Source organism: Ruegeria sp. CJ2 (assembly GCF_056536745.1).
This window is the reverse complement of sequence record NZ_JBQFQF010000019.1, coordinates 1-53,942: the sequence shown is the minus strand read 5'-3', so window position 1 is coordinate 53,942 and position 53,942 is coordinate 1. Positions and strand designations below refer to the sequence as shown.

General features: G+C 58.9%; 46 protein-coding genes and 1 tRNA gene. 17 read left to right on the top strand and 30 right to left on the bottom strand.

Going from position 1 to position 53,942, the window contains the following annotated elements:
• Positions 1 to 376: 376 nt before the first annotated feature.
• Positions 377 to 2,578 (bottom strand): catalase/peroxidase HPI, encoded by a 2,202-nt coding sequence (gene katG / locus ACR0MS_RS19655; protein WP_480577595.1) that lies wholly within the window; start codon positions 2,576 to 2,578, stop codon positions 377 to 379.
• Between the two features lie 231 nt (positions 2,579 to 2,809).
• Positions 2,810 to 3,655 carry an SDR family oxidoreductase gene (locus tag ACR0MS_RS19650; RefSeq protein WP_480577598.1) on the bottom strand — a complete coding sequence of 282 codons (846 nt, stop codon included), beginning with the start codon at positions 3,653 to 3,655 and terminating at the stop codon, positions 2,810 to 2,812.
• 90 nt (positions 3,656 to 3,745) lie between these two features.
• On the opposite strand from ACR0MS_RS19650, the gene ACR0MS_RS19645 reads away from it, so the two are divergent.
• On the top strand, positions 3,746 to 4,378 hold the full coding sequence (locus ACR0MS_RS19645; protein ID WP_171123617.1) for a class I SAM-dependent DNA methyltransferase: 633 nt from the start codon (positions 3,746 to 3,748) through the stop codon (positions 4,376 to 4,378).
• Here the strand turns inward: ACR0MS_RS19645 and ACR0MS_RS19640 are convergent.
• Genes ACR0MS_RS19640 through ACR0MS_RS19630 form a run of 3 tightly spaced genes read right to left on the bottom strand, consistent with a single transcriptional unit; the run spans position 4,375 to position 8,326 of the window.
• The gene (locus ACR0MS_RS19640) at positions 4,375 to 5,154 is read right to left on the bottom strand and encodes a carnitinyl-CoA dehydratase (protein ID WP_170486533.1); all 780 of its coding nucleotides are present in this window, start codon (positions 5,152 to 5,154) and stop codon (positions 4,375 to 4,377) included. The genes ACR0MS_RS19645 and ACR0MS_RS19640 overlap by 4 nt on opposite strands.
• The gene (locus tag ACR0MS_RS19635) at positions 5,151 to 7,169 is read right to left on the bottom strand and encodes an acetate--CoA ligase family protein (protein WP_480577602.1); all 2,019 of its coding nucleotides are present in this window, start codon (positions 7,167 to 7,169) and stop codon (positions 5,151 to 5,153) included. Before ACR0MS_RS19635 ends, ACR0MS_RS19640 begins: the two co-directional genes overlap by 4 nt.
• The gene (locus ACR0MS_RS19630) at positions 7,166 to 8,326 is read right to left on the bottom strand and encodes an acyl-CoA dehydrogenase family protein (RefSeq protein ID WP_480577605.1); all 1,161 of its coding nucleotides are present in this window, start codon (positions 8,324 to 8,326) and stop codon (positions 7,166 to 7,168) included. Before ACR0MS_RS19630 ends, ACR0MS_RS19635 begins: the two co-directional genes overlap by 4 nt.
• 77 nt (positions 8,327 to 8,403) lie before the next feature.
• On the opposite strand from ACR0MS_RS19630, the gene ACR0MS_RS19625 reads away from it, so the two are divergent.
• Positions 8,404 to 9,345 (top strand): GlxA family transcriptional regulator, encoded by a 942-nt coding sequence (locus ACR0MS_RS19625; protein WP_480577608.1) that lies wholly within the window; start codon positions 8,404 to 8,406, stop codon positions 9,343 to 9,345.
• On the opposite strand, the gene ACR0MS_RS19620 is transcribed toward ACR0MS_RS19625, so the two are convergent.
• Entirely contained in the window at positions 9,342 to 10,331 is a 990-nt protein-coding gene (locus ACR0MS_RS19620) for a sterol desaturase family protein (RefSeq protein ID WP_480577611.1), read from the bottom strand. The genes ACR0MS_RS19625 and ACR0MS_RS19620 overlap by 4 nt on opposite strands.
• Positions 10,332 to 10,344: 13 nt before the next feature.
• Entirely contained in the window at positions 10,345 to 11,100 is a 756-nt protein-coding gene (locus tag ACR0MS_RS19615) for a class II aldolase and adducin N-terminal domain-containing protein (protein ID WP_480577614.1), read from the bottom strand.
• 116 nt (positions 11,101 to 11,216) lie between these two features.
• Between ACR0MS_RS19615 and ACR0MS_RS19610 the strand changes: the two genes are divergently transcribed.
• The 5 genes from ACR0MS_RS19610 (at position 11,217) to ACR0MS_RS19590 (ending at position 16,393) form a co-directional block, all read left to right on the top strand.
• Positions 11,217 to 12,092: a LysR family transcriptional regulator gene (locus tag ACR0MS_RS19610; protein WP_480577617.1), complete on the top strand. Its 876-nt coding sequence runs from the start codon at positions 11,217 to 11,219 to the stop codon at positions 12,090 to 12,092.
• A gap of 142 nt (positions 12,093 to 12,234) precedes the next feature.
• Positions 12,235 to 14,037: an adenine deaminase gene (gene ade / locus ACR0MS_RS19605; RefSeq protein ID WP_480577620.1), complete on the top strand. Its 1,803-nt coding sequence runs from the start codon at positions 12,235 to 12,237 to the stop codon at positions 14,035 to 14,037.
• Positions 14,034 to 15,497, top strand: coding sequence for an AMP nucleosidase (locus ACR0MS_RS19600; protein ID WP_480577623.1), 1,464 nt, complete (start codon positions 14,034 to 14,036; stop codon positions 15,495 to 15,497). The genes ade and ACR0MS_RS19600 overlap by 4 nt, the downstream gene beginning before the upstream one ends.
• Before the next feature lie 130 nt (positions 15,498 to 15,627).
• Positions 15,628 to 15,915, top strand: a complete 288-nt coding sequence (locus ACR0MS_RS19595) for an HU family DNA-binding protein (RefSeq protein WP_039533371.1) — start codon at positions 15,628 to 15,630, stop codon at positions 15,913 to 15,915.
• A gap of 220 nt (positions 15,916 to 16,135) precedes the next feature.
• Positions 16,136 to 16,393: a hypothetical protein gene (locus ACR0MS_RS19590; RefSeq protein ID WP_480577626.1), complete on the top strand. Its 258-nt coding sequence runs from the start codon at positions 16,136 to 16,138 to the stop codon at positions 16,391 to 16,393.
• Positions 16,394 to 16,533: 140 nt separating this feature from the next.
• Here the strand turns inward: ACR0MS_RS19590 and ACR0MS_RS19585 are convergent, their stop codons facing one another.
• Complete coding sequence (locus ACR0MS_RS19585; RefSeq protein ID WP_480591295.1) at positions 16,534 to 17,751, bottom strand: BCCT family transporter; 1,218 nt, start codon at positions 17,749 to 17,751, stop codon at positions 16,534 to 16,536.
• Between the two features lie 172 nt (positions 17,752 to 17,923).
• Between ACR0MS_RS19585 and ACR0MS_RS19580 the strand changes: the two genes are divergently transcribed.
• The 3 genes from ACR0MS_RS19580 (at position 17,924) to msrA (ending at position 19,857) form a co-directional block, all read left to right on the top strand.
• Positions 17,924 to 18,802: a DMT family transporter gene (locus ACR0MS_RS19580; protein ID WP_480577629.1), complete on the top strand. Its 879-nt coding sequence runs from the start codon at positions 17,924 to 17,926 to the stop codon at positions 18,800 to 18,802.
• 99 nt (positions 18,803 to 18,901) lie between these two features.
• Positions 18,902 to 19,351, top strand: coding sequence for a peptide-methionine (R)-S-oxide reductase MsrB (msrB, locus tag ACR0MS_RS19575; RefSeq protein ID WP_480577632.1), 450 nt, complete (start codon positions 18,902 to 18,904; stop codon positions 19,349 to 19,351).
• Positions 19,348 to 19,857, top strand: a complete 510-nt coding sequence (gene msrA, locus ACR0MS_RS19570) for a peptide-methionine (S)-S-oxide reductase MsrA (RefSeq protein WP_480577635.1) — start codon at positions 19,348 to 19,350, stop codon at positions 19,855 to 19,857. Before msrB ends, msrA begins: the two co-directional genes overlap by 4 nt.
• Before the next feature lie 20 nt (positions 19,858 to 19,877).
• Here the strand turns inward: msrA and ACR0MS_RS19565 are convergent, their stop codons facing one another.
• From ACR0MS_RS19565 to ACR0MS_RS19535, 7 genes are all read right to left on the bottom strand, one after another.
• On the bottom strand, positions 19,878 to 21,881 hold the full coding sequence (locus tag ACR0MS_RS19565; protein ID WP_480577638.1) for a hydantoinase/oxoprolinase family protein: 2,004 nt from the start codon (positions 21,879 to 21,881) through the stop codon (positions 19,878 to 19,880).
• 72 nt (positions 21,882 to 21,953) lie between these two features.
• Entirely contained in the window at positions 21,954 to 22,991 is a 1,038-nt protein-coding gene (queG, locus tag ACR0MS_RS19560) for a tRNA epoxyqueuosine(34) reductase QueG (RefSeq protein WP_480577641.1), read from the bottom strand.
• 72 nt (positions 22,992 to 23,063) lie between these two features.
• On the bottom strand, positions 23,064 to 23,729 hold the full coding sequence (fzlA, locus tag ACR0MS_RS19555; RefSeq protein WP_170386802.1) for an FtsZ-binding protein FzlA: 666 nt from the start codon (positions 23,727 to 23,729) through the stop codon (positions 23,064 to 23,066).
• Positions 23,730 to 23,787: 58 nt separating this feature from the next.
• Positions 23,788 to 24,522, bottom strand: a complete 735-nt coding sequence (mtgA, locus tag ACR0MS_RS19550; RefSeq protein WP_480577644.1) for a monofunctional biosynthetic peptidoglycan transglycosylase — start codon at positions 24,520 to 24,522, stop codon at positions 23,788 to 23,790.
• Between the two features lie 111 nt (positions 24,523 to 24,633).
• Positions 24,634 to 29,166 (bottom strand): glutamate synthase large subunit, encoded by a 4,533-nt coding sequence (gene gltB, locus ACR0MS_RS19545; RefSeq protein WP_480577647.1) that lies wholly within the window; start codon positions 29,164 to 29,166, stop codon positions 24,634 to 24,636.
• Positions 29,163 to 29,600, bottom strand: coding sequence for a GFA family protein (locus ACR0MS_RS19540; RefSeq protein ID WP_480577650.1), 438 nt, complete (start codon positions 29,598 to 29,600; stop codon positions 29,163 to 29,165). The genes gltB and ACR0MS_RS19540 overlap by 4 nt, the downstream gene beginning before the upstream one ends.
• A gap of 23 nt (positions 29,601 to 29,623) precedes the next feature.
• On the bottom strand, positions 29,624 to 31,057 hold the full coding sequence (locus tag ACR0MS_RS19535; protein ID WP_480577653.1) for an NAD(P)-dependent oxidoreductase: 1,434 nt from the start codon (positions 31,055 to 31,057) through the stop codon (positions 29,624 to 29,626).
• 230 nt (positions 31,058 to 31,287) lie between these two features.
• Between ACR0MS_RS19535 and ACR0MS_RS19530 the strand changes: the two genes are divergently transcribed.
• On the top strand, positions 31,288 to 32,091 hold the full coding sequence (locus ACR0MS_RS19530; RefSeq protein ID WP_480577656.1) for an undecaprenyl-diphosphate phosphatase: 804 nt from the start codon (positions 31,288 to 31,290) through the stop codon (positions 32,089 to 32,091).
• Here the strand turns inward: ACR0MS_RS19530 and ACR0MS_RS19525 are convergent, their stop codons facing one another.
• Positions 32,092 to 33,075, bottom strand: a complete 984-nt coding sequence (locus ACR0MS_RS19525; protein ID WP_480577659.1) for a complex I NDUFA9 subunit family protein — start codon at positions 33,073 to 33,075, stop codon at positions 32,092 to 32,094. It lies immediately after the preceding gene.
• Positions 33,076 to 33,272: 197 nt separating this feature from the next.
• Here ACR0MS_RS19525 and ACR0MS_RS19520 point away from each other — a divergent pair.
• Positions 33,273 to 33,359: transfer RNA gene (locus ACR0MS_RS19520), tRNA-Leu, on the top strand.
• Positions 33,360 to 33,415: 56 nt separating this feature from the next.
• Here ACR0MS_RS19520 and ACR0MS_RS19515 read toward each other — a convergent pair.
• From ACR0MS_RS19515 to ACR0MS_RS19460, 12 genes are all read right to left on the bottom strand, one after another.
• Positions 33,416 to 34,411 carry a hypothetical protein gene (locus ACR0MS_RS19515; protein ID WP_480577662.1) on the bottom strand — a complete coding sequence of 332 codons (996 nt, stop codon included), beginning with the start codon at positions 34,409 to 34,411 and terminating at the stop codon, positions 33,416 to 33,418.
• A 118-nt stretch (positions 34,412 to 34,529) separates the two neighbouring features.
• Complete coding sequence (locus tag ACR0MS_RS19510) at positions 34,530 to 34,982, bottom strand: SRPBCC family protein (RefSeq protein WP_171123979.1); 453 nt, start codon at positions 34,980 to 34,982, stop codon at positions 34,530 to 34,532.
• Between the two features lie 106 nt (positions 34,983 to 35,088).
• Positions 35,089 to 35,892, bottom strand: coding sequence for an XdhC family protein (locus ACR0MS_RS19505; RefSeq protein WP_480577667.1), 804 nt, complete (start codon positions 35,890 to 35,892; stop codon positions 35,089 to 35,091).
• Between the two features lie 10 nt (positions 35,893 to 35,902).
• Positions 35,903 to 37,090, bottom strand: coding sequence for a vWA domain-containing protein (locus ACR0MS_RS19500; RefSeq protein WP_480577670.1), 1,188 nt, complete (start codon positions 37,088 to 37,090; stop codon positions 35,903 to 35,905).
• The gene (locus ACR0MS_RS19495; RefSeq protein WP_480577717.1) at positions 37,090 to 37,890 is read right to left on the bottom strand and encodes an AAA family ATPase; all 801 of its coding nucleotides are present in this window, start codon (positions 37,888 to 37,890) and stop codon (positions 37,090 to 37,092) included. Before ACR0MS_RS19495 ends, ACR0MS_RS19500 begins: the two co-directional genes overlap by 1 nt.
• Positions 37,891 to 38,060: 170 nt before the next feature.
• The gene (locus ACR0MS_RS19490; protein WP_480577673.1) at positions 38,061 to 40,478 is read right to left on the bottom strand and encodes an aerobic carbon-monoxide dehydrogenase large subunit; all 2,418 of its coding nucleotides are present in this window, start codon (positions 40,476 to 40,478) and stop codon (positions 38,061 to 38,063) included.
• On the bottom strand, positions 40,475 to 40,969 hold the full coding sequence (locus ACR0MS_RS19485; RefSeq protein ID WP_480577676.1) for a (2Fe-2S)-binding protein: 495 nt from the start codon (positions 40,967 to 40,969) through the stop codon (positions 40,475 to 40,477). Before ACR0MS_RS19485 ends, ACR0MS_RS19490 begins: the two co-directional genes overlap by 4 nt.
• 12 nt (positions 40,970 to 40,981) lie before the next feature.
• Positions 40,982 to 41,815 (bottom strand): FAD binding domain-containing protein, encoded by an 834-nt coding sequence (locus tag ACR0MS_RS19480; protein ID WP_480577680.1) that lies wholly within the window; start codon positions 41,813 to 41,815, stop codon positions 40,982 to 40,984.
• A gap of 140 nt (positions 41,816 to 41,955) precedes the next feature.
• Positions 41,956 to 43,047 (bottom strand): MHYT domain-containing protein, encoded by a 1,092-nt coding sequence (locus ACR0MS_RS19475; protein WP_480577683.1) that lies wholly within the window; start codon positions 43,045 to 43,047, stop codon positions 41,956 to 41,958.
• Between the two features lie 120 nt (positions 43,048 to 43,167).
• The gene (locus ACR0MS_RS19470; RefSeq protein ID WP_480577686.1) at positions 43,168 to 44,172 is read right to left on the bottom strand and encodes an ABC transporter substrate-binding protein; all 1,005 of its coding nucleotides are present in this window, start codon (positions 44,170 to 44,172) and stop codon (positions 43,168 to 43,170) included.
• On the bottom strand, positions 44,151 to 45,512 hold the full coding sequence (locus ACR0MS_RS19465; RefSeq protein WP_480577690.1) for a sensor histidine kinase: 1,362 nt from the start codon (positions 45,510 to 45,512) through the stop codon (positions 44,151 to 44,153). Before ACR0MS_RS19465 ends, ACR0MS_RS19470 begins: the two co-directional genes overlap by 22 nt.
• Positions 45,502 to 46,170 (bottom strand): response regulator transcription factor, encoded by a 669-nt coding sequence (locus tag ACR0MS_RS19460; RefSeq protein WP_171123996.1) that lies wholly within the window; start codon positions 46,168 to 46,170, stop codon positions 45,502 to 45,504. Before ACR0MS_RS19460 ends, ACR0MS_RS19465 begins: the two co-directional genes overlap by 11 nt.
• Before the next feature lie 108 nt (positions 46,171 to 46,278).
• On the opposite strand from ACR0MS_RS19460, the gene ACR0MS_RS19455 reads away from it, so the two are divergent.
• From ACR0MS_RS19455 to ACR0MS_RS19435, 5 genes are all read left to right on the top strand, one after another.
• Positions 46,279 to 47,274, top strand: a complete 996-nt coding sequence (locus ACR0MS_RS19455) for a Bug family tripartite tricarboxylate transporter substrate binding protein (RefSeq protein WP_480577693.1) — start codon at positions 46,279 to 46,281, stop codon at positions 47,272 to 47,274.
• A gap of 66 nt (positions 47,275 to 47,340) precedes the next feature.
• Positions 47,341 to 47,823 carry a tripartite tricarboxylate transporter TctB family protein gene (locus ACR0MS_RS19450; protein ID WP_480577696.1) on the top strand — a complete coding sequence of 161 codons (483 nt, stop codon included), beginning with the start codon at positions 47,341 to 47,343 and terminating at the stop codon, positions 47,821 to 47,823.
• 1 nt (position 47,824) lies between these two features.
• A complete protein-coding gene (locus ACR0MS_RS19445; RefSeq protein WP_480577699.1) occupies positions 47,825 to 49,336 on the top strand; it encodes a tripartite tricarboxylate transporter permease in 1,512 nt (503 codons plus the stop codon).
• Positions 49,326 to 50,513, top strand: a complete 1,188-nt coding sequence (locus ACR0MS_RS19440; RefSeq protein WP_480577702.1) for a CaiB/BaiF CoA transferase family protein — start codon at positions 49,326 to 49,328, stop codon at positions 50,511 to 50,513. The genes ACR0MS_RS19445 and ACR0MS_RS19440 overlap by 11 nt, the downstream gene beginning before the upstream one ends.
• Positions 50,510 to 51,283, top strand: coding sequence for a citryl-CoA lyase (locus tag ACR0MS_RS19435; protein WP_480577705.1), 774 nt, complete (start codon positions 50,510 to 50,512; stop codon positions 51,281 to 51,283). Before ACR0MS_RS19440 ends, ACR0MS_RS19435 begins: the two co-directional genes overlap by 4 nt.
• A gap of 39 nt (positions 51,284 to 51,322) precedes the next feature.
• Here the strand turns inward: ACR0MS_RS19435 and ACR0MS_RS19430 are convergent, their stop codons facing one another.
• Both ACR0MS_RS19430 and ACR0MS_RS19425 read right to left on the bottom strand, forming a co-directional pair.
• Positions 51,323 to 52,819 (bottom strand): heme biosynthesis HemY N-terminal domain-containing protein, encoded by a 1,497-nt coding sequence (locus ACR0MS_RS19430; protein ID WP_480577708.1) that lies wholly within the window; start codon positions 52,817 to 52,819, stop codon positions 51,323 to 51,325.
• A gap of 10 nt (positions 52,820 to 52,829) precedes the next feature.
• Positions 52,830 to 53,942: COG4223 family protein (locus ACR0MS_RS19425; RefSeq protein ID WP_480686342.1), on the bottom strand; the 1,113-nt coding region annotated here is incomplete at its 5' end.

Sequence of the window (53,942 nt, the reverse complement as noted above, 5' to 3'; positions counted from 1 at the left end):
CAACTCAGCGCGCCCGCCTAAAACTCAACCTCAGATGCCCCCAGTCTATCCTGAGCGTCCCCGCCGCTCCCGCAGCGCCCCAACCCCGCCTCAGCAGCGCCGGTGAAGGGGTATTTACGGATTAGGTCTGGGACCTGCAACCCCCATTTTGAAAAAACTTCACATTTCTCTGCGGAAACCTGCTCATCTTAATAAAAACAACAGGTTACCTTCAAATTTATCTCTGCGGACCCGATTTTTCATGGTTTGATAGTAGGGTTCGAATGGCCCCTCGACGGAATCGTACCCAATGCTTGGTATGCAGCAGAGAGTCGGTCCAATGAAATCGCCGCCCGAGGAGACTCGGACGGCGCGCATCGTTTCGAAGGTTTCCGACTTACTTCAGATCGAAGCGGTCTGCGTTCATCACCTTGTTCCAGGCCGTGACAAAGTCGCATACGAATTTTCCACCCGCATCTGCCTGACCATAGACTTCGGCCAATGCGCGCAGTTGCGAGTTTGAACCGAAGACCAGATCAACACGAGTGCCGGTCCACTTGACTTCGCCACTGGCGCGGTCGCGACCCTCATATACGCCCTTGCCTGCGGGCTTCCATTCGGTCGCCATATCCAGAAGGTTGGTGAAGAAGTCGGTGCTGAGTGTACCCACACGATCCGTCAGCACACCGTGCTTGCTGTCGCCGAAATTCGCACCCATCACACGCAGGCCGCCAACCAGAGCGGTCATTTCCGGCGCGGACAGGGTCAGCAGTTGCGCCTTGTCGACCAGCAGTTCCTCGGGCGAAACGGTATAGTCGCCTTTCTGGTAGTTGCGGAAACCGTCCGCGATGGGCTCCATCACGGCAAAGCTGTCTACATCCGTCTGATCCTGCGATGCATCGGTCCGGCCTGGTGTGAAGGGAACGTCAACTTCGTGCCCTGCAGCTTTGGCCGCCTGTTCGACCCCGACATTACCTGCCAGTACGATGACGTCGGCCAGCGACACCTTCTTGCCGCCAGACTGCGCATCATTGAATGCGGCCTGTACGCCCTGAAGCGCATCCAGCGCCTTGGACAGTTTCATCGGCTCGTTCACATCCCAGTCTTTCTGAGGCGCAAGACGGATACGAGCGCCATTGGCCCCGCCGCGCTTGTCCGATCCGCGGAAACTCGAAGCCGAGGCCCAAGCGGTCGAGACCAGTTCAGACACCGACAGGGCCGACGCTGCGATCTTGGCTTTCAGGTCGGCCACATCCGCGTCGTCGATCAGATCGTGATCTACCGCAGGGACGTTATCCTGCCAGATCAGCTCTTCGGTCGGGGCTTCCGGTCCGATATAGGCCGAACGCGGACCCATATCGCGGTGTGTCAGTTTGAACCAGGCGCGGGCGAACGCATCTGCGAATTCGTCCGGGTTCTCGTGGAAGCGTTTCGAGATCGGGCCATAGATCGGGTCCATGCGCATCGCCATATCAGCGGTGGTCATCATGGTCTTGACCTTCTTGGACGGATCGTGCGCAGCCGGGGCCATGTCTTCTTCTTTGACGTTCACCGGCTCCCAGATATATGCCCCCGAGGGGCTTTTGGTCAGGTTCCAGTCATAGCCGAACAGCAGGTCAAAGAACCCATTGTCCCATTTGGTCGGGTTCGCGGTCCATGCACCCTCGATCCCCGAGGTGGTGGTGTCATCGCCTTTGCCCGAACCGAACTTGTTGATCCAGCCAAAGCCCATTTCCTCGATCGGAGCGGCCTCAGGGTCCGGCCCAACCAGATCGGGATCACCCGCGCCGTGGGCTTTACCAAAGGTATGACCGCCCGCGACCAAAGCGACGGTTTCCTCGTCATTCATCGCCATCCGGCCAAAGGTCTCGCGGATATCCCGGCCCGAGGCCAGAACATTCGGCTCTCCATCCGGGCCTTCGGGGTTCACATAGATCAGACCCATCTGCACGGCAGCCAGCGGGTTTTCCAGATCGCGCTCGCCCGAATAACGGCTGTGCGGATTGTCTGTCGGGGCCAGCCATTCGGTTTCCGAACCCCAATAGATATCTTCTTCGGGGGCCCAGATGTCTTCGCGACCACCAGCGAAGCCAAAGGTCTTGCCGCCCATGGACTCAATGGCGCAGTTACCGGCCAGGATCATCAGGTCGGCCCAGGAAATCTGGTTACCGTATTTCTGCTTGATCGGCCACAGCAGGCGGCGGGCTTTATCAAGGTTGCCGTTATCGGGCCAGCTGTTCAGCGGCGCAAACCGCTGGTTTCCGGTCGAGGCCCCACCACGGCCATCAGCCGTCCGGTAGGTCCCGGCGCTGTGCCATGCCATGCGGATGAACAGACCGCCATAGTGACCGTAGTCAGCAGGCCACCAATCCTGCGAATCCGTCATCAGCGCATAGAGGTCTTCCTTCAACGCTTTCATGTCCAGCTTCTTGAACGCCTCTGCATAATCGAAATCAGCACCCAGCGGGTTCGACGCTGGCGCGTTCTGGTGCAGAATCGAGAGGTTCAACTGGTTCGGCCACCAATCCCGGTTCGAGCGGGTTCCGGCGCCATGCATTACAGGGCATCCGCCTGCCTTGGGGTTATCACTTCCGTCCATGTCGATCTCCATTCCTGGCAAAATCCGGCGCGGTTGCGCCGCTAAAAACTCGGTCGATCAAGAACACATATAGATGACACTTTTTTCCATCCTAAACGCACGGCGAAAATTCGCGCAGGCGAGATGAGCAAGAGCGACTCTCTGGTCTTGTCGAGAACCGTTCTAACAAAGACCAGCCATGCGTATAAGTTTTCTTTATGGATGATTGCGATAATTAAAAATTATCAAAATTCACACGTCCGTCATCAAGGACTCCAGCCCCACCCGATAATTCGGATAGCGCAGCGTCACGCCAAGCTCATCCTTGATCCTGTCATTTCTGACGCGCTTATTTTCGTTGTAAAAGCTGCGCGCCATCGGGGTCAGATCGGCCTCATCAAACGGCACGGCAGGCGGAAGGGGCAGGCCTTGCAGCTCCGCTGCATAGGCGATCACGTCCTGCGGCGGAACGGGTTCATCATCGCAAACATTGTAGATTGCACCGGGATTTGGGGCTGCCATCGACGCCACAAGTACCTGCGCAATATCTGCGACGTGAATTCTGGAAAAGACCTGCCCGGGTTTGATAATACGACGCATCCCGACGCGTTTGAGCTTGGAAAACGGGCCGCGACCCGGACCGTAGATACCAGCCAGACGGAAGATATGGGTCGGCAGCCCCGGAATGTCCTGCCATTGGGACTCGGCCCGCACCCTCCACCTGCCGCGCTCGGCCGTTGGTGCAGGTGGGGTCGTCTCATCAACCCAGTCGCCCTGATGATCGCCATAGACCGCCGTGGTGGACAGATATCCAACCCATTCAAACTGCGAAGCGCGCTCTGCGATCTCGTCTCGTAGGGCCGCCAGAACAGGATCGCCCTGCGCAGTCGGGGCTGTCGAGATCAGCAGATGCGTGACCCCGCTCAGATCGGGCGTCTGACCGGGCCAGACAACGGGTTCGGCTCCGGATGCCTTCAGAGCCGGTGATTGCGCAGGGTCCCGCGTGGTGCCCAGAACCCGCCAGCCCATCGGCTTCAACAACCGGGAAACTTCCTGTGCCGAATAACCGTGACCAAAGGAAAAAAGAGTGCCTGTCATGCCGCCCTTGATGATCTGCAATCTCGGTAGATGCAAGCTTGGGTGCCGAGATACTTGATTCGAATCCCTCAATGCGCCTTTCTTTTAGGCATGAGTACCAAAACACCCGACCTGCACGCCGCCTATGCGCTGGAGTCGCCAGAGGATCACAAGCGGCTTTATGCAGAATGGGCCGGCGACTACGACGAAGGGTTCGCCGCGCGCGAGGACTATCAACTGCATGTCCACACCGCGCGCGCCTTTGTCAGTGCAGGAGGCCAAGGTCCGGTTCTTGATGTCGGCGCAGGCACCGGGTTGTGCGGTGCCGTTCTTGCCGGTTTGGGCGTGGGTCCAATAGACGCCACAGATATCAGCGCCGAAATGCTGGACCGCGCCATGCGCAAGGATATCTACCGCGATGCGATCGAAGCTGATCTGAACAAAGGTATCCCCGTGCCGCGCGAAAGCTATTCCGGCGTTGTGTCATCCGGCACGTTCACCCATGGCCACCTTGGGCCAGAAGCTCTTCCTGCATTGCTGCGCGTCGCCCGGCATGGGGCGCAATTCGCACTGTCTATCAATGCGCAGCACTATGAGAAATTGGGTTTCGCGGAAGCCCTGCACAAGATGGCACAGGGTCAGATTCAAAACCTGACTCTGTCCGAAGTCCCTATCTATGGTGATCTGGCAGTTGGTCCAAACAAGGACGACACAGCCCTGATCGCCCTGTTCGAGCGCGTCTAGCGCCCCTTCCAAACCGGATCACGCTTTTCAGCAAAGGCACGTGCCCCTTCCAGATTGTCCTCGGACCCATAGAGCGTATCCACGGTCGGCAATTGCCGCCTCGTGATCCGGTTCATGACGTCCTGGAACTTGGAATCCTCGGCCTCTCGCACGATCTCTTTGATCGCCGCATAAACAAGCGGGGGGCCGCTGGCCAAAAGGCGCGCCAGCTCCCAAGCGCGATCCATCAACTGATCAGACGGTACGATCTCGTTGATCAGGCCCCAGTTCTTTGCTTCGTCTGGGTTGAACCAGCGCCCGGTCAGCAGTAGCTCCATCGCGACATGGTAAGGGATGCGTTTGGGCAGCTTGACGCTGGCGGCATCCGCCACCGTACCGGACCGGATTTCCGGCAGGGCGAAGCTTGCGTGATCGGCGGCAATGATCATGTCCGCACTCAGGGCCAATTCCAGCCCACCCCCGCATGCGATGCCATTAACGGCCGCGATGACCGGCTTGTTCATATCGCGCAGTTCTTGCAAACCGCCAAAGCCGCCGACGCCGTAATCACCATCTACCGCATCGCCGTCCGCTGCCGCTTTCAGGTCCCAGCCGGGGCAAAAGAACTTGTCTCCGCCCCCCGTGATAATGGCGACCCGCAGGTCTGGGTCGTCGCGGAAATCGCGAAACACATCCCCCATCACGCGGCTGGTGGCCAGATCAATCGCATTTGCCTTTGGCCGGTCCAGAGTGACCTGCAGAATCGCGCCCTCGCGCTTGGTTTTGACCGGGTTCATGAGCTTGCCTTTCGGATCAGAGCATCCACCGCAACCGCCCCATCGGGGCCGCAAATGAGCGGATTGATTTCAACTTCGCTGACATGGGCAGCATTGGCAATGACATAGGCTTGCACCGCATCAACCGTATCCAGAATTGCTTGCATGTCCGCTGCGGGTTTGCCGCGATAGCCCTCCAGCAAAGGCGCGCAGGCCAGTCGGCCCAGCGCCTTGCGGACCGCCTGACGCGACGACGGGATCAACAAAGACACCGAGTCCCTCAGAATTTCCGTCAGCACCCCGCCCGCGCCCAACATCAACACATAGCCATGCGCCGGGTCCCGCGTCACGCCGACCAGCAGTTCAGCAACCCCGGTTGGTGCCATTTCTTCGATCAGAATCTCCGCCATGCCAATCTCGGACGCGGTGCGGGCCACATCCTCAAGGCTCACATTCAGCCGAACGGCCCCCTGGTCGGATTTATGCGCCAGACCGATACCTTTGACCGCAAATGGACCCGTCAAATTCTCTGCCGACTGCCGTGCCACTTCACACCGCGTTACGACGCGCTTCGGCACTCTCACTCCGAATTCCACAAGGTCCAGTTTCGCCTCGGCCTCGGTCAGAACGACGTTCGGATCGCCCGAGGACGGCATCAGAACAGGATCCGCTTGGGTATCAAACGATCGGGATGCGGCTTCCACGGCCGCCAGCGCTTCGTGCAATCCTGCAAAGGGCACCACGCCTCCGTCCAGCAGCCGTTGGGCAACATCCTCGGGCATCAATTCCGGCAAGGTTGCTGTCACGGCAAACGGGCGGCCCGAGCGCGCCACGCAGTTCAACGCAGCTTGCGTCGCGCAGTCCCAATCTGTCGAATCCGTGTGCGGGTAATCGACGATTGCCATGGTCAGGCCCTGCTCTGGGCCTATCATGGCGGCCCATGCCTGCGTCATGGCCTCGGTGTCGCGCCAGATATAGGTGTGATAGTCCAGCGGATTGGCCAATGCCACCATCGGTCCCAGGGCGTCCCGCAACTCGGCCCGTTGCGTCGAAGACAGCGGCGGAAAATGCACGTCCCGGTTTGTGGCCATATCTGCGGCAAGGCTGGCCTCTCCTCCGGAACAGCTGATGGTGCCCAAGCCGTTGCTGTCCAGCCCTCCGGTCACATGCAGCAGCTTGAGACACTCCAAAAAGCTCGGAATGTCGTCCAGCCGTGCGATTCCCAACCGATCCAGCAAGGCCTGCGCACCGGCATCGCCTCCAGCCAAGGACGCCGTATGCGAGATCGTCGCCGCCTGCGCATGGGCAGAGCGACCCATCTTGAGTGCAACAATCGGCACACCCCGAACCCGCGCTTTGCTGGCCAAAACCTCCCATTTGCGCAGATCACCGAAACCTTCGATATGCACGCCAATGGCTGTGATGCGATCATCGTCCAGTAAAGCCAATGCAATATCGGCCTGATGGGTCTGAGCCTGATTTCCGCAGGTCAGCATAAAGGCCAACGGCAGGGCACGGCGCTGCATCGTCATGTTGATGGCGATGTTCGAACTTTGCGTCAGGATCGCAACACCACGATCCACGGGCTTCATTCCATGCTGGTCGGGCCACACGGCCACACGATCCAAGCCGTTCACGAATCCATAACAGTTCGGGCCGAAAATCGGCATATCTCCCGCCGCCACGATCAACTGTTCCTGAAGGTCCGCGCTTGTATCGTCTTCGGCCTGTGCCTCGGTAAAGCCCGAGGCGAAACAGACCGCACTCCCCGCACCCATCGCGGACAGGACCTCAACAGCCTGAATCGTGGCATGCCGGTTGATTCCGACAAAGGCCAGATCAGGCGGCGTCGGCAGCGACTCTAATGAACCGAAGGCCCGTTCCCCGGCAACCTCAGCCGCCTTGGGATGAACGGGCCAGATATCGCCCTTGAACCCGAACTTGCGCGCCTGCTGAATGACCGAGGCACACCACGCCCCACCCCCGATCACGGCGATGGACTTGGGGATTAGCGCACGGGTCAGCGCTGCGGTCATGCGCCCAGCGCCCGCAGCAGATCGCGGCTGATGATGTGGCGCTGAATCTCGCTGGTTCCGTCCCAGATGCGTTCCACGCGGGCGTCGCGCCAGAACCGCTCCAACGGGTAGTCATCCATCAGACCCATCCCGCCATGCACCTGAATCGCCGCATCCGTCACCCGCGCCAGCATTTCCGAGGCGTAAAGCTTGGCCGAGGCGATCTCACGATTTGCAGGCAACCCCTGATCCAGCCGATCAGCGGCGGCCAGAGTCAGCAGGTCGGCGGCGTCAATCTCGGTGATCATGTCGGCGATCTGGAACGAGACGCCCTGAAACTTGCCGATCTTCTGGCCGAACTGTTCACGCGTGGCGGCATAGTCCAGCGCATAGTCGAATGCCCGACGCGCGCGCCCCACGGACATGGCAGCAACGGTGATGCGCGTGGCGTAAAGCCAGGTGTTCATCACCTCGAACCCGCCATCGACCTCTCCCAGAACCTGCGCATCGGGCAGGCGGCAATCATCGAAATCCAGCACCATGTTCTTGTACCCACGGTGGCTGACCGACTTGTATCCGTCGCGGATCGTGAATCCGGGGGTGCCGCGATCCACCAGAAAGGCCGTGATGCGTTTTTTGGGGCCTTTCGGCGTCTGATCCTCGCCAGTTGCGATGAAGACGATGATGAAATCTGCATGTTCCGCGCCCGAGATAAAATGCTTGGTGCCATTGACCACCCAATCGCCACCGTCCCGCACGGCCGCACATTTCATCCCCCGCACGTCTGAGCCCGCACCCGGCTCGGTCATCGCCAGCGCATCCATCTTTTCACCCCGGACGGCAGGCATCAGGTAACGGTCGACCTGATCGCCCTCGCAGGCCATCAAGATGTTCTGAGGCCGCCCGAAGAAATGGTTCAGCGCCATCGACCCCCGGCCCAATTCACGCTCGACCAGCGCGAATTCAAGATGGTTCAGGCCAGCGCAGCCGACGCTTTCGGGAAAGTTGCAGGCATAAAACCCCAGCTCGATCGTCTTGCGCTTGATCTCGTCGGCGATCTCCTGCGGCACCTCACCCGTGCGCTCGACCATGTCTTCATGCGGGTAAATCTCATTTTCAACAAAGCTGCGAACGGTCGATGCGATCATCTCTTGTTCGTCGGACAGGCCGTATTGCATTTGGGGTCTCCACATCTGAGGCTGAGCATATCCTGACGCGGGTTGATCTTTTTATCGTGCAGAAATAGTCATCAAGTATGCAGAAATGGATCAAATCGCCCTCTGCACCGCAGCAATTCGGGGTGCTTCTGTTCGACGGGTTTTCAAACCACTGCCTCGCCAACACGGTCGAGCCCCTGCGTGCGGCAAACACGATTGCAGGTCAAAAACTGTATGAATGGAACTTTCTGTCACTGGACCGTACGCCCGTAACATCCTCTTCGGGATTACAGGTCGCTCCGCACCAGACGCTTCAAGACGCCCGCGGGGATATTCTGTTCGTCATGCCCTCCTACGGGTTCCGGGCACATGGCGGATGGCGCACCTTGGCCGGGTTGCGCGCTGCCGCTGGTCGTTATGTAAAACTGGCCGGATTGGACACCGGAAGCTGGTTGCTGGCGCTCGCGGGGTTGCTGGACGGTCACCGCGCCACGATCCATTGGGAAGAACTCAACAGCTTTACTGAGCGGTTCCCGGAGATCGACACAAGGCGCGAGCGTTACGTCATTGATCGCAACCGCATCACCTGTTCCGGGGCCATGGCCGCCTTTGATCTGGTCCTGCACCTGATCGGGCAGGATCACGGACAGGCGCTGGCGCTGGAGGTGGCACAGCTTTTCATGACCCGCAATTCCGCCCGCTCGCATTCCGGGGGCGCGGGCGCGACCAGCGGATACGTGAACAAGGCGCTGGCCTTGATGCAGGAGAATCTGGAAACGCCGCTGGCCATCACCGAAATTGCCCGCCGCGTCGGACGTTCGCACAAGGCTTTGTCCGTTCGAATGCACGCGGAACTGGGCGCGGGGCCAGCGCAGGTCTATCGCCGCCTGCGCCTGAATCTTGCGCGCAAGCTGGTCGCCGAAACCGACCTGACGATTGCAGAGGTCGCTCTGCGGTCGGGCTATGACGATCCCAGCGCGCTGACCCGGGCATTCCGGGCCGAATTCGGTATCACGCCGCGCGCGTTACGAGCAGGTTAGGTATACATCTGTTTCTTAAAGGCACGCGTTCGGGTCGTCGCATCAGCCGATCCATCGTGATAGGTGCCAAACCACTTATCGAACGGGATTTCGGACGTACCATAGTTGCACTCAAAATACCGGTGGTGGAGTTGGTGAAAGAAATCCCCGGCACGGGCAGCATCCGTGTCCCCGGCCCTGAGCTTTTCGAACCCCGAATGCGACAGCACCGGGCTGATCTGCTGGAAATAGGTATGAAACAGCAGGTGCAGCGGGTGCGACGGCACGATCAGGTGAATGAAATAGGTCGTGAAGTACAAAAGGTTCTCGTACCAGTGGTTGGAAATGCCCGACCATGGCCCGATGTTCACGTTGCGGTGGTGAACCGCATGGACATGTTTATAAAGCTTCGGATGATGTTCCAGCCGGTGTACCCAGTAGAAATGCAGCCCTGACCACATCGGGATGAACAGCATCCACACCACGCACCAGACCGGCGAGTTGGCCCATGTCACTGTCGGCACATATCCGTTCGCCATCGCCCAGTAGATCACCCATTGATACACGGTGGCGACCGTCATCGCGCTGCCCAGCGTCCACCAGATGTTATCCCAGACCTGATTGCGGAATGTGAAGTTGCCGTTGTCGCGTGTCAGGTCCCGGCGATCGAATTTCTTGTACATGCCCTGCCCTTTGCGCATGTACAGCCACCAATGAAGCCCCCCGGCGACCAGGATCTGCGGCACCATGTTCAGCAACCAGATGCGGAACATCCAGCCGGGCGCGAAGCTCTGCATCGTGTCCAGCGCAGGAAAGAAAAACACGTAAGCCGTCACCGCCAGAACCATGCAAAGCGTCAGCGACGTGATTTGTAGCCAAGCGTCACTATACCATTGCAAAACGGCAGCGGGGCGCGGTGGCCAGTTGAATAATGGGTTCAATCCCACCGGCCCGTCAGGGTGGTAATGCCAGCGGGCGGCTTCGGGGTCCTGAGACGCGTTGGTCATCGCGGCCTCCTGCTTATGTGGCGTAGTCTGAGCCTTCGGCATCCAGCAGAGATTTGATCTCTCGCAGATGCGCTTCGGCCTGATCGGGATAATCGTCCAGCTCTTGTGCGGTCTTTTCGGCAATCTCGTCCGACAACACGCGCAACGGTTGCCCGGTCTGCAGCGCACGGATGTACGTTTCGGCTGCGCGTTCAAAATAATAGAGTCTATTAAAGGCATCTGCTGGATCACTGCCAATGACCAAGACCCCGTGATTGCCCATGATCATGACTTTCTTTTTTGGGTCCGAAAGCATGGCAGCGCAGCGCTCGCCTTCGCTTTCAAAGGCCAGTCCGCCAAATTCCTGATCTATCACATATCGGCCGTAGAAAGTTGCCGTGTTCTGGTCGATCGGCGGCAGGGTGCTGTCAGCAAGCGAGGCAAGGACCGTCGCGAAAATGGAATGGACATGCATCACGCAGCGCGCATGAGGGCAGCGTCTGTGGATAGACCCGTGCAAACCCCATGCTGTCGGGTCCGGAGCGCCCGGTTGGGTCATAACATCCGGGTCGTTTGCATCCAGAAGCAACAGGTTTGACGCTTTGATCCGCGCGAAATGCATCTGGTTGGCATTCATCAGGAACTGCGTTCCGTCTGAATTGACAGCCAGGCTGAAATGGTTGGCCACGCCCTCATGCATGTTCAACCGTTCCGTCCACCGGAAAGTCGCGGCAAGGTTCACGCGCTCGGACCAGTGGTCGATATTGGGCCGCAGATTGGTGACACTCATGTCAGGCTCCTGTCGGGTGGCTTCGGACTGCAAAAAGCCTGCCTTCGCTACGGATGTTTGACCAACGAAAAAAACGCAAGTAATCCATTAGTCAAACTTATGCTTGAGTTATGCCAATGCAGAATTCTCTTCCTCCGCTGGGGTGGCTGCGCACGTTCGAGGCCGCAGCACGCCATCTGTCATTCACCGGTGCCGCGCGGGACCTGAACATGACGCAAAGCGCAGTCAGTCAGCAAATCAAGTCGCTGGAGGGGTATCTGGGTCAGCCCTTGTTCTTGCGCAGGCCCCGCGCACTGGAACTGACGGAAGCCGGAATAACCTACCTGCCGGTTGTGCGTGACGCCTTTCGAACTCTGGTTCGGGGCACACAGGCCGTCACCGGCACACAGCAGAACGCAGTGCAGGTTCAAAGCAACATAACTTTTGCGGTGAACTGGCTTGCCCCGCGACTTCCAAAATTTCGGGCGCAGCACCCCGAGGTTCAGTTGAACATCTTTACCGAGCTCTGGGAACCGCGGGAAATGGCCGAAGGTGCTGCGGTAGAGATCCGGTACTCTCTGCGTCCCTCAGATACGGTACGCACCGAGTTATTAAGGACCGATCATTATTATCCCGTCTGCGCGCCGGGGTATCAGGTCACGCTGGAAACTTTGCAGCAACATCCGTTGTTCGACTGCTCGAACCTGTTGTCGAATTGGGAAATCTGGGTCGAAGAACAGGCTCTAATATGGGAGAAACCGCCCATCACCTACTCGACAACTTATCTGGTCAGCCTCTCGGTGGCGATGGCAGGTGGTGGGCTGTGTCTGACCCATGACACCATCGCCCGCAGATTAATTGACGAGGGCAAACTCATCGCGCCTTTCGATCATCGGGCGGCAATGCCCGAAGCCTATTACCTGCTGCTGTCGCCTCAGGCCGAAGAAACACCCGGGGCCCTGGCCTTTGCCGATTGGGTGCGCCGCGAGATTGAAAGCGATCTTCAAGCGTAACGGAACGCTCCCGCCCATCGGCAATGCCCACAAGGGGCATCTTCTCTGGTTGGGCCGGGCAGCGCTGGCGCGCTGCGTGACGGTTTCATGATAGCTGTTCAGCAGGGGTTGAACCTTTCCCAGCATTCAGGAAAGTTGGGCCATGGAATACACACCTTTCCCAAGTTGGCCCGATGTCGCCCCCCGTTTGATCGCTGTCGCCGCAGGACGCGAAACCGCAGATCTGGTTATCCGCGGCGGGTCGTGGGTAAACGTGCATAGCCGCGAAGTTCTGCCAGATCACGACATCGCCATTGCATCAGGGCGCATTGCGTTTGTTGGACCGGACGCTTCGCATTGCATCGGACCCGAGACCCAGATCATCGAGGCAAATGGTCGCTTCATGCTGCCCGGCCTGTGCGATGCCCATATGCATATCGAATCGGGGATGCTGACACCGGCCGAGTTCGCCCGCGCGGTCATTCCACACGGAACCACCAGCATGTTCACCGACCCGCACGAAATCGCCAATGTGTTGGGGCTGGACGGCGTGCGGATGATGCATGACGAGGCACTGCTACAGCCCGTGAATATCTATACCCAGATGCCATCCTGCGCACCATCTGCGCCTGGTCTCGAAACAACGGGCTATGAAATCACCGCACAGGACGTTGCCGAAGCAATGTCCTGGCCCGGCATTATCGGGCTGGGTGAGATGATGAACTTTCCCGGCGTGATCAATGGCGACCCCAAGATGCTTGCCGAGATCGCAGCAACGCAAAATGCGAGGAAAACAGTCGGCGGACATTATGCTTCGCCTGATTTAGGGCCTGATTTTGCGGCATATGTCGCGGGCGGACCAGCAGACGATCACGAAGGTACCTGTGAAGCGGACGCAATCGCGCGGGTTCGGCAAGGTATGCGATCCATGATGCGGTTGGGGTCGGCATGGTTCGACGTGGAAAGCCAAATCACGGCCGTTACCGAGAAAGGGCTGGACCCAAGGAATTTCATCCTGTGCACGGATGACTGCCACTCGGGGACATTGGTCAATGACGGTCATATGAACCGGGTCGTGCGCCATGCCATCGCCTGCGGGTGCGATCCGCTGATCGCATTGCAAATGGCCACGATCAACACGGCCACGCATTTCGGACTTGAACGAGAGATCGGCTCGATCACTCCGGGACGGCGAGCGGATATCATTCTCAGCTCTGACCTGACCGAACTGCCGATTGAAATGGTCATCGCCCGCGGTCTGGTTGTGGCCGAAGGCGGGGCAATCACGGTGGATTGCCCGCATCTCGACTGGCCCGAGACCGCACGGAACACCGTCCATCTGGGGCATACGCTCGCCGCTGATGATTTTGAGATCGCAGCGCCCGCCGGGGCCAACCGCGTGCAGGCCAACGTGATTGGCGTCGTTGAAAATCAGGCGCCAACCAAGGCGCTCAAGGCCGAGTTGCCGATCATCGAAGGATTGGTGGAGGGCGAAGGTGAGGTCTGCCAGATCGCGCTGGTCGAACGCCATCGCGCGACCGGAGGGGTCACGAACGCCTTTGTCTCGGGGTTCGGCTATCAGGGCAAGATGGCCATGGCCTCCACCGTGGCACATGACAGCCACCACATGATCGTTGTGGGAACCGACCGCGATCAGATGGCCCTGGCCGCGAACCGACTGGCCGAAGTCGGAGGCGGCATCACCATTTTCCGCGATGGCGTGGAACTGGCCTTGGTCGAATTACCGATTGCCGGACTGATGTCCGACAGCCCTGCCGCTGACGTGGCGGCCAAGGCTGACCAAATGGTCGAGGCGATGCAAGCCTGCGGCTGTACCCTCAACAATGCCTATATGCAGCACTCGCTTTTGGCCCTTGTGGTGATCCCCGAATTGCGGATTTCCGACCTTGGGCTGATCGACGTGCGCACATTTGAAAAAATTGACCTTCTGGAACCACTTGCATGACAATAATAAAAACACCCGACGTGCCCAGCGCCGAAAAGTTTACCGACCCGGCTGCCGCCGTTGCCCGGCTGGAGCAACTGTATGAACAAGCAACGCGCTTTCTGTGCGACAGCTTTGCCAAGGCGATGGAGCAGGGAACCCCGACCGAACGGTATAGGGCCTTCTATCCTGAAATTCGGATCAAGACCTCGTCTTACGCGCAGGTCGACAGCCGTTTGAGCTTTGGCCATGTTTCCGAGCCTGGAACGCATGCAACCACCGTCACGCGGCCTGATCTGTTCCGGTCCTACCTGACTCAGCAAATCGCGTTGTTGATCAAGAACCACGATCAACCGGTGACGATCGGAGCTTCGGATACGCCGATCCCGGTTCATTTCGCGGTGGCGAACAATCCCGATCTGGTCGTACCCCATCAGGGTGCGGCCGGCTTCACACTGCGCGACGTCTTTGATGTTCCGGACCTGACCACCACAAACGACGACATCGTAAACGGCGTTCACGATCACGAAGACGAAGACGGCCCACTGGCCCTGTTTACCGCCCAACGGGTCGATTATTCACTGGCGCGTCTGGCTCATTATACGGCAACCGATCCCAGCCATTTCCAAAACCACGTGCTGTTCACAAACTACCAGTTCTATGTGTCCGAGTTCGAAAACTACGCGCGCGAACAACTGGCCGATCCCGATAGCGGTTACATCAGCTTTGTATCGACCGGGAATGTGCAGATCACCAAGGCGGATGGAACTCTGGAGCAACCGTTGAAGCTGCCGCAGATGCCGACCTATCACCTGAAGCGTGAGGATGGGTCGGGCATTACGCTGGTCAATATCGGGGTTGGGCCATCGAATGCCAAAACCGCCACTGATCACATCGCGGTGCTGCGACCGCATGCATGGCTGATGGTCGGTCACTGCGCGGGGCTGCGCAACACGCAGGCGTTGGGCGATTTCGTGCTGGCGCATGCCTATCTGCGCGAAGACAAGGTGCTGGACGATGACCTGCCGGTCTGGGTGCCGATCCCTCCGCTGGCCGAGGTTCAGGTGGCGCTGGAACAGGCCGTGGCCGAGGTCACGGAACTTGAGGGGTATGAGCTGAAGCGGATCATGCGCACAGGCACCGTCGCCTCGGTCGACAACCGCAACTGGGAGTTGCGCGACCAGTCCGGGCCGGTGCAACGCCTCAGCCAGTCGCGCGCCATCGCGTTGGATATGGAAAGCGCCACCATTGCGGCGAATGGTTACAGATTCCGTGTCCCCTATGGCACTTTGCTATGCGTGTCAGACAAACCGCTGCATGGGGAATTGAAGTTGCCGGGTATGGCTTCGGCGTTCTATACCACACAGGTCAGCCGCCATTTGGCGATCGGAATACGTGCGATGGAACATCTGCGCGGCATGCCACTAGAGCGTCTGCACAGCCGGAAATTGCGTTCTTTCGACGAAACGGCCTTTCTCTGAAGCAAAAAAGCAACGATTTCCCCATATATTTAGGGTTTTCAGCGCTACTATTCGTTGTGTTCGGCCACAATATCCCGTTACAGTTACGCGGTGAGGCCCTATTTATCGGGCACGTTAAGGAGACCAAGAAATGGCAAAGCCTATGACAAAGACTCAGCTGGTTGCTGCTCTCGCTGAGGAAATGGGGACTGACAAGAAAGCCGCGAATGCCGCGCTGGAGGCCATGACCGGCCTGATCACCCGCGAAGTATCCGCCGGCGGCGCAGTGACCCTGCCCGGCGTTGGCAAAATCTACTGCCGCGAGCGCCCCGAGCGCATGGTGCGCAACCCCGCCACCGGCGAGCAGTTCAAGAAAGAGGCCGACAAGGTGGTCAAGATGACCATCGCGAAGGCACTGAAGGACAGCGTGAACGGCTGATCCCAGCTTTCACTGCGACATGATCAAGGGCCGCCGGTTGGGGGCCCTTTTTCATTTGAACCCTATTGTTTTCTCCCTATTTGTCTGCTTAGAGCCCAAAGCGACCGATGCTGCGGTGTGCAGGTATGTCCGATACCACGCTCACGAGAGCATTTTTCCAGGCACATGAATTCTAAGTTTATTGCAATTTGACTGAAGGAGATGTGTTAAACCTCGTATCATGAAAACTTGGACCGTAAAAAAGAAGCTTGAAAGTAGTTGCAGGGCACGCAACGTGGAAATATGCGGGAGCCCTGACGAAAAGCTGTTCCGTTACTATGAAAATGCTTGGCTTGAAGTTGGCAACGAAGAACTTCTTTACCACCCTGACGGAGGCTATTGGACTTGTCCGAAAATGTCCGGCTACTACGGCAGCATTGAAGAGTGCGAAGATGCAGCTCGCGCCGATATCGCATGGCTTGCCGACAACCGTTCTTGAGGCCCTTAACTAGAGGAGCCATTTACGCAGCCGTAGTGAATTGATGCTTTGTCTTCGTTGCAGACACTATCTGACTAGAAGCCGCTACAAAGAAAAACGGGCACCGACGTGCCCGTTTTTTGTTTTATTAACAAGGTTTATCAGTGAACCGTCTCAACCTTGTGGAAGTCCAGATCGCGGTCCTCGGGCATGGCGTCGATGCTCAGCACCTCGCGCCGTTTGGCAATCAGGATATAGACCACACAGGCCAGATACAGGCCCACGACCACCGCTCCGATCCACTGGATTTGCAGCCACTGGCTCTGGAACAGCAGGGTCAGGCCGAACAGCAGCGCCACGTTGCCGCCGATATAGACCAGTTTGCCCAGACGCTCGACTGTCATGTTCAGGTTGTCGGTGTACAGACGGATCAGCGAGTCCAGCGAGTTGATCACGAAGGTCACGCCCACGATCACCATTGCAATGTTGGTGATACCTGCGGTGTCGATGCCGTTCAGGTGGTAGTAGTAGAGAACGGTGAACCAGATACCCAGCGGGATCGACGGGAAGATCAGCAGCGCCGCCAGCAGCTGCCATGTGGTCAGACCCCCCACAAAGCGCGAGGTGAACTGGCCAATCATGATCGACCATGCAAACCACCAGAACAGGTAGAAGGCGTGATAGTCGGTCAGCGGCAGGACGAATTTGTGGATGTTGGCAAAATAGGCGCCGATATTGCTGCTGGTATCGACAAAACCACCAATGCCCATGCCGGCCGCCGCCCACATGCCCAGGATCAGCGCCAGGAACAGGAAGGTCGAGCCCACCGACAGAATACGCACGTATTTCAGGTCGGTCGAGGAATAGGCCGCCGCCAGGATCACCACGAAAACAATCGCGTAGAAAGCCGGGATGACAGTTGCTCCGTCACCAACCTCGGGGATGTAGCCGGGCAGGTAGATCAGGAACAGGCTGGCAGTGAAGGCGCAGGTGCCGATGATCACCACGTTGTTGATCAACTTGACCAGCGGGATCTCAAAGAACTTCACGCGCGGTTCGATCACGCAGAAATAGAACGCCGTCAGGAAGTAGAACGCCCAGATCAGAAAGCCCCAGAACCCGAACTCAATCGCCAATGGGTTCGCAAAAGCATAGGCAGGATCTTCGGCATAGCCACCGAACTCGGTCAGCGGGAACATGATCAGGCCGACATCCAGACCGGATGTGAACAGGATCGCGATAAAGGTGAACAGATGAACCGGCGTGACGCCGACAATGCGCAGATTCCACCACTTCACCACGAAGAACGCGACCAGACCCAATGCCAGCAGGACGCCGAATGACAGAATGTATTCCAAAAGCACCAACAAACCTCCCATGATGTGTCAGATAGCGTCGCAGCTATCTTTAATTGGCCAGTCAATCAACAAAAACACCGCACAAGGGAAACCAGTACGAACGATGTGTCTTATTTGACGCAAAAGGCGGCGGTTCTTGCAGCCGACGCGGAATTCAGGAACAGTGCGCGAAAATCCCGGAAGGAGAGCGGCGATGGATCTGCGCGCCATGGCTATGGGGCTGACATTTGCACTGATTTGGTCGTCAGCCTTCACGTCGGCGCGGATCATCGTCATGGACGCGTCACCGCTATTTTCGCTGGCGCTTCGCTTTCTGATTTCGGGGCTGATCGGGGTCGCGATCGCGCGGGCCATGGGTCAAAGCTGGCGGCTGACCCGATCGCAATGGTACGCAACCATCCTGTTCGGAATTTGCCAGAATGCCCTTTATTTGGGTCTGAACTTCTATGCCATGCAGACTGTCGAAGCCTCGGTTGCCGCAATTATTGCTTCGACCATGCCCCTTCTGGTGGCGCTGGCCAGTTGGCTGTTTCTGGGCGACAGGTTGCGTCCAATGGGCGTGCTTGGTCTGTTTGCCGGGTTCGCCGGTGTCGCGTTGATCATGAGCAGCCGCATCAGCGCCGGGGTCGATATGTTCGGCGTGATGCTTTGCGGGGTCGGCGCGCTGGCGCTGACCTTCGCAACACTCGCGGTCCGCGGGGCAACCTCGGGCGGGAATTTCATGATGGTAGTTGGCCTGCAAATGCTGGTGGGGTCCGCTGTTCTGTTTGCCGCCGCGCCGCTGTTTGAAACCATCTATATCCACCTAACAGTTCCTCTGGTGCTGGCCTTTACCTATACAACCCTGTTTCCCGGCCTGCTGGCGACCTTTATCTGGTTCCTATTGCTGGACAGGATCGGGGCAACACGCGCTGCTACGTTCCACTTTCTCAACCCCGTCTTTGGCGTGACCATCGCCGCGATCTTACTTGGTGAGAAGCTGGGACCACTGGATGCGGTTGGCGTTGGCGTAACCACGTTGGGCATTCTGGCCGTTCAGCTTTCCCGACAGCCTGCGCCGAAACCCGGCTGATACCCGCACATCTGCGCGAGCAAGGCAAAACCCCCTTTGCTTTCGCCGTTCAAACCGCATTTATTAGGTCGCACCAGTTTCTACACGTCCCGAGGAGCCATGACCCGATACACCAAAGACCCCGAGGCGATCGCTGCCCTGTCACCCGAGGAATATCATGTCACGCAAAATAGCGGGACGGAACGCCCTGGAACCGGCAAGCTGCTGAACAACAAGGAACCGGGGATTTATGTCGACATCGTTTCCGGCGAGCCGCTGTTTGCCTCGACCCATAAATATGAATCCGGTTGCGGCTGGCCCAGCTTCACCAAGCCCATCGTGCACGAACATGTGGAAGAGTTCACCGACCGCACATTGGGCATGATCCGGACCGAGGTCCGATCGAAACACGGGGACAGTCACCTGGGGCACGTGTTCCCAGACGGCCCGCGCGAACATGGCGGGCTGCGGTATTGCATCAACTCGGCCTCCTTGCGGTTTATCCATCGCGATGACATGGAGGATGAAGGCTATGGCGAATACCTGATCCATGTGGAGGATATCCAATGACCGAACAACGCGCTGTTCTTGCAGGTGGCTGCTTTTGGGGCATGCAGGACCTGATCCGCAAACTGCCCGGCGTATCGCGCACCCGCGTCGGTTACACCGGCGGTGACGTACCAAACGCCACCTATCGCAATCATGGAACCCATGCCGAAGGGATCGAGATCTACTTTGACCCCACGCAGATCACCTATCGCGACCTGTTGGAGTTCTTTTTTCAGATCCACGATCCGACTACGGTAAACCGTCAGGGCAATGACCGCGGGATGAGTTACCGGTCCGCCATCTATTATGTGGACGATGCCCAGAAACAGGTCGCTCTGGACACGATTGCCGACGTGAATGCCAGTGGCATCTGGCCCGGCAAGGTCGTTACCGAAGTCGAGCCGGTTGGTGATTTCTGGGACGCCGAGCCGGAGCATCAGAACTATCTTGAGCGTATCCCGAACGGCTATACCTGCCATTTCCCGCGCCCCGACTGGGTTCTGCCCAAGCGCGACGCGGCCGAATAATGGTTGGCCCTAGCCTGGGGCTAACCTGACGCCACCCTTGGGCGGCCGCTGGCCTCGACGGTTACGGTCGCTTCGACAAAAACATCCTGCGCTTCAATTCGGGCGGTCCGGATATCGCGATCCACGATCACCCGAATATCTTCGGCACCCGCCTGACGTATTTCGCTTTCAGCCTCGTCTTTCAGGGCTGTCTGCAAAACCTTCAATGCCTCTTCAGATTCCGCGAAATCCTGCGGCCCGCTCTCAAGATGCACCCTATAGCGCCCCACTGACGGTGACGTTACGGTCCCCGACCTGCGCAAGGTCAAACGACCCACAACAGCCCCGATCGCATTGGCCACGCCTGTATGCTCGGGCAGGATCATTTTGCAATGCAGCCGCTCACCCACTGCTGGGTAGTAACTGGGCGCCGACGCCCCAAGACCGATCACATCCACATTCAGGGCAGCATCCAGCGCCAGCAAACCGCGGTGCCGATCCAACCCTTTTTGCGTCAGAACATGGCGGGCCAGATCTGCTGCGGACAGCCCAAAATCCTCAGCTTCTTCCGCAAAAGCAGTCTCTAACAAGGTCAGAGCAGTTTGCTCGGTCAACTGGCTAACGATCATCTCGGCCAATGCTTCGGGTGTTGCGGCCAGAACATCCCCGGTACCAACACGCTTGCGCGCCACCAGCTCCAGCGCCTTTCGCGCGGCTTCACTGTCCCACGAGGTCAGTCGCCCAAGCACATGGGACGCATCAGACGGGGTGACGCCACTGACCTGAACAATTCCGCGATCCACCAGCCGCGCCAGCGCGCCGCTCTCCATGCGGGTTTTCAGCAAGTCCGACAATGGCAGAACCCGATCCCCGAGCCTTTCCAACAACGCGTCTTCCCGTGGCCCAAGACCTTCCGCAGGAAGGCCCGGAACGCGACGCGCAAAGCGCGTGTCATGCTCACCCACCGTTGTTGCGCGCAGTTGTGCATCAAGTACCGGATGAACAATTTCGGGATGCTCTGCCGCAATCAGCGAGACAGGCAAAACCCGCCGCGGCCCAAGGAATACGCCGCCTGCCAAGCCTTCGGTCTTTACATGCACCTGACTGTCACCGCCCAGCCCATGCGTCCGCATGGCCACGGCCTCGACCATTGTGCGAAAGCCACCCACCTGCGCGCCAGCCGGGTCAATCGCCGGCTTGCCGTCCCGGATCAAGGCAATATCCGTGGTCGTCCCCCCGATATCCGAGACCAACGCATTTTCGGCCCCGGTCAGCCAGCTCGCCCCTACAATCGACGCAGCAGGCCCGCTCAGAATGGTTTCGATCGGTCTGTCCCGGGCCTGTTCCGCGCTCATCAACGCGCCATCACCGCGCACAACCATCATCGGCGCCGAAATACCAAGGTCCAGCAGTTGATCCTGCGCGCGCCCGATCAACCGGTCGATCATTCCAATCAGCCGGGCATTCAACACGGCGGTCACGGCGCGTTTTGGGCCATTCAGCTTGGCAGACAGATGATGCGAACACGTAACCGGCGCGCCTGTCTTTTCCGCAATGATCCGGGCGGCCTCAAGCTCATGCGCCGGATTACGCGTCGCAAACTGCGCCGCCACTGCAAACCCCGACACGCCCGTTTGCGAGTCTAAAAAGGACAAAAGCGCCTCGGTATCCAACGGGGCCGCCTCAGCGCCTGCATGCGTGTGACCCCCGCTTAACACAACGGCCGGATCACCTTTCAAAGCATCCTTCAGCCCGTGCCTGTCCAGATCCGCCTGTTTGAACCCGATATAAACCAGTGCCACGCGCCCACCCTGCCCTTCGACAAGGGCATTGGTAGCCAGTGTCGTCGACAGTGACGCCATCGAGATCTGACCCGGCGAGACCTGAGCCTGCTCCAACACCGCCGAAATCGCTTTACCCACACCGATAGCCAAATCCGCCCGTGTGGTCAGAGATTTGGCCGAGGCGATTACATCCTTTTCGTCCCGAATAAGGACTGCGTCCGTATAGGTTCCGCCTGTATCCACCCCCAAAGCCAACGCCATCGGGACCTCCTCACTGTTCGCTGAAAATCGGTGTAGCGGTTCACAGCGACACGTCCACCTCATTTGCGGCACTCAATCCAGTTGTTTCACCGCCCAGCGCGCGGCATCAGCGACTGTCGGATCGGGATCGTCGACCAGTCGCGCCGCGACCGGCCTGAGATCCGGCAGCCCGGAATTCCCGATCGCATAAAGAACATTTCGCACAAAACGATCGCGCCCGATCCGCTTGATGGGCGAGCCTGAGAATTTTTGGCGAAACGCCCTGTCATCCAAACAGGCCAATTCCGCCAAGGGCGGAGCCTTCAACTCGGGGCGCGCCGCATATCTCAGATCACTTGCGGCGACGGCAAATTTGTTCCAGGGACATTCAGCCAGACAATCATCGCAGCCATATATCCGGTTTCCCATTTTCCCGCGTAGCTCTTCATCAACTGGACCCTTGTGTTCGATGGTCAGATAAGAAATGCAACGCCGCGCATCCAACTGGTAGGGCGCTGGAAAAGCATTCGTCGGACACACATCCAGACAAGCCCGACATGATCCGCAATGATCCACCTCGGCCATATCCGCAGGCAGGTCCAAAGTCGTAAAAACAGACCCTATGAAGGCCCAATTCCCCCAATCGCGACTAACCAGATTGGTGTGTTTGCCCTGCCACCCCAACCCTGCCGCATGGCCCAGTGCCTTTTCTGGTACGGGTGCGGTATCAACAAACACCTTCACCTCGCCGCCACCTTCGGCAATCACCCACCGCGCCAGCCGTTTAAGGCGTTTTTTGACCAGATCATGATAGTCTTTGTTCTGCGCATAAACCGAAATCGCCCCGCGTTCCGCGTGCTGCAAAACCTCGGTTGGATCATGTTCGGGCGTATAGCTCTCGGCAAGCATAATCACCGACCGCGCCTCAGGCCACAAAGCCGCCGGATCACCGCGCCAATGGGTCCGCTCGGCCATCCACCCCATCTGACCATGATACCCGGCATCCAAAAACGCCTGCAACCGAGCTGGCACCTCGGGTACATCCCACGGGCGGCAGATGCGACAGGATACAAACCCCTCACTCAGGGCCTGCGCCACCAACCTGTCCTTCAAACCCGATCCGCTCTTCATCTGGCCAAAAATATCCTCGGGGGGAATCGCGCCCCGGCGCGATGGGGGGCAGACAGCCCCCCTTCTACCCTATCAGAAATCCAGATCAGCGTAATGAGGCGGCGGCCGAAAGCCCGGCACCTGATCCGCCAGAATCGACCGGAACGCAGGGCGCGACTTGATCTTGGCATACCAATCCTTCACCGCCGCCGACCGGTTCCAGTCCACGTCCGAGATATAATCCAGCGCTGACAAATGCGCAGCCGCTGCAAAATCTGCCAGCGTCATCTGATCCCCGGCCAGCCAGCGGCGATGATCCAACAGCCAGGCCATGTAATCCAGATGGTACTTGATCGCCTTGGCACCTTCCTTGACGTTCTTGCTGTCCGGATAGCCCTCGCCGGTGACCTTCTTGTTCACCCGCTCATACAAGAGTTTCGAGGTGACCTCCTGGTGAAACTTGTCATCAAACCACGCCACCAGACGCCGAACTTCGTACCTGTCTTCTGGTGTTTTTGGCAAAAGCGCGGGTTCCGGGCGGGTCTCTTCGATATATTCGCAGATGGCTGTGCTCTCGGACATGATCTTTCCATCCAACCGCAAAACCGGAACTTTTCCCGCCGGATTACGGCGCAGAAAATCAGGGTCTTTTTCCCAATACCTTTCTTCCACCAGCTCAACCTCGATCTTCTTCTCAGCCAGAGACAGGCGAACCTTGCGGCAGTAGGGGGACAGGGGAACGTGAAACAGACGCGCCATGAGCTTCCAATCGAACCAGTGATCACCTCTCAGCTTTAGCCCCGAGAGGGTTTGTTTTTCAATCCTCGAAACAATCCGCGCGACCATCTGCGCGGATGGTGGCCGCCCCATCCAGGATCGCCGCCGCCCGCCTACGGGTCCGAACCGACGGATCGGTCACCGACCGATTGCGCGGCGACGGCAGGATCGCCGCAATCCGCGCCGCCTGCACCGAGGACAGTTTTGACGCCGGAATGTTGAAATTGCGTTGGGCGGCGGCTTCGACCCCGAAAACCCCGTTCCCGGTCTCGGCCACATTCAGATAGACCTCGAGGATACGCTGCTTGCTCCAGAAAATTTCGACCACCGGCGTGATCGTAGTCTCCAGCGCCTTGCGCACCCAACTGCGCCCCTGCCACAGGAATACGTTCTTGACCACCTGCTGAGACAGGGTCGATGCCCCGCGTGATCCCCCGTCTTCCAGCGCGTCGCGGATCGCTTCGACGTCAAACCCCCAATGCAGGCAGAAATTCGCATCCTCGGCTGCCACCACCGACCGCGCCATGATGGGCGAGATCTCTTCGATCGGCACCCAATCGCGTTCAACCTTGCCCAGCCTGCGCCATTCGGACCAGATCGTGTGGGTTACCGGCGGGTTCACCACCGAATACAAAGCGATCAGCGCAACCAAAAATAGCACACAGCCCAAAGCGCCGCGCAAAATCCCGCGGCGAATCTGCTTCAGCATCGGCGTTTTGGCCTTTGACGCCTTCTTTTTCTTACCGCTTGTCTTGCGGACTGCTTTCTTTGCCATGCCCCAGCTATACGACGAGTGATCCCGGTTTGAAACGGTTGGCGGGATGCAGGCATAAGAAAACCCGCGCACCGGTGTGGCGCGCGGGCATTATCTGATTGCTCTGGCAGGTTATTCTGCGGGGACCGCTGCGACCTCATTGGTCAAAGGATGGCTGAGCTTGTTCAGCATCTCTTTCGGGCAGACCTGCAGGAAGTTGGATTTCTCTACATCCCAATGTTGCAGAATGTCAGCGGCCTTGCGGCTGTGCGTTTCGGCCTGATGGGTCTCGATCAGCGTTTTCAACTGGTCTTCCCAATGGTCCACAGTGACCGGGCAGGTCACCAGCGTTTCCATGTTCATCAACGCCTGCGCCTTGCCTTCGGGATCATACAAATAAGCCATACCGCCCGTCATACCCGCGCCAAAGTTGGCCCCGATATCCCCGAGGATCACCGCAATACCGCCGGTCATGTACTCACACCCGTTCGAGCCGCAGCCCTCGATCACCACTTTCGCGCCCGAGTTCCGAACCGCAAACCGCTCACCCGCGCGGCCTGCCGCGAACAGGTGGCCGTCAGTGGCCCCGTACAGAACGGTGTTGCCAATGATGGTGTTGTCATCCGCCTTCAGCGGGCTGACCTGCGGCGGGCGCACGACGATTGTACCGCCTGACAGACCCTTGCCGACATAGTCGTTGGCATCGCCCGACACTTCCAGCTTGAGCCCCGGCGCGGCAAAGGCGCCCAGCGACTGACCGGCCGAGCCCTGCAGTTTCACATGCAGGTGGTCGTCCTGGAACGTGTTCCGCATCCCGAAATTCTGCACGATATGGCTGGACACCCGAGTACCAACCGTCCGGTGCGTGTTCTGAATCGCGTAGGACAGCTGCATCTTCTCGCCGTCTTTCAGGAACCGCGCCGCATCGCGCACGATCTCGGCGTCCAGCGTATCCGGCACCACATTGCGATCCTTGTCGCGGTTATAGACAATGTCATGCGCACCATCGACGGTGATCAGCAGCGGGTTCAGGTCCAGATCGTCCAGATGCGCAGACCCCCGGCTGACCTGCGCCAGCAGATCGGCCCGTCCGATGATTTCGTCAATCGAGCGCGCGCCAAGGCTGGCCAGCAACTCGCGCACTTCCTGCGCATAAAAGGTGATCAGGTTGACGACCTTGTCCGCATTGCCGGTAAACTTGGCGCGCAGGGATTCGTCCTGCGTACACACACCAACCGGGCAGGTGTTCGACTGGCACTGGCGCACCATGATACAGCCCATCGCGATCAGGGCGGCAGTGCCGATACCGTATTCCTCGGCCCCCATCATCGCGGCCATCACGATATCGCGCCCGGTGCGCAGACCTCCATCGGTCCGCAGGGTCACGCGGTCGCGCAGGTTGTTCATCGCCAGAACCTGATGCGCCTCGGTCAGGCCCATCTCCCACGGAAGACCGGCATATTTGATCGAGGTCGCGGGCGAAGCGCCCGTGCCGCCATTGTGACCCGAAATAAGGATAATATCCGCTTTCGCCTTGGCCACACCCGCCGCAATTGTGCCAACGCCCGAGGACGCGACCAGTTTCACCGTCACCTTACAGCGCGGGTTGATCTGTTTCAGGTCATAGATCAGCTGCGCCAGATCCTCGATCGAGTAGATATCGTGGTGCGGCGGCGGTGAGATCAGCGTTACACCTTTGGTCGAGTGCCGCAGGCGCGCAATCAGGTCGGTGACCTTCATGCCCGGCAATTGCCCACCCTCACCAGGTTTCGCACCCTGAGCGACCTTGATCTCAAGCTCTTCACATTGGTTCAGGTACTCGGCAGTTACTCCGAAACGGCCCGAGGCCACCTGTTTGATTTTGGCCGAGGGATTGTCACCATTGGGTTCCGGCACGAAATGCGCCGGGTCTTCGCCACCTTCACCCGAGTCAGACTTGGCACCGATCCGGTTCATAGCCACGTTCAGCGTCTTGTGCGCCTCGGGCGACAATGCGCCCAGCGACATGCCCGGCGTGACAAAGCGTTTGCGGATCGAGGTGATCGATTCGACCTCTTCAATCGGCACCGGATTGCCCAGCGGTTTGAAGTCCATCAGGTCGCGCAGGTGGATCGGAGGGTTCGACTGCATCTTGGCCGAATACTGTTTCCACAATTCATAGGACGCACGATCACAGGCCATCTGCATCATATGCATCGAGGTTGCTTCCCACGCGTGGGTCTCACCCGATTTCCGCGCCTTGTAGAAACCACCGATGGGCAGAACATCCAAACCACTATCCCAGCCCTTGGCGTGGATTTCCTCGGCCTTGGCCTGAATACCGGTCACCCCGATGCCGGAAATCCGGCTGGTCATGCCGGGGAAATACTCGGCCACCATCGCGCGGCTAAGGCCCACGGCCTCAAAGTTCAGACCACCGCGATAGGACGAAATCACCGAAATCCCCATCTTGGCCATGATCTTGAGCAGACCTTGGTCGATTGCCTCGCGATAGCGCGCGACGTTTTCCGTCAACGTGCCGTCCAGCAGGCCGCGATCAATGCGGTCGGCCAGCGAATCCTCGGCAAGATAGGCGTTTACGACGGTCGCACCGCAGCCGATCAGTACGGCAAAGTAATGCGGATCGACACATTCAGCCGAACGCACGTTCAGCGAACAGAATGTCCGCAAGCCCTGACGGGTCAGGTGCGAATGAACAGCGCTGGTTGCCAGAATCATCGGCATCGCCACGCGACCCTCGCCCGAGTTCATATCGGACAACACCAGATGGCCAGCGCCCGAACGCACGGCCTCTTCTGCTTCGGCTCTGATGCGGGCCAATGCCGCGTTCAGGGCACCGCGACCGGGCTCAAAGCTACAGTCGATTTCGGCGAGAGGCGAGTTGAAGGTCTCGACCAGTTTCTCCCACTGGGCGTTGCCGACAAAGGGGCTGCCCAGGGTGATGATCTCGGTCTGGCTGCTGTCTTCGTCCAGCACGTTTTTCAGGTTTCCGAACCGGGTCTTCAGCGACATCACACGGTATTCGCGCAGGCTGTCGATCGGCGGGTTGGTCACCTGGCTAAAGTTCTGGCGGAAGAAATGGCTGAGCGGGCGGTATTGCTTGGACAGAACTGCCGACGGGGTGTCATCACCCATCGAGGCGATGGATTCCTTGCCATCCTCGGCCATCGGCGCAAGGATTTGTTCCAGTTCCTCAACCGAATATCCGGCTGCGATCTGACGCTTGCGCAGTTCCTCACCGCTGAATTTCGCGGTTTCGGTCACGCCTGCCAGTGATTCATCCAGATCGTTGATCTTGCCGACCCACTCTCCAAACGGCAGGGCACGCGCCAGTTTGTCCTTGATCTGCGTGTCGCGGTAGAGCTTGCCGCGCTTCATGTCCACGGCCAGCATCTGACCCGGACCCAACGCGCCTTTTTCCGTCACCGATGCCTCATCAATCGGCACCATCCCGGCCTCGGACCCGGCGATGACCAGACCATCGCCCGTCACCACATAGCGCATGGGGCGCAGACCATTTCGGTCGAGACCGGCGCAGACCCAGCGACCGTCGGTCATGGCCAGCGCTGCGGGGCCGTCCCACGGCTCCATCACCGAGTTGCAGTAGGAGTACATGTCGCGCCACGCCTGCGGCAGTTCCACGGCCTGTTTGGACCAGCTTTCCGGCACCAGCATGGTTTTCGCCATAGGAGCCGACCGACCCGCACGCACCAGAACCTCAAAAACCGAGTCTAATGCGGCGGAATCCGACGAACCACCTGCGATGATCGGTTTGATGTCTTCGGCGTAATCACCAAAGGTTCCGGACGCCATGCGGATCTCATGGCTTTTCATCCAGTTGACGTTGCCTTTCAGCGTGTTGATCTCGCCGTTATGGGCCAACATGCGGAAGGGCTGCGCCAGCCACCATTGCGGGAAGGTGTTGGTCGAATAGCGCTGGTGATAGATCGCGAAGGCGGACTCGAACCGTTCATCCATCAGGTCAGGGTAGAAAACCGCCACCTGTTCGGCCAGCATCATGCCCTTGTAGATGATCGACCGGCAGGACAGCGACGCCAGATACAGGCCGGAAATCCCCGCAGCGGCAGCCGCTTTTTCGATGCGGCGGCGGATGACATAAAGCTCACGCTCAAAGGTTTCTTCGTCCACGCCTTTGGAGTTTGAAATCAGGATCTGCTCGATCTCGGGCCGGGTCGCGTTGGCCTTGTCACCCAGACAGGTCACATCGACCGGCACGTGACGCCAGCCATAGATGTAATATCCCATGCGCAGAACTTCGGTTTCCACGATGGTCCGGCAGCTTTCCTGCGCGCCGAAATCGGTACGGGGCAGGAAGACCTGACCAACCGCGATCAGCTCATCCAGATTGGGTTCATGCCCGGTGCGACGGATCTGGTCATAGAAGAAGGAAACCGGGATCTGCACATGGATACCCGCGCCATCGCCGGTCTTGCCATCTGCATCCACGGCACCGCGGTGCCAGATCGCCTTGAGCGCATCAATCCCCGCATCAACAACCTTGCGCGAGGGCTTGCCGTCAACGGACACAACAAGGCCCACACCGCAGGAAGAATGCTCTTCTTCCTCGGAATAGAGACCGTTTTCCGCCATCCACTGACGTTTGGCTTCTTCGGCGCGCACCCAATCGGCATCGTATTTGGTCATTGGCTGTCTCCTTCTTCCGGTTGGGCGTACATGGCTTCGACCTCGGCTTTGGTCATCTGCCGGCGCTCACCTTCGAACGCGTACCCATCGGGCTTTTTGTCGATATAAAGTTCTAGTTTCAGCGGGCTGCCTGCGGCGTTTTCAAACAGGCCAGCCGCCATTTGTGTATGTCCGTGCATCTCGCCCGGCAGAGTGATCCGGTACCAAAGCGCCGAGCCACAGTCGGCACAAAAGGCGCGTTCAGCCCAGTCGGACGAGGTGAAGGTTTTCACTGGCCCAAGCGCGGCATAGCCTTCTTCGGCCTGAAAGGTCACCAGCATTGAACTGGTCCAGCGGCGGCATTGATCGCAATGACACGCGCCCAGCGCATCCTGCGCCGGGGTCACGGTCACGGTGACCGCGCCACACATGCATTGGCCTTGCAATTCGGACATTCCGACGCTCCTGCTGGCTGGCGTTATTCGGCTGCGACCGCTGCCTTGGCGTTGAACCGCTCGATGATCGCATCAGCACAATCGCGGCCATCCCGGATCGCCCACACGACCAGAGAGGCCCCGCGCACGATGTCGCCAATGGCATAAACGCCGTCCATCTCTGTCTCGCCGGTCTGGAACGCGGCTTTGACGGTGCCCCAGCGGGTCACGGGAAGGTCGGGCTGACCAAACAGGGTGGGCAGGTCTTCGGGTTCAAATCCCAGCGCCTTGATCACCAGATCGGCATCTTCGACATAATCCGCGCCTTCGATCACCTCGGGCGCCTGACGGCCGGTGGCGTCGGGCTGACCCAGACGCATCTTCTGCACCATCACGCCCTGCACCTTGTCATCCCCGGTAAAGCCCTTGGGCGCGCTGAGCCATTCAAACACCACGCCTTCTTCCTCGGCGTTTTGGGTTTCGCGCTGCGAGCCGGGCATATTCGCGCGGTCGCGGCGATACAGGCATTTGACCGAGGTCGCGCCCTGACGGATCGAGGTGCGCACGCAATCCATGGCGGTATCCCCGCCGCCGATCACGACGACCTTTTTACCGGCTGCGTTCAGACGTCCATTGTCGAAATCTTCCACATCGTCGCCAAAGCTTTTGCGGTTCGAGGCAGTCAGGAAGTCGATCGCCTTTTCAATCCCGGCCAGACCGCTGCCCGGCATGGTCAGGTCACGCGATTTATAAACACCGGTTGCGATGATCACGGCGTCATGCTTGCCACGAATTTCTTCGAATTTCGTGGCGTCGACGTCACAATTCAGTTCGAACGTCACGCCGCCATCAGCCAGCAAATCATTGCGGCGCTGCACAATGTCTTTTTCCAGTTTGAAGCCCGGAATACCGTACATCAGCAGACCGCCCGCGCGGTCGTAGCGGTCATAAACGGTAACTTGAATACCCGCCCGGCGCAGCATGTCAGCCGCAGCCAGACCACCGGGGCCTGCGCCGATGATGCCCACGCTTTCGCTGCGCTCTGCACCCGGCACAACGGGTTTCACCCACCCTTTGTCCCAGGCGGTGTCGGTGATGTATTTCTCGATCGTGCCAATGGTCACGGTGCCGTGGCCGGACTGTTCGATCACGCAATTGCCTTCGCACAGACGGTCCTGTGGGCAGATGCGGCCACAGATTTCGGGGAAGGTGTTGGTGGCCTGACTGGTCTGATAAGCCTCTTCCAGCCGCCCCGTCGCGGTCAAGCGCAGCCAGTCGGGGATATTGTTGTGCAATGGGCAATGCGACTGACAATAAGGCACACCGCACTGACTGCAGCGGCTGGCCTGCTCTTCAGCCTTTGCCTCGGCAAATTCAGCATAGATTTCGTCAAAGTCTTCCTTGCGCGTGTCCGCAGCACGCTTTTCGGGCATGGCGCGATCGACTTGCACAAATTTCAGCATCGGTTGCTTGGCCACGGGTCAGACTCCATGAATTGGCTTGGTCGAGCTTCTTTAAGAGATACAGGATCAGATGAAAAGTCAATTATACTGACCTAATTTGAAAATTCTTGTCGCTAGAGGGCCGCGGAATGAAAAAATTTCATCTTTTTAGTTCCGATTCGGACCTAATTGCGTTCTTTTCTTTTTCGCATCACGCTTATACCCAGTGAGCATAATAAAAACGTGACGGTGGCACGGGCAATTAGATGAGCCTTTTTCAATTGATTCTCACGGCAATAATTCAGGGTATCACTGAATTCCTGCCGATCTCGTCCTCAGGTCACCTGATCCTTTTGCCCAGCCTGACCGGATTCGAAGATCAGGGCCTTGCCATCGACGTCGCAGTCCATGTTGGCACATTGGGCGCCGTCGTTCTGTATTTTTGGTCCGAGGTTAAGAAGGCGGTCTCCGGCCTGCCGCGCGCCCTGACCGGACGCATCGATTCCGCCGAAGCGCGACTTGCCATGGGACTTATCATTGCGACGATTCCCACAATCATCGTCGGTGCCATCCTGTTCAAGACCGGTCTCAGCCAATCGCTGCGCTCGATGGCAGTGATCGGCTGGACGATGCTGGGATTTGGTCTGTTGCTCTATTGGATGGATCAGAAAGGGCCGCAAACGAAAAAGGCTGGTGACTGGGGCATCAAAGACGCGGCAATCATGGGCCTTTGGCAAGCATTGGCGCTGATACCGGGCACGTCGCGGTCAGGGATTACCATCACGGGCGCACGGCATTTGGGCTATACCAGAGAGGACGGCGCTCGGATCGCCATGTTGATGTCGATCCCGACAATTCTGGCCTCGGGGATCTTGCTGTCGGTCGATGTGATCCGCGAGGCAGATGCGCAACTGGCCATTGACGGGGCCATCGCTGCCTTCTTTTCCTTCATAGCGGCGCTGCTGGCCCTGACCCTGATGATGCGCCTGTTGCGAAGCGTCAGCTTCACGCCCTACGTGATCTACCGGGTCATTTTAGGCGCAGCGCTGCTGATCATCGCCTATAGCTGATCAGATCTTCAGGTTCTTCGCCGAATTCTGAATGTCGTCATACTGACCCGAGGGGCGGAATTTCCACAGATACTCGGGCAATACCGATTCCAAAGTCGACGGCTCAATCCCCAGATCGGCAAATCCCATCGCACCGTCCGACACAACATTGTCGCGCCGCAGGTTCTTAAGCTGATCACGGGTCAGTATGTTGTTGGGAAAAAGCTGGAAACTCACGAATTTCACGATATCCAGAACGCCGGCCATGATCCGCGCCACCCAGAACGGCATGCCAATAATGACCCGACGGCGGTGAATCACGTCGAGCATTTGCCGCATCAACGCCCGGAAGGTCTTTACCTCTGGCCCGCCCAGCTCGTAAACGCCAGCCGGTGCCTGCCCCAGCACACCTTTCACGGCGGCTTGGGCCACGTCGTCCACGAAAACGGGTTGGAATTTGGTCTCAGCGCCCACCAAAGGCAGGAACGGGTTGATCCGGGTCATACCGGCAAAGCGGTTGAAGAACTGGTCTTCGGTGCCGAATATGACCGAAGGGCGCAGGATGACCGCGCCCGGCATATGTTCCAGAACCCCAGCTTCGCCCTGCGCCTTGGTGCGAGAATATTGGCTGTCCGAGGCGGCATCCGCACCGATCGCAGAGATATGCACCATCTGTGCAATTCCCTGCTGGGCTGCCAGCCGCGCAATGCGCTCGGCGCCTTCGGCCTGCACTGCGCCGAACTCATTCTTGCCCAGTTCGTTCAGCACACCCACGCAGTTGACCACGGCATCAGCGCCCTGCATCGCCAGCGCAACCGAGGCGTCATCGCGAATATTACAAAGAATGGGCTCAACCTGGCCTACAACACCATAAGTCTTGACGAACATGGCCTCGTTCGGTCGCCGCACGGCCACCCGAACGCGCCACCCTTCACCTGCCATACGCCGGGCGACGTATCGGCCAACAAATCCGGATCCGCCATAAATCGTGACCAGTTTGGACATGCGAGGGCTCCTGCTGATGGGTCTTACACGATCTACCCCTCAAAGCCCAAGCAAACAAGGCGCAATAACGCCGCGCATTTCGGAAATCCAGGCCCCGTTCCGCTGACCTCGGACGTCAGTCAAAAAACTTTCAAAAAACTTCCCGAATCTGGTTGACGCCCACCGCCAGTAGGCTTAAACGCCCCTCCACGACACCTGCCCAGGTGGCGGAATTGGTAGACGCGCTAGCTTCAGGTGCTAGTGTCCGTATGGACGTGGAGGTTCGAGTCCTCTCCTGGGCACCAAATTTCCCGAAAATAGAAGAAAAGCGCTGTATCAGACGGCTATTTTGTCTTTTGACTCAGTCCGCCGCCCCTTGGGACATCGCGGCAAGCTCTGTCAGTTCGGCGTTCCGTTTCGATGCTTGCGCCTTGACCCGTTTCACGAACTGAGCTGGCAAATCAGGGCCGCCCTGAGCAACATAGGCGCCTGCCGTTTCATCCCCAATCAACTCGGCATATTTGGCCCAGGTTCGCAAAACGAATACGTCGCGCAAACTGATAAAGGGCTTTGTATGGGCTTTGATTTGCGGCTTGGGGAACTTCACGTCTCTGAAGTATTTCTCTTCGATACCGGCCCAATCTTTCGGCGTTTCAAATTCGGCCTGCTCCGCGTGCTCAGAATACCGGAACGCTGGATACTCTTGCCCGTATTCCGAACAGCCATGAGAAATCTTCAGATGAAGGCCTGAAATGCCAAACTCTGCCAACTTGCTCTCAAAGGCCGCAAGGCAGGCTTTGGCCTCATCCGCGCTGTTGCAATAGATGTAGCCCTTATACGGGTATTTGATCCCGTCGCGCAGTTCGATCATGCATTTTCTGGTGTTGTCGCCCGGAAGATCAAGGTTCAGCAGCACCAGATAGGCCTGGATCATCTTCTCCAGCGTTTCGGGCAAAATCTGCACCTTGTAACAACCGTGGCACAGCGCCGGGATTACTTTGGTTTCCGCAAAGAACTTCAGCCGCGCGTCACAATAAGGAACTTTGCCCTGAACCTTCAGGACCTGCCCCGAAAACACCTGAGCAACCGGTACTGCGTGCTTGATACGCGCGGATTTTAGGACGTTCAGCCATCCTTTGTACGCCAAAGCGCATTTCGACGGGTCCAATAACGTCTGCTGCCAGTCCTTGGGCAATATGGATGTAAGCTTGGACTGGGCCCGTCCAAACGCACCGGAACCGCGATGCGCGCCACCTGACATGTCCAAAAGCGTGACCAGACGACGGATTGCCTGCAAGTCGCCCGGTCGAACCGCAATCCAGTTTTCCAGTTGTTCCAGCACCGCGCTGTTTTTCACCGAAACCTCCTGCCACTGGCATCACGCCCATGGCTACGGTGATTGCGCCGAATGCGCCTGCCGTCAACTGAATAGCGCCCGAATTGGCCGGGCACTTGGCCCGACCAACCCAATTCGGTCAGGAAACGGCCTGTTCCGATACAACCTCGCCAAACTTGGTGAAGAACTTGCCAGAAAGCTTTTTGGCCGTGCCAGCAATCAATCGGCTGCCGAGTTGGGCGATCTTGCCGCCAACATCGACCTTGGCGGTATAGGCCAGAACTGTCTCGGCCCCGTCTTCAGTCAGCGTCACTTCGGCCCCACCCTTGGCAAAGCCAGCAGCGCCCCCTTTGCCCTCGCCGGTCAAAGAAAACCCACCGGGCGCATTCGAGTTGTCCAACGTGACCTGTCCGGCAAAGCGCGCTTTGACCGGGCCGATTTTCAGGACCACTTTGGCCTCAAGCTCCTCGGGGGAGTGCTGGATCAATTCCTCGCAGCCGGGAATACATTCCTGCAGAATTTCGGGCGTATTCAACGCCTTGTATACAACATCCCGAGGGGCCGCGATGCGGATTTCGTCAGACAGTTCCATTCACATTTCCTTTGTTCAACAACATTTCGGAAAAACCAAAAGTGCGGTTTCCGTTGCCTGTTTGGGGGTTTGTTCGATGCGCGCCGGCCACAGTGTCCGTACGCGTTTAAGCAAGTTTTTCATCCTCAGACACCTCTCTTGTCTTGTCCGTGTTCCGCCACATGACGATTTCGGCCAGGATCGACAGGGCGATCTCATGCGGATCAATGGCGTGGATATCCAACCCGGCCGGGGATTTCAGTTGTCCCGCACGCACCGGGTCCAGCCCATTTGCCACCAGCTTATCGACCAGCGTGTCCGCCTTGCGACGGCTGGCCACCATGGAAACACGGCGCGCCGGAGTGTTCAGAGCAGCCTCAAGCGCCACAGCGTCACCCCGCCCCTGAGACGCCACAACAACGAAATCCCGGGCCTCAAGCCCCAGATCATTGACCGAATCCGGTTCAAACTGGGTATGCGTACCGCCGGTATTGGTGACACAGACCCGAAACCCAGCCAACGCCGCGTGATCGGCAAGGGCGGACGCGATCGGCGACCCTCCGAAAATCACAACACGCGGCGCATGCTGATAAGGCTCCACCAGCAAATCGACCGTTCCACCCGAGGGACAGCCGCTTTTGAATGTCTGCACGCCATCCGGGTCCGTCATGTTCACCACCTTGTCCGAAGGTTTGATGCGGATCATCTGCGGGGCACCGCTGGCCAGCGCATCCTGCGCCGAGGTCCTGACGGCCCGCTGAACACAGGCGCCACCCAAATGGCCCAGTATCTGCCCATCCCGTGTGATCGCCGCCTTTCCACCCGCCTTGGCCGAGGTCGCATCCGCCGTTCGTAAAACCGTTGCCACACAGAACGCGTCACCTGTCCGGCGAAGCTCTTCTATCGTGTCGAATATGTCGAAATTTGCCATGGGGCTCCTTTCACAATTTCCGGAACTGCGGTTCAAGCGCTGCAAGCGCCTCAAGCGTATTGGCCGGAAGATGGGCATCCAGATGCGGCTCGGCCGCCTGCATCGCGGCCGCGATAGGTTGGTAGTTTTCCCACCCTTTCAACGGGTTCAGCCACACGATCCGCCGCGCCTTGCGCCGAATGCGCGCCAGAACAGCACCCAGCGCCTGCGGGTCCGAACTGCAATACCCGTCTGACAGGATCAGCACGATCGTTCGACCATTCAGCGCGCGTGCACCATAGCCTGACATGAACCGCTCCAAACTGCCCGAGATATCGGTACCGCCCCCGAACCCTTCGGCCATCATCGACAACCGCCCCGCTGCACGCAAGCTATCGTGGTCGCGCAACGCATCGGTGACGCGCATCAGGCGGGTGTGAAACAGATAGGCGTCCGCTTCCGTGCCGCTGCCGATCAACCCCTTCAAAAAGGCCAGGAACACGCGGGAATAGACAGTCATGGATCCGCTGACATCGCATAACGCAACAATCCGCATCGGGCGCGGCGGGCGCGTGCGACGGTACAGGTCCATCGGCTCTCCGCCCCGCGCAAGACTGGCGCGCTGTATGCGTCGCAGGTCCAGCGCTGGCCCCTTTGACGCCTGCTTGCGCCTGCGCGACCGGCGATCGCGGATAGCGCGGGCGATCGACGTTGCAGCCCTTTCCGCCCTATTTAGAGCCTCATCATCCATCAATTCGCGCAGATCCCGGCGCGACAGGTTGGTCGTTCGGTTCGCAATCAGTTTGCCGTCCATCCCCTCGGCCTGCCCCTCGCCCGGATCAGGGGTGGTGGGTTGATCTGGTCCAGATAACGCATCGTCACGTGACTTGCCCTGTTGCTGCCAGATCATCGGTTTGGCCGACTGCACGCGAACATGAGTCGACTTGGCCGACCCTTCCCTCTGTTTCCCGACATTGAACCAGTATGAGTCGAACAAGTCATCAAACCGCCGCCAGTCATCGGCGTCACCGGCAAGAACGGCGCACAATGCACGCCGGGCCTGCCCTGCATCCGTGGCATCAATCAAGGACAATGCGCTCAAAGCGCCCGCCGTTTCCTTCGGCCCGACACGCATCCCATTCATCCTCAGATGCGCGACAAAGCCGGACATGCGATCCGCAAACCCCGAGGCGCGGCAAGGAAATCGCGTGATCTGCATTACGCGACCTTTCCAATCAAGCGATCCATCACCTCGGGCGGGGCGGCATCATAGTCAGCCGCGGTTTTCAGCAAGCAGACAAGCGTTGCCTGAACCTCGTCCCGCGCCTTGGTCAAATCGTTTACGCCCAATCCGGCCAAAGCCGCGGACCAATCCAGCATCTCAGCAATGCCGGGCGTCTTCTCAAAGTCTTCTTTGCGAAGCGCCTGCACCACACCGACAATCTGCCGCGCCAGGGCGCCCTCGATCTCAGGCATACGCGCCTGCAAAATTGCCAACTCCGTCTCGCGCGACGGATAATCAAGAAAACTGTAAAGACACCGCCGTCGCAGAGCATCCGACAAGTCACGCGTACCGTTTGCCGTCAGGATCACGATTGGCCGAACCCGCGCCTCAATCGTCCCCAATTCCGGAATCGTGATCTGAAAGTCTGACAGGATTTCCAGAAGATAGGCTTCAAATTCCTCATCCGCCCGGTCAATCTCATCAATCAGCAAGACCGGAGGCGTGTCTTGCCCAATAGCCTCTAACAATGGCCGTTTGAGCAGATATTCGTCTGAGAACAACTGCGCTTCGCTGGTTCCACCCTGCCCTTCACTCGCACGAATGGCCAACAACTGACGTTGATAATTCCACTCATAGATGGCATGGCTGGCGTCCAGCCCTTCATAACACTGCAACCGGATCAAACGCGTATCCCGCCACGCCGCCATCGCCTTGGCAACCTCGGTCTTACCAACCCCAGCGGGCCCCTCCAGCAGCAAAGGCCGCCCCAACGCTTGCGCCAAATGCAACGCCATCGCCAACCGATCATCAGCAACATAGCCCTGCTTGGCCAATCCGTTCTGCACATCACTCAAAGTCAAAACCAGGATCCGTTCTTCATCTGGCTAAAAATATCCCGGGGGAGGTTCGGAGGGGGCTGGCCCCCTCCGTTCGGTCGGACCGGCACCAGCCGGTCCGAACCCAATCACCCATGCATCCCCAACCCGTTGGCAATCTTCCAGATCCGCCAATGGTCATGCGGCATGTGGCTTTGCACCAACCCAAAGGGCCGGAACGCATCATGCACCGCGTTCGAGAAACAGGGCACGCCCCCAACATTCGGGCTTTCCCCAACCCCTTTCGCACCAATCGGATGATGCGGAGACGGCGTCACCGTGTAGTCGGTGATATAGTTCGGCGTCTCCCACGCGGTCGGCAGGAAGAAGTCCATCAGCGTGCCGGTCTTCACATTGCCCATCTCGTCATAGGCAATCTCCTGCCCCATCGCGATGGCCAACGCTTCGGTCACACCACCATGAACTTGCCCGTCGATGATCATCGGGTTGATCCGCGTGCCGCAATCGTCCAGCGCATAGAACTTCCGAACGTCCCACTCACCGGTATCCACGTCGATCTCCATGACGCAGATATAGGCCCCGAATGGATAGGTCATGTTCGGCGGGTCATAGTAGCTGACCGCCTCCAGCCCCGGTTCCAGACCCGGGATCGCCTGATTATAGGCGGCAAAGGCAATCTCCTTCATCGTTTTGAACCGCTCGGGCGCACCCTTGACCGAGAACCTATCCACATCCCATTCGACATCGTCATCATGGACCTCCAGCAGATAGGCCGCGATCATCTGCGCCTTGGCGCGGATCTTGCGCGCGGCCATCGCCGTTGCAGCCCCCGCGACTGGCGTGGACCGGGACCCATAGGTCCCCAACCCATAGGGCGCGGTGTCGGTGTCACCTTCCTCCAACGTGATGTCGTCCGCAGGCAACCCGATCTCGCTGGCGATGATCTGCGCAAAGGTCGTAGCATGTCCCTGTCCCTGAGAGATCGTCCCCAGCCGTGCGATGGCCGACCCTGTCGGGTGAATGCGGATTTCGCACGAGTCGAACATCCCCAGCCCGAGGATATCACAGTTCTTAACCGGACCAGCGCCAACGATTTCAGTGAAATGCGTCAGGCCAATGCCCAGCAGTTTGCGCGTCTTACCGGCTTTGAACTCCTCGACCCGCTGCGCCTGTTCAGCGCGCAAACCTTCGTAGTCAACGGCCTTGAGCGCCTTGTCCCAAGCGGTGTGATAATCGCCCGAGTCATATTCCCAGCCCAGCGCCGACTGATAGGGGAACTGATCAGCCTTAATGAAGTTGATCCGGCGCAGCTCGGCCGCATCCATGTTCAGCTTGATGGCCAGAACCTCGATCATGCGCTCGATGAAATAGGCGGCCTCGGTCACGCGGAAGGAACAGCGATAGGCCACCCCACCCGGAGCCTTATTGGTATAAACCCCATCCACGGCCAGATAAGCGGTCGGGATGTCATAAGAACCGGTGCAGATATTCATGAACCCTGCCGGGAACTTGGTCGGGTCGGCACAGGCGTCAAAGCCACCGTGATCTGCCGTGGTGTGGCACCACAGACCGGTGATCTTACCATCCTTGGTGGCCGCGATCTTGCCCTGCATCCAGTAGTCGCGGGCAAAGGCGGTGGACATCAGGTTCTCCATCCGGTCCTCGACCCATTTCACCGGCTTGCCGGTCACGATCGAAGCAACCACCGAGCAGACGTACCCCGCATAGGCCCCAACCTTGTTGCCGAACCCGCCGCCGATATCGGGGCTGATCACGCGGATATTGTGCTCGGCAATGCCTGAGATCAGCGAGACAACCGTCCGGATCGCGTGCGGGGCTTGGAACGTACCGTAGAGCGTCAGCTTGCCGGTCACCTTGTCCATGCTCGCGACCGACCCGCAGGTCTCAAGCGGGCAAGGATGGGTGCGGTGGTAATAGACCATCTCTTCGGCGACCACATCGGCCTCGGCCAGAATAGCCTCGGTCGCGTCTTTGTCGCCCTGTTCCCAGGTGAAGATGTGGTTGTGATGCTTGCGCGGCCCGTGCGCACCTTCGGTCTGACCCTCAAGGTCTTCGCGCAGGACGACATCGGATTTCAGCGCCTCGAACGGGTCGGTCAGAACGGGCAGTTCTTGGTACTCAACCTCGACCAGTTCTGCGGCATCTGCGGCAATATACCGATCCTCGGCCACGACAAAGGCAACCTCTTGCCCTTGAAACAGCACCTTGCCATCAGCCAGCACCATCTGCTTGTCACCCGCCAGTGTCGGCATCCAATGCAGGCCCAACGGAGACAGGTCCTCGGCGGTCAGAACAGCGATCACGCCGGGCAGTGCCAGTGCCGCCTCTTTGTTCACGCTGACAACGCGGGCATGTGCATAGGGGGAGCGCACAAAATCGCCGAACAGCATGCCATCCAGCTTGATGTCATCGACATAATTGCCCTTGCCTTGGGTAAAGCGCACATCCTCGACGCGTTTGCGCGAGCTGCCCATGCCTTTGAGGTTGGCGGCGCGTTCTTCGGGGGTCAAAGTTTGGTCGTTCATTCCGCAGCCTCCTTCTGTGCATTGAGCAAGTCAGCCGAGGCTGAGATCGCCTTGACGATGTTCTGATACCCGGTGCAGCGGCAGAGGTTCCCAGCCATACCGAAACGAATTTCTTCCTCGGTCGGGTTCGGGTTTTCCTGCAACAGACGATGCGCGCGGGTGATCATGCCCGGCGTGCAGAAGCCGCATTGTAGCCCGTGATGTTCGCGGAACATTTCCTGCAACACACCAAGGCTGCCATCATCATTGGTAAGCCCTTCGACCGTGGTGATATCGGCGCCGTTCACCTGCGCCACGAAGGTGGTGCAGGATTTGACGGACTTGCCGTCGATATCCACGGTGCAGGCCCCGCAATGGCTGGTTTCACAACCGATATGAGGGCCGGTGATTTTCAGATCTTCCCTCAGGAAGTGGATCAGCAACGTGCGCGGCTCGGCCAGTCCTTCGACCTCGCGCCCGTTCACGGTGAGTTTGACGTGCATTTTCGACATTTTATCCTCCCCTCAACTCGCGCGGCTTTGCGCGCGGTCGATGGCGCGGCGCAGCATGACGCCTGCCACATGTTTCTTGAATTCGACGGGGCCGCGATTGTCGGCCACAGGTTCGATCGCATCCAACATCGCGGCAACGCAGCCATTCACATCGCCATCCGCCAACGCAGCGCTTGCGCCTTCGGACCAGATTGGCGTGTCAGCCAAATTGGTCATCGCGACCGAGGCCGTTCCGTTGCCCACCATCACGGCGGCAGCAGCAGTGGCATAATCCCCGATCTTGCGCTTTTGCTTTTCATAGGCCTGACCGACACCCGCGCCGGGCACCGGGATCGAGATACGGGTCAGGATTTCCTCATCCTCGCGCGCGGTGAAATAGGCGGCCTCATAGAACTCGCGGGCGGCCACGCTGCGTGACCCATCGGGGCCGGACAGTTCAAAGGTCGCGTTCAGGCATTGCATCAGTCCCGGCATGTCATTGCCCGGATCGCCATTGGCCACGTTGCCGCCGACGGTGCCGACATATCGCACCTGCGGATCGGCGATCTGCAACGCCGCCTCGCGGATCAGCGGAATGGCAGCGGCCAGACCGTCATGGGTGATCAACTCGTGCTGAGTAACCATCGCGCCCAGCGTCACGGTATCGGACCCGACAGCGATCCCCTTCAACTCATCAATGGCCTGAAGATCGACCAGATGGCCCATCTCGGCCATGCGCAGCTTCATCATCGGGATCAGGCTGTGCCCGCCCGCGATCACGCGCGCCTCGTCTCCGTGTTCCTGTAAAATGCCGATGGCCGAGGCGATATCGCCTGGCCGGTGATACTCAAAACCGGCTGGTATCATGTTTTTCCTCCCTGGGTCCGAAGCGATATGCCTTGGGGGACCTGCACTCAGGAAAGAACGGTCACATCAGCCGTTCCAGCCAAGGGGAACGGGGCGCGTCGCTTGTTTCACGAAATGCGAATGGGCTGCACGAGTTGCGATCAAAGCCCCAGCGCGTCGCGAATGTCCGACAGGCGCGACCGGCTAACCGGAACCTTGCTCAGGGCATCGACACCGTCAAAATAACAGGTGCCGTTGTCCTTGTGCCGCTCGAAACTTGAGACATGTTTGGGATTCACAAGATAGCTGCGATGGGCGCGCAGAAAGCCGTCAGGGGTCAGGCGGGTTTCAGCCTCGGTGATCGACCACGGGCAGAACAGTTTTTCTGCGCCCATGTACAATACGGTGTAATGCCCTTCGGCGCGGATCGCCGCGATACGGGCTGGTTCGGCAAAAAAGGTCTGGCCTTCGCGTTCAAACGGAACACCCGCCCGTAGCGCTGCGGGTTCGGGTTCAGGGGGTGCGGCAGACGTCGGGGTCGCCACAGCGGGCTCAAGGAAACTGACGCCGGTCAGCAGGAACGCCCCGCAGATCAAAAACACGGCGACGGTCACGCCCATCGCCAACACTTGATTGTTCAGCGCGGGACCTGCGCCACCGGCGCTGTCGCTGGCCACGAAATCCGTCAAGCCGGTGGCGACGAAATGCATGGTGAATACGGCCAGCCCGAAACAGGCCGTACCCAGCAGAATATTGCGCTGAGTGCGGTTGTCATAAGCCACCCAGATCGCCACGACCGACAGCCCCACAGAGGCCAAGGTCGAGATCGCGATGTCCCAGGCGTTATAGACCGGGCGGCACAATTCCATCCCGGCCATGCCGATATAGTGCATCACCACAATGCCAAGCCCGACGATGACGCCCGCGCCAACAATCGTCTGCACCGAACGTGGCCGGAAATGCAGCAACAGCAGCGCCAGACCGACCATAAGGATCGCCACCAAAGCCGAGATCAGCGTGATCAGCGCATCATAGTAAAACAGGATCGGCAGTTGCAGGCCCAGCATCGCCACGAAATGCATCGACCATATCCCACCGCCCAGAACCACCGCAGCCAGAGCGACAACAATCTTGCGCTTCTGATCATCCAGCTTGGACGCCCCATGCGTAAGGTAGAGGCCAGTGAAGCCCGCCATCAGCGCCACGGCCAACGACGCCGCCACAAGCCAGGCGTTATGCGAATAGTCCAGCATTTCGGTTTGCGCGCCCTCCTCGACGCGAGGGCGACGTTAGCAAACGGATTTGATTGGGACAATTGGCTGCACGGCTGAAAACAGGTCATGCATTCGCACGTACCTGTTTCACTGGCAGGCTTATTGAATGACCGCGTTCTCCCAGGCGGACAGGAACTTCTTTCGTTTCAAGTCATCCAGAAATGTCAGCAAAGCGGGGTTCAATCCGATTGTCTCGTGATCCGTGGATTCGCCCTGCGACGTAAGCGGGGGAAGGGATAGCTGGCTGCCTTCAGCAACAGGTTTTTCTTCCACCAGATACCGGATAAAGGCCTCGGCCGCGTCCGGTTGCTGTGTCGCCTTGGACACCAGCGCGGTGCGCATCATGATCGTTTGGAAGTCGGTCGGAAAAATCACTTCAAGGGCATCCTTGCGCTCGGCGCGAACAGCGGCATAGCTGCCAAGGACATTGTAAGCCACCAGAATTGTACCATCGGCAAGATCGTTGATCATCTCGCCGGAACAGCAATACAGGCGCACATCAAGGCCGCCCATGACCTCCATCAGACGCCAGAATGTCTCGGACGCGCGCGCGTCCTGAGTTGCAAAAAGATAACCTAGACCAGAGTCGCGCACATCATAGGTTCCGATCCTGCCCCGAAACTCTTCGGGTCGCTTGCGCAGTGCCTCGATCAGGCCCTGACGCGTCTGCGGAATGTCCTGACCCTCGAACGCGGCGCGGTTGATCACGATGGCCGCGGGTTCGGTCGTAAAAGCAAACAGGCTTTGGTGCCACTGCGCCCATGGCGGTGTCTCGATATCCTTGAGCGGCAGGGCAAACCCGTCATTTGCCAGCTTTAGCTGCAGGTCCATCGCGCTTGAAACGACAATATCGAAGGCATCCGGCGTGGCGCGGACGCGCTGATTGATATCCGCAGTCCCTGATACAAGATATTCGATACTGATATTGGGGTTTTGCGCGACAAATCCATCAATCAGAGGGGCGAACAAGACCGTATCCGTGCTGGAGATGACACGCAGACGCGGACCGTCTGCACCTTCGTTAAAGATCAGTTGATCTTCCCAATCCTCGGCCCATCCGAACCCGGGCAGGACAAGCAGAACTAGAGCGATAAGATAACGCATGCGCCCCCCGATGGCTGGTTTGTCAGAACAAGCGTACCGCCATGTGCAATCGCCACGTCCTGCGCGATCGTCAGCCCCAGACCCGAGCCGATTGTTCCCGCCGCGTTTTTGCCGCGCTCGAACCTGCGGGTCAGTGTCTCGATCTCTTCGGGAAGAAAACCGGGGCCGGAATCGCGCACCTTGATTTCGGGTTTTCCGTTAATCTCGATCTCGACCGTGCTGTCCAGCGGAGCGTATTTCAACGCGTTGTCGATCATGTTTCGCACCGCATTCTGGATCAGGATGGGATCGCCGGAATAGGGAACCGAAGGATCACCTGTCATGGACAATGACAGTTCCTTCATTTCCGCAATTGGCGTCAGGCGTTGAACAAGGTCACGGATCAATTCGACCAAGTCCACATCCTCTCGCACAAGGTGGTCGGCGCGGAACGTGATCATGGCGTGATCCAAAAGCTGCCCCGCCGCGCGCGAGCTTTCGTCAATTGCCCGCACCATCGCCCGCAATGCCTCGCGGTTTTCCTTGCGCTCAACACGGTGCAGCGTCGCTTCGGCATACGATCTGACGGTTGCCAAAGGGGTACGCACACGATGGGCGGCCTCGGCGATGAAATCCTCGGACTGGCTGAGCGATTGATCCAAGCGCCCCATCAAAGAGTTCAGAGACATGACCAAAGGCGCCATTTCCCGTGGGACGGGCTTTTTGAAAGGGCTCAGGTCCTGAGGACCCCGCCGCGTGACGGATGTGGTCAGCTTGTTAAGCTGTCCGATTGTTGTCGAGGTGATCCAGAAAGACAGCGCCGCCGTCAGAAGAAAGAAACCCAAACCCAGAAATGCGGCATTGCGCGAGATCTGGTCGAGGGTCCGTGAAAGCGCGTCCTGCGTCTGGCCAAGCACGACCTCGATTTCGGTCTGTCGCCCCAGCCCCACAAGTGTTCGGCTTGCGCTGACCTGTCGAATGCGCTCCCCGCGCAACTCGCCGGATGTGAAGGACCAGTCGCTTTGGACCGAGGCCGCTGCCAGCCGCAAGTCTTCGTAGCCCGACAGAAACGCCCCGTCCTGATAGATGGCGTAAAACACCCGGTCATCGGTCGGAGTGGTCAGCATCGAGAACGCGGCATAGGGAATATCCACTTCCAGCACCCCATCCCGCAACGCGGCAGCATCAAGAATGGACGTCACGGACGCCTCAAGGATGTTGTCCTGACCTTGTTGGGCCACCTGCGCGGCATAGTTCCGAACCGCAAAGAACAGCAACACAGCCAGAACCGCCGCACCTCCAATCAGGGTCAGGACCAGCCGGTTTCTCAGCGACCCTGAGACAGTGGGATTAGTGGTCATGGTCCAACCTGTACCCCAGACCGCGCAACGTGGTTATCTTCAGGTCCGAAGGCTCAAGATGTTTGCGCAGGCGACCGACATACACCTCGATCGCGTTATCCGTCACGCTGTCATCATAGGAAAACAGCCTGTCAGCGAGTTTCTGTTTCGAAAACACGTGGCCCGGCGCGTTGATGAACAGCTCCATCATACGCAGTTCCCGATTTCGCAGCGAAAGGGTTTCCCCGGCCACGGTCAAGTGTCCGGCTACCGGATCAAACACGACGCCGCCAATCTCGATCGTGGATTTCGCGCTGCCGGATTTTCGGCGCAGGACGGCGCGGCAGCGGGCCTCAAGCTCGGCATGATCAAACGGCTTGGTCACGTAGTCATCTGCCCCCAGATCAAGCGAACCGATTCGATCCGAAACCTGACTGCGCGCGGTCAAAACGATCACCGGCGTGTCCAGGCGGCTGGCGCGGTGCCGTTTCAGAAAGTCTCGGCCATCCCCATCCGGCAGCATGATGTCCAGCAGGATCAAATCATATTCCTCGGTTTCGACAAAGGCGGTCGCGTCTTCCAAATTCGCTGCATGATCAATGACATGACCGTCCAGTCGCATGCGCGAACTGACCGCATTCGCCAGGTCCAGATTGTCTTCGACAAGCAGAAATTTCATCAGGCTCAACCAGTATTTTTCCGCGTGACAGGTTGATGTCAGGTTGGTGTGTTTTTGTTCCGTCCAATCTGAGCCGCCATGCGGCCGGTTGTCAAACGGGAGGAAACCATGACGACATTCAAACTGGGCCGTCGCGCCCTAATCGCAGCTGTGGCCGCCATTGGCCTGACTGGTCCGGCCCTGACCGGTCCGGCCCTGGCCGAAGATCAGGTCGTAGACAGTATCCACTTTCTGATTCCCGGCGGCGCTGGCGGCGGCTGGGACGGCACGGCACGCGGCACGGGCGAAGCGCTGACGAACGCAGGTCTGGTCGGAACCGCATCCTACGAAAACATGTCAGGTGGCGGCGGCGGCAAGGCCATCGGCTTTCTGATCGAAAACGCCGACAGCAACCACGGTACGCTGATGGTCAACTCGACCCCCATCGTGATCCGCTCGCTGACCGGCGTGTTCCCGCATAACTTCCGCGACCTGACTTTGGTGTCGGGCACGATCGGTGACTATGCGGCGATTGTTGTAGGCAAGGACAGCCCCATCAACTCGATGGACGATCTGCTGGCTGCCTTTGACGCAGACCCTTCGGCCACAGCGATTGGCGGTGGCTCGGTTCCGGGCGGCATGGATCACTTGGTTGCAGCCATGGTGATGGAAGCGGCAGGCAAAGACGCTCTGGGCGTGAAGTACATTCCGTATGACGCAGGCGGCAAAGCCATGGCAGCGCTTCTGTCCGGAGAAATCGCGGCGCTGTCGACTGGTTTCTCGGAAGCCGTTGACCTGTCGAACGCGGGCGAAGTCAAAATCATCGGCGTCACCTCGGAAGAGCGCGTTGACGCCGCTCCTGATGCGATGACCATGATGGAACAGGGGATCGATACCACCTTCGTCAACTGGCGCGGTTTCTTCGCAGCCCCCGGCCTGCCCGAAGACAAGCTGGCGGCATACCAAGACGCAATCGCCAAGATGTATGACACTCCTGAATGGGAAGAAGTTCGGGCGCGCAACGGTTGGGTGAACATCCACAACTCGGGCGCTGACTTCCAGACATTCCTTGAGCAGCAGGAACAGCAGATCGGTGATCTGATGAAGAAGCTGGGCTTCCTCTAACTGAAAATTGGCAGAGCGGTCCGCCGCTCTGCCTTCCCCAAAGACAACAAAATAGGAGGGGGCATCATGGCGTTGGATCGCTGGATCGCGCTCGTTCTGCTGGGTGTTTGTTTAACATATGGCTACGCCGCCTGGTTCACGATGGACAGTAGCCTTCCCCCTTTCATGCAAAGAAATCCCATCTGGCCAAGCACCTTCCCCAAAGTGCTGTCCATTCTGGGGATCATCACCACAACGATCATCCTGCTGGGCTTTGAAAAGTCCGAGATCAAAGAAGCCGACATCGACTACCGGCGTCTGGGTGATTACCACTTGGATCAGGCGCTGATGCTGCTGGCTTTGATGGTGATTTACGCCCTGTGCCTGCGTCCTGTTGGTTTCCTGATCTCCACTTCGGCCTTCCTGATCCTCGGCTCTTTCATTCTGGGCGAGCGCAAGTGGCATATCATGCTGCCTGTTGCCTTCATCGCGACAGGGGCGGTCTGGTATCTGGTTCAGGAAGTTCTTGGCATCTACATGCGCCCGCTGCCGGGCATTTTCGGAGGCTGACATGCTTGAAGGACTTCTGATCGGCCTGCAAACGGCATTCTCAATCCAAAACCTTCTGATGGTCATCGCGGGGTGTCTGATCGGCACGTTCATCGGGATGTTGCCCGGTCTTGGACCGATGTCGATCATTGCCATCATGATCCCGGTTGCGATCTCGATGGGCGACCCATCCGCCGCGCTGATCCTGCTGGCCGGGGTTTACTATGGCGCGATCTTTGGTGGCTCGACATCCTCGATCCTGCTGAACGCGCCGGGGGTCGCGGGGACGGTGGCCTCAAGTTTCGATGGCTACCCGATGGCGCGACAAGGCAAAGCGGGCAAAGCACTGACAATCGCCGCGATCGCCAGTTTCGCAGGCGGCACGCTGGGTGCTGTGCTTCTAATGGTGTTTGCCCCTGCCCTGTCTTCTGTGGCGCTGTTGTTCCATTCGGCCGAGTATTTCGCGCTTATGGTTGTCGGTCTGTCTGCCATCGCAGCCTTTGCCGGCAGCGGACAAGTCGCCAAAGCGGTCATCATGACCGTCCTCGGGCTGATCATGGCAACCGTTGGTGAAGGTGCGTTGTTCAACCTGCCCCGTTTCACCATGGGGATCATGGACCTGCAATCGGGCTTTGGATTCATCACGCTGGCCATGGCCATGTTTGCCTTGCCCGAAGCGCTGTTTCTGGTCCTGAAGCCAAAAGACCTGAAAGGCGACGATGGTGAGATCAAAGACCTGCGCATCACAAAGGAAGAAGCCAAAGCCATCGCACCCGTCGTGGGCCGCCAATCCGTGCAAGGCTTCTTTATCGGTGTTCTTCCCGGCGCCGGTGCGACCATCGCCAGCTTCCTTGGCTATGCCGTCGAGCGCAACATCGCCCCGAAAGAGGAACAGGAAGAATTCGGCAAAGGCTCGATCAAGGGTCTGGCAGCCCCGGAGACGGCGAACAACGCGGCCTGTACCGGGTCTTTCGTTCCGCTGCTGACTCTGGGCATTCCCGGATCGGGCACAACGGCGATCCTGCTGGGCGCGCTGATTGCCTTGAACGTGACACCCGGCCCGCGCCTGATGCTGGACGAGCCTCAGATCTTTTGGGCGGTGATCATGTCGATGTTCATCGGCAACCTTGTTCTGTTGATCCTGAACCTGCCGCTGATCCCGTACATCGCAAAGGTCCTGTCGGTTCCACGCAACTACCTGATACCGTTCATCTTGTTCTTTACCCTAATGGGGGCTTATATCGGCCAGAACAACGCAACGGAGCTGTTGATCCTTGTTGGTTTCGGCGTCTGTGCCACGGCTTTGAAGTTTGCCGATTATCCGCTGGCCCCGCTTCTGATCGGGTTCATCCTTGGCGGAATGATGGAGGACAACTTTGCAAGGTCCATGCAGCTCTATGACGGAATCGCGTTTATCTGGGAACGTCCCATGACGCTGGGCCTGCTGGTCATCGCCGCGCTGCTGGTGCTGCTGCCCAGCTATCGTGCACGCCGCGCACGGGCACGGGCTGCCGGTATCGCTGATGGCGACTGAGCCTTTGGCAGGGATACGGATTCTTGACCTGACGAATGTTCTGGCGGGCCCGTATTGCTGCTATCAGCTTGCCCTGATGGGGGCCGAGGTGATCAAGGTCGAACGTCCCCAGGGTGGCGACCTTGCTCGGGTGTTGGGGGCAGACCCGGATCGCAACAGGGCCGGGATGGGCATCAGCTTTCTTGCACAAAACGCGGATAAGAAATCCGTCACACTGGATATGAAATCCGCCAAAGGCAAAGCCTTGCTGAAGAAACTGGTGCAAACCGCCGACGTGCTGGTCGAAAACTTCCGGCCCGGTGTCATGGACCGCCTTGGTCTTGGCTATGACGTGCTGCGCGCTGAAAACGCCAACCTGATCTATTGCGCAATCAGCGGGTTTGGGCAGGACGGCCCGCGCAAAAAAGACCCGGCCTACGACCAGATCGTTCAGGGTATCAGCGGCGTCATGTCGATCACCGGAGCAGCCGATACAGCGCCCTATCGCGTCGGCTACCCGCTGGCCGATACTGTCGGAGGGCTGACGGCTGCCTTCGCAATCAGTGCCGCCCTGAACGCCCAGCCGCGCGGCGCGTTTCTGGATGTCGCAATGTCCGAGGCGGTGATCTCTACCATGGGCTGGGTGGTGTCGAACTACCTGATCGGGGGTGTCACACCGGGGGCGCATGGGAACGAAAACACCACATCCGCCCCGTCAGGAACCTTTGCCACTGCGGATAACCCGATCAACATCGCGGCCAACCGCGACGAACAATGGCAGGCGCTTGCCCGACACCTTGGGCGGGACGATTTGCTGGGCAACCCTGCCTATGCCACGCGCGAAGATCGCAAGAGGAACCGCCATACCCTCAGGGACGATCTGGAAGCCACGCTGCGTACCCGACCCGCCCGGGAATGGGTTCGCGAGCTGAATGCGATTGGCGTCCCAACCGGGCAGGTGATGACCGTGCCCGAAGCGCTGGCCGACGAACAGCTTACTGGCCGCGGATTGATTGGATCTTTGCCAGTTCAAAACGAAGACCTGAAACTGACCGGCAGCCCTGTCGTGATGGACGGTCAGCGCAGAATGCCCCGGACCGCCCCGCCGGATCTGGGCGCGGATAATGCCGCGATCTGGTCAGAGCTTGGTCTGAGTGGCGACGAGATAAACGCATTGGTGAAGGAGGGGGTCATATGAGCGATATCGCCGACTGGTGGTCAACTTCCATCATCGACATGGAACCCGGACGAATAGACCTGCGGGGCAATCCCATTCAGGAGCTGATCGGCACCCTTGGTTTCGCCGAAATGATCTGGTTCATGGTGCGCGGAGACAGGCCATCGCCCGCACAGTTGAAATTGTTCGAGGCCGCCTTGGTTGCTGCCGTGGATCACGGGCCACAAGCCCCTTCGATCGCAACGGCGCGCATGGCGGTGACATGCGGCCTGCCGCTCAACAACGCCATGGCCAGCGCGGTGAATATGCTGGGGGATATCCACGGCGGTGCTGGCGAGCAAGCCGTATCCCTGTATCAGTTCGTCAACACGCACCCATCCGCCGTTGGCCCGGCACTGGATGACTGGATCGCCGCGCACGGAAAAATTCTGCCGGGGTTCGGTCACCGCTATCACACCCCAACCGATCCGCGCGCCCCGCGTTTGATGAGCCTTGTGGACGAAGCGATTGAGGCAGGCGCCTGTGATGGTCGCTACAAGGCCGTTGCGACTGACATCGAAGGGGAACTGGCCCGACGCAAAGGCAAACCCGTTCCGATGAATATCGACGGGGCCACGGCGGTGATCTATGCCGAGCTTGGCTTTGACGCACCTCTGGCGCGCGGCCTGTTCTGTCTGTCCCGGTCTGTCGGCATTCTTGCACATGCGTGGGAACAAACTCAGCAGGGTGGCCGAAACAAGGGACCGACCCCGCCAAAGTACCGCTGGACGTATTTACCCAGCGACACGTGAAGGGTGATAGGGTTGTGAAGAGTCGGTTGAACCGCGCCCTCAGACCTTTTCTTCGATTGCAGGCTCGATATCGGGGCGTACGGGTTCGGCCTCCATTTCGATCACCTCAGACTCACTCTCTTCTTCCGGCTCGTCAACCTCTGGCTCGGGTTTGTCCTCAAGCGCGCCGACGATCAGCGGCAACATGTGAACGCCGGTGGCCGAGGCGATCTCGGGCGTTTGCGGTGTTTGCCAACTGAGCGTGTCAAAGCTGTGGCAGTTCTGGCAGACAGGGGCCCATTCGGGCTGAATGTCATGGCAGTTGTCGCAGACCCATTGCGGTCCGCGCGGCGCGTTCAGAGCTTTGGCCAGCCACCCCTGCACGACCGCGTCCGACGCACCCTCTCCGCGCTCAATTGCAGCCATCAGAGTATAAGCCCGCGCATCCGCCTGTTTTTCGACAACATCGCCCAGCGCGCGCCGGGCTTCGGGAAAGTCCTCGGCCACGATGTTCAGCTCGGCCAGGATCAGGCGGGTTTCCATATCTTCGGGATGCACACGGGTCAGTGCGGTAAAGCGCTTGATGCGCTCGTCAGGGGATTCATCCGGAACGATCTCGGCAAAGGCATGGGCCAGATCGGGATGCGGCTGAACCTCCCACGCTTTCTTGAGGATCTTGGTCGCAGAACGCGGCTTGCCCTTTTCGATATAAGCACGCGCGGCCATTGCTGCCGCTGGCACCAGATCAGGGGACAGACGGTTGGCTTCAATCGCGTGTTCGCGCTGTTCGACCGTTGCGGATTCATCCAAAATGCCCTTGGCCTCGGACAATGCCAGAACCGCATCGCGTCGCTTGAACACATCACGCGGCAAGTGGCCGGCCTTCAACTTGGCGGTCAGGGTTGACCGGGCCCCGGCCCAATCCTGCGACTTGGTTTGCAGTCCCAACAGAATATCCTGCGTTTCCTGATGTCGCGGTTTGATCGCCAGTGCCTTTTCCGCAAGCTTGCGGGCGGTGTCATCATCGCCTTCGGCCAGTTTCTGTTTCAGGATACCGCGCACACCCACAAAGCGGGTGGCGTTATTTGTGACCAGCTTACGATACGTCTCGGACGCTTTCTTGGTATCGCCGTTCATTTCGGCGGCCTGCGCCACCAGCAGGTTCGTCAGTTCGGGTTTGTTCAATAGCTTTTCAGCCTTGGTCGCCTTGTTCATGGCAACGCGGCCTTCACCCGAGGCCAACGCCATCAACCCGTCAGCCAATGCCTGATAGCCACGCTGTTCCCGGCTGCGGTCGAAATACCGCGACAACGCGGTTTCGTCACCGTTGAGGAATTTCAGCGTGGCAATCAGCAGGGTCAGCAGCTTGAAGAACAGCCAGATCGCAACAACCATCACGCCCAGCGCGATGACCGACTGCAACGGTCCCAGCGTATATTCCATTCCACCTGCGGTGATCTGCACGCCACCGCTGGTTTCCATCAGGAAGCCCGCGCCCACAGCCAGCAAGCCGACAATCGCTACAAAAACAAGAATCTTAAAAAGTGACCACAGCATGGCAGGTCCTTCAGTTCGAGTTCGCGCCAGAGGATAGCGCATCTGCGGCGTCAACCGCGGCGACCCGCGCTTGTGCCGCCTGTTCCCAATCGGCCATCGCAGCCTTTGCCGCCTCCGGCAGGGACTTGAGTTCATTCAGCGCACCGGCCACATCACCGTCTGACAGCGCGGCCTGCGCACGAGAAAGGATTGCATCCGGGCCATCCCCATCCTGCGGCGTCACAGAACGTGCACCTGTCTGGCGCTGCAGGAACGCAACCAGCCCAACGCCTTTGTCGGCCTCTCGTGCATCGGCAAGCGCCGCGCGCGCGGACGGCTCAAACGTCTCGCGCAGCGCCGCGAGCGTTGCAACGCCCTTATCTGCAGGGGCAGTCAATGCCTCGGGGACATCAACACCACCGGCCGAGAGTTCGGCGATCAGGTCCGAATAGGGCTGACCCGCGTCCAGTTGACCGCGCAGCTTGGACAGGATCGCGGCGTTTGTCGCGGCCATCGCCTCGGCCGAGGCTTTCGCCTCAAGCGCCTGCGCATCTGCCACCATCTTTTCAACTTCTGCGCGCTGGGCGGCCAGAGACTCCTGCAGCTTCTTCAACTCTGCTTCAAACGCAGCCGTTGCTTCAGGTGACGCGCCCTGCGTCAAGGCCCCGCCTTCAAGCTCGCCCAGTCGGGCGGTCAGCGGATCGATTTTTTCAGCCAATCCCGCAAGGCTGGACTTAACGGTATCCAGTTCAGCGGTGATCGGTGCCAGTTGTCCAGTTAACGCATCGACCTTCGATGCCAGCTCCGAACCTCCGGATACCGACGTGGTCAGGGCTTCAATCTGGCTGGCCTGTTCGGTCAGCTTGGCCTCTAACGCGGCGATCTGATCTGACCCGTCGGATGAGAACATATTGCTGTCCCCAACCGTAAAGCCGATGGCTCCGGCCAGTATGCCGCCCAGCAAAGCGGGCAAAAAACCGCTCCGCTTCTTGGTGTTGCGCTCAGCAATTTTTTCCTTGAACCGCTCAAGCTTGGCTTCGGCTTCGGCTTCGGCTTCGGCTTCGGCTTCGGCTTCGGCTTCGGCTTCGGCTTCGGCTTCGGCTTCGGCTTCGGCTTCGGCTTCGGCTTCGGCTTCGGCTTCGGC

Excerpts from the sequence above, each read along its gene's own strand:
- katG (WP_480577595.1), bottom strand. The coding sequence starts at position 2,578 with ATGGACGGAAGTGATAACCCCAAGGCAGGCGGATGCCCTGTAATGCAT.
- ACR0MS_RS19635 (WP_480577602.1), bottom strand. The coding sequence starts at position 7,169 with ATGACCGCAGCGCTGACCCGTGCGCTAATCCCCAAGTCCATCGCCGTG.
- ACR0MS_RS19445 (WP_480577699.1), top strand. The coding sequence starts at position 47,825 with ATGCTTGAAGGACTTCTGATCGGCCTGCAAACGGCATTCTCAATCCAA.
- ACR0MS_RS19455 (WP_480577693.1), top strand. The coding sequence starts at position 46,279 with ATGACGACATTCAAACTGGGCCGTCGCGCCCTAATCGCAGCTGTGGCC.
- ACR0MS_RS19590 (WP_480577626.1), top strand. The coding sequence starts at position 16,136 with ATGAAAACTTGGACCGTAAAAAAGAAGCTTGAAAGTAGTTGCAGGGCA.
- ACR0MS_RS19580 (WP_480577629.1), top strand. The coding sequence starts at position 17,924 with ATGGATCTGCGCGCCATGGCTATGGGGCTGACATTTGCACTGATTTGG.
- ACR0MS_RS19510 (WP_171123979.1), bottom strand. The coding sequence starts at position 34,982 with ATGGAACTGTCTGACGAAATCCGCATCGCGGCCCCTCGGGATGTTGTA.
- ACR0MS_RS19465 (WP_480577690.1), bottom strand. The coding sequence starts at position 45,512 with ATGACCACTAATCCCACTGTCTCAGGGTCGCTGAGAAACCGGCTGGTC.
- ACR0MS_RS19565 (WP_480577638.1), bottom strand. The coding sequence starts at position 21,881 with ATGGCGTTGGCTTTGGGGGTGGATACAGGCGGAACCTATACGGACGCA.
- ACR0MS_RS19625 (WP_480577608.1), top strand. The coding sequence starts at position 8,404 with ATGCAGAAATGGATCAAATCGCCCTCTGCACCGCAGCAATTCGGGGTG.
- ACR0MS_RS19480 (WP_480577680.1), bottom strand. The coding sequence starts at position 41,815 with ATGATACCAGCCGGTTTTGAGTATCACCGGCCAGGCGATATCGCCTCG.
- ACR0MS_RS19530 (WP_480577656.1), top strand. The coding sequence starts at position 31,288 with ATGAGCCTTTTTCAATTGATTCTCACGGCAATAATTCAGGGTATCACT.
- ACR0MS_RS19615 (WP_480577614.1), bottom strand. The coding sequence starts at position 11,100 with ATGAGTGTCACCAATCTGCGGCCCAATATCGACCACTGGTCCGAGCGC.
- ACR0MS_RS19610 (WP_480577617.1), top strand. The coding sequence starts at position 11,217 with ATGCAGAATTCTCTTCCTCCGCTGGGGTGGCTGCGCACGTTCGAGGCC.
- ACR0MS_RS19600 (WP_480577623.1), top strand. The coding sequence starts at position 14,034 with ATGACAATAATAAAAACACCCGACGTGCCCAGCGCCGAAAAGTTTACC.
- queG (WP_480577641.1), bottom strand. The coding sequence starts at position 22,991 with ATGAAGAGCGGATCGGGTTTGAAGGACAGGTTGGTGGCGCAGGCCCTG.
- ACR0MS_RS19640 (WP_170486533.1), bottom strand. The coding sequence starts at position 5,154 with ATGAACCCGGTCAAAACCAAGCGCGAGGGCGCGATTCTGCAGGTCACT.
- ACR0MS_RS19645 (WP_171123617.1), top strand. The coding sequence starts at position 3,746 with ATGAGTACCAAAACACCCGACCTGCACGCCGCCTATGCGCTGGAGTCG.
- ACR0MS_RS19490 (WP_480577673.1), bottom strand. The coding sequence starts at position 40,478 with ATGAACGACCAAACTTTGACCCCCGAAGAACGCGCCGCCAACCTCAAA.
- ACR0MS_RS19495 (WP_480577717.1), bottom strand. The coding sequence starts at position 37,890 with ATGGCGTTGCATTTGGCGCAAGCGTTGGGGCGGCCTTTGCTGCTGGAG.
- ACR0MS_RS19595 (WP_039533371.1), top strand. The coding sequence starts at position 15,628 with ATGGCAAAGCCTATGACAAAGACTCAGCTGGTTGCTGCTCTCGCTGAG.
- ACR0MS_RS19485 (WP_480577676.1), bottom strand. The coding sequence starts at position 40,969 with ATGTCGAAAATGCACGTCAAACTCACCGTGAACGGGCGCGAGGTCGAA.
- ACR0MS_RS19430 (WP_480577708.1), bottom strand. The coding sequence starts at position 52,819 with ATGCTGTGGTCACTTTTTAAGATTCTTGTTTTTGTAGCGATTGTCGGC.
- ACR0MS_RS19630 (WP_480577605.1), bottom strand. The coding sequence starts at position 8,326 with ATGCAATACGGCCTGTCCGACGAACAAGAGATGATCGCATCGACCGTT.
- ACR0MS_RS19650 (WP_480577598.1), bottom strand. The coding sequence starts at position 3,655 with ATGACAGGCACTCTTTTTTCCTTTGGTCACGGTTATTCGGCACAGGAA.
- ade (WP_480577620.1), top strand. The coding sequence starts at position 12,235 with ATGGAATACACACCTTTCCCAAGTTGGCCCGATGTCGCCCCCCGTTTG.
- ACR0MS_RS19450 (WP_480577696.1), top strand. The coding sequence starts at position 47,341 with ATGGCGTTGGATCGCTGGATCGCGCTCGTTCTGCTGGGTGTTTGTTTA.
- mtgA (WP_480577644.1), bottom strand. The coding sequence starts at position 24,522 with ATGGCAAAGAAAGCAGTCCGCAAGACAAGCGGTAAGAAAAAGAAGGCG.
- msrB (WP_480577632.1), top strand. The coding sequence starts at position 18,902 with ATGACCCGATACACCAAAGACCCCGAGGCGATCGCTGCCCTGTCACCC.
- ACR0MS_RS19440 (WP_480577702.1), top strand. The coding sequence starts at position 49,326 with ATGGCGACTGAGCCTTTGGCAGGGATACGGATTCTTGACCTGACGAAT.
- fzlA (WP_170386802.1), bottom strand. The coding sequence starts at position 23,729 with ATGGCGCGTCTGTTTCACGTTCCCCTGTCCCCCTACTGCCGCAAGGTT.
- ACR0MS_RS19475 (WP_480577683.1), bottom strand. The coding sequence starts at position 43,047 with ATGCTGGACTATTCGCATAACGCCTGGCTTGTGGCGGCGTCGTTGGCC.
- ACR0MS_RS19525 (WP_480577659.1), bottom strand. The coding sequence starts at position 33,075 with ATGTCCAAACTGGTCACGATTTATGGCGGATCCGGATTTGTTGGCCGA.
- ACR0MS_RS19500 (WP_480577670.1), bottom strand. The coding sequence starts at position 37,090 with ATGCAGATCACGCGATTTCCTTGCCGCGCCTCGGGGTTTGCGGATCGC.
- ACR0MS_RS19460 (WP_171123996.1), bottom strand. The coding sequence starts at position 46,170 with ATGAAATTTCTGCTTGTCGAAGACAATCTGGACCTGGCGAATGCGGTC.
- ACR0MS_RS19540 (WP_480577650.1), bottom strand. The coding sequence starts at position 29,600 with ATGTCCGAATTGCAAGGCCAATGCATGTGTGGCGCGGTCACCGTGACC.
- gltB (WP_480577647.1), bottom strand. The coding sequence starts at position 29,166 with ATGACCAAATACGATGCCGATTGGGTGCGCGCCGAAGAAGCCAAACGT.
- ACR0MS_RS19620 (WP_480577611.1), bottom strand. The coding sequence starts at position 10,331 with ATGACCAACGCGTCTCAGGACCCCGAAGCCGCCCGCTGGCATTACCAC.
- ACR0MS_RS19470 (WP_480577686.1), bottom strand. The coding sequence starts at position 44,172 with ATGCGTTATCTTATCGCTCTAGTTCTGCTTGTCCTGCCCGGGTTCGGA.
- ACR0MS_RS19505 (WP_480577667.1), bottom strand. The coding sequence starts at position 35,892 with ATGGCAAATTTCGACATATTCGACACGATAGAAGAGCTTCGCCGGACA.
- ACR0MS_RS19435 (WP_480577705.1), top strand. The coding sequence starts at position 50,510 with ATGAGCGATATCGCCGACTGGTGGTCAACTTCCATCATCGACATGGAA.
- ACR0MS_RS19585 (WP_480591295.1), bottom strand. The coding sequence starts at position 17,751 with ATGGGAGGTTTGTTGGTGCTTTTGGAATACATTCTGTCATTCGGCGTC.
- msrA (WP_480577635.1), top strand. The coding sequence starts at position 19,348 with ATGACCGAACAACGCGCTGTTCTTGCAGGTGGCTGCTTTTGGGGCATG.